The sequence below is a fragment of the Nocardioides sp. GXQ0305 genome (assembly GCF_050880345.1).
Lineage (GTDB): Bacteria > Actinomycetota > Actinomycetes > Propionibacteriales > Nocardioidaceae > Nocardioides.
Window position 1 is genome coordinate 387766 of the sequence record NZ_JBNYXG010000002.1, and the last position, 49495, is coordinate 437260.

At 71.7% G+C, this 49495-nt stretch carries 46 protein-coding genes (1 of these 46 cut by a window edge); 18 read left to right on the plus strand and 28 right to left on the minus strand.

Annotated elements, in window-relative coordinates:
• A protein-coding gene (locus tag ACQ1X7_RS06690) for a DUF4307 domain-containing protein (RefSeq protein WP_432477390.1) crosses the window boundary here: on the plus strand, positions 1–361 show its 3' portion. It extends 44 nt beyond the left edge of the window; only the last 361 of its 405 coding nucleotides appear in the window; its start codon lies off the left edge, out of view; its stop codon occupies positions 359–361.
• Between the two features lie 151 nt (positions 362–512).
• Positions 513–1019, plus strand: coding sequence for a transcription elongation factor GreA (gene greA / locus ACQ1X7_RS06695; RefSeq protein ID WP_432477391.1), 507 nt, complete (start codon positions 513–515; stop codon positions 1017–1019).
• A 66-nt stretch (positions 1020–1085) separates the two neighbouring features.
• Here the strand turns inward: greA and ilvA are convergent, their stop codons facing one another.
• The 6 genes from ilvA to ACQ1X7_RS06725 all read right to left on the minus strand — a co-directional run bounded on the left by ilvA (position 1086) and on the right by ACQ1X7_RS06725 (position 9429).
• A complete protein-coding gene (ilvA, locus tag ACQ1X7_RS06700; protein ID WP_432477392.1) occupies positions 1086–2294 on the minus strand; it encodes a threonine ammonia-lyase in 1209 nt (402 codons plus the stop codon).
• On the minus strand, positions 2287–3603 hold the full coding sequence (locus ACQ1X7_RS06705) for an AI-2E family transporter (protein ID WP_432477393.1): 1317 nt from the start codon (positions 3601–3603) through the stop codon (positions 2287–2289). Before ACQ1X7_RS06705 ends, ilvA begins: the two co-directional genes overlap by 8 nt.
• A gap of 9 nt (positions 3604–3612) precedes the next feature.
• On the minus strand, positions 3613–4986 hold the full coding sequence (locus ACQ1X7_RS06710; protein ID WP_432477394.1) for a glutamate mutase L: 1374 nt from the start codon (positions 4984–4986) through the stop codon (positions 3613–3615).
• A complete protein-coding gene (locus ACQ1X7_RS06715; protein WP_432477395.1) occupies positions 4979–6142 on the minus strand; it encodes a cystathionine gamma-synthase in 1164 nt (387 codons plus the stop codon). The genes ACQ1X7_RS06710 and ACQ1X7_RS06715 overlap by 8 nt, the downstream gene beginning before the upstream one ends.
• 108 nt (positions 6143–6250) lie before the next feature.
• Complete coding sequence (locus ACQ1X7_RS06720; protein WP_432477396.1) at positions 6251–7078, minus strand: SUMF1/EgtB/PvdO family nonheme iron enzyme; 828 nt, start codon at positions 7076–7078, stop codon at positions 6251–6253.
• A 47-nt stretch (positions 7079–7125) separates the two neighbouring features.
• Complete coding sequence (locus tag ACQ1X7_RS06725) at positions 7126–9429, minus strand: arylsulfatase (RefSeq protein ID WP_432477397.1); 2304 nt, start codon at positions 9427–9429, stop codon at positions 7126–7128.
• A gap of 346 nt (positions 9430–9775) precedes the next feature.
• Here ACQ1X7_RS06725 and msrA point away from each other — a divergent pair, with 346 nt between their 5' ends.
• The 6 genes from msrA (at position 9776) to ACQ1X7_RS06755 (ending at position 16866) form a co-directional block, all read left to right on the plus strand.
• Positions 9776–10426 (plus strand): peptide-methionine (S)-S-oxide reductase MsrA, encoded by a 651-nt coding sequence (gene msrA, locus ACQ1X7_RS06730; protein WP_432477398.1) that lies wholly within the window; start codon positions 9776–9778, stop codon positions 10424–10426.
• A 481-nt stretch (positions 10427–10907) separates the two neighbouring features.
• Positions 10908–11759, plus strand: a complete 852-nt coding sequence (locus ACQ1X7_RS06735) for a UPF0158 family protein (protein ID WP_432477399.1) — start codon at positions 10908–10910, stop codon at positions 11757–11759.
• A 477-nt stretch (positions 11760–12236) separates the two neighbouring features.
• Positions 12237–13019: a hypothetical protein gene (locus tag ACQ1X7_RS06740; protein ID WP_432477400.1), complete on the plus strand. Its 783-nt coding sequence runs from the start codon at positions 12237–12239 to the stop codon at positions 13017–13019.
• Between the two features lie 168 nt (positions 13020–13187).
• Positions 13188–15062 carry an AAA family ATPase gene (locus ACQ1X7_RS06745; RefSeq protein WP_432477401.1) on the plus strand — a complete coding sequence of 625 codons (1875 nt, stop codon included), beginning with the start codon at positions 13188–13190 and terminating at the stop codon, positions 15060–15062.
• Positions 15063–15187: 125 nt separating this feature from the next.
• The gene (locus tag ACQ1X7_RS06750) at positions 15188–16261 is read left to right on the plus strand and encodes an McrC family protein (RefSeq protein WP_432477751.1); all 1074 of its coding nucleotides are present in this window, start codon (positions 15188–15190) and stop codon (positions 16259–16261) included.
• A 248-nt stretch (positions 16262–16509) separates the two neighbouring features.
• Complete coding sequence (locus tag ACQ1X7_RS06755) at positions 16510–16866, plus strand: YciI family protein (protein WP_432477402.1); 357 nt, start codon at positions 16510–16512, stop codon at positions 16864–16866.
• A gap of 15 nt (positions 16867–16881) precedes the next feature.
• Here the strand turns inward: ACQ1X7_RS06755 and ACQ1X7_RS06760 are convergent, their stop codons facing one another.
• On the minus strand, positions 16882–19017 hold the full coding sequence (locus ACQ1X7_RS06760; protein WP_432477403.1) for an AGE family epimerase/isomerase: 2136 nt from the start codon (positions 19015–19017) through the stop codon (positions 16882–16884).
• Positions 19018–19212: 195 nt separating this feature from the next.
• Here ACQ1X7_RS06760 and ACQ1X7_RS06765 point away from each other — a divergent pair, with 195 nt between their 5' ends.
• Positions 19213–21258, plus strand: a complete 2046-nt coding sequence (locus ACQ1X7_RS06765) for a phosphoadenylyl-sulfate reductase (protein WP_432477404.1) — start codon at positions 19213–19215, stop codon at positions 21256–21258.
• Positions 21258–21977, plus strand: coding sequence for a sulfotransferase family protein (locus ACQ1X7_RS06770; RefSeq protein WP_432477405.1), 720 nt, complete (start codon positions 21258–21260; stop codon positions 21975–21977). Before ACQ1X7_RS06765 ends, ACQ1X7_RS06770 begins: the two co-directional genes overlap by 1 nt.
• Here ACQ1X7_RS06770 and ACQ1X7_RS06775 read toward each other — a convergent pair.
• From ACQ1X7_RS06775 to ACQ1X7_RS06805, 7 genes are all read right to left on the minus strand, one after another.
• Complete coding sequence (locus ACQ1X7_RS06775) at positions 21962–22363, minus strand: hypothetical protein (RefSeq protein WP_432477406.1); 402 nt, start codon at positions 22361–22363, stop codon at positions 21962–21964. The two genes, ACQ1X7_RS06770 and ACQ1X7_RS06775, sit on opposite strands and share 16 nt — an antisense overlap.
• The gene (locus ACQ1X7_RS06780; RefSeq protein WP_432477407.1) at positions 22360–22596 is read right to left on the minus strand and encodes a hypothetical protein; all 237 of its coding nucleotides are present in this window, start codon (positions 22594–22596) and stop codon (positions 22360–22362) included. The genes ACQ1X7_RS06775 and ACQ1X7_RS06780 overlap by 4 nt, the downstream gene beginning before the upstream one ends.
• Before the next feature lie 57 nt (positions 22597–22653).
• Positions 22654–23775 (minus strand): glycosyltransferase family 2 protein, encoded by a 1122-nt coding sequence (locus ACQ1X7_RS06785; protein WP_432477408.1) that lies wholly within the window; start codon positions 23773–23775, stop codon positions 22654–22656.
• Entirely contained in the window at positions 23772–24908 is a 1137-nt protein-coding gene (locus ACQ1X7_RS06790; RefSeq protein WP_432477409.1) for a hypothetical protein, read from the minus strand. The genes ACQ1X7_RS06785 and ACQ1X7_RS06790 overlap by 4 nt, the downstream gene beginning before the upstream one ends.
• On the minus strand, positions 24905–25834 hold the full coding sequence (locus ACQ1X7_RS06795) for an NAD-dependent epimerase/dehydratase family protein (RefSeq protein WP_432477410.1): 930 nt from the start codon (positions 25832–25834) through the stop codon (positions 24905–24907). The genes ACQ1X7_RS06790 and ACQ1X7_RS06795 overlap by 4 nt, the downstream gene beginning before the upstream one ends.
• A 77-nt stretch (positions 25835–25911) precedes the next feature.
• The gene (locus tag ACQ1X7_RS06800) at positions 25912–26673 is read right to left on the minus strand and encodes a glycosyltransferase family A protein (protein ID WP_432477411.1); all 762 of its coding nucleotides are present in this window, start codon (positions 26671–26673) and stop codon (positions 25912–25914) included.
• Complete coding sequence (locus ACQ1X7_RS06805; protein WP_432477412.1) at positions 26666–28375, minus strand: hypothetical protein; 1710 nt, start codon at positions 28373–28375, stop codon at positions 26666–26668. The genes ACQ1X7_RS06800 and ACQ1X7_RS06805 overlap by 8 nt, the downstream gene beginning before the upstream one ends.
• A 312-nt stretch (positions 28376–28687) precedes the next feature.
• Here ACQ1X7_RS06805 and ACQ1X7_RS06810 point away from each other — a divergent pair, with 312 nt between their 5' ends.
• The gene (locus tag ACQ1X7_RS06810) at positions 28688–29806 is read left to right on the plus strand and encodes a glycosyltransferase family 2 protein (protein ID WP_432477413.1); all 1119 of its coding nucleotides are present in this window, start codon (positions 28688–28690) and stop codon (positions 29804–29806) included.
• Between the two features lie 280 nt (positions 29807–30086).
• On the opposite strand, the gene ACQ1X7_RS06815 is transcribed toward ACQ1X7_RS06810, so the two are convergent.
• A complete protein-coding gene (locus ACQ1X7_RS06815; protein WP_432477414.1) occupies positions 30087–30557 on the minus strand; it encodes a GNAT family N-acetyltransferase in 471 nt (156 codons plus the stop codon).
• 33 nt (positions 30558–30590) lie between these two features.
• Between ACQ1X7_RS06815 and ACQ1X7_RS06820 the strand changes: the two genes are divergently transcribed.
• The 3 genes from ACQ1X7_RS06820 to ACQ1X7_RS06830 all read left to right on the plus strand — a co-directional run bounded on the left by ACQ1X7_RS06820 (position 30591) and on the right by ACQ1X7_RS06830 (position 33622).
• Entirely contained in the window at positions 30591–31127 is a 537-nt protein-coding gene (locus ACQ1X7_RS06820) for a hypothetical protein (protein WP_432477415.1), read from the plus strand.
• A gap of 69 nt (positions 31128–31196) precedes the next feature.
• The gene (locus ACQ1X7_RS06825) at positions 31197–31937 is read left to right on the plus strand and encodes a YcnI family copper-binding membrane protein (RefSeq protein ID WP_432477416.1); all 741 of its coding nucleotides are present in this window, start codon (positions 31197–31199) and stop codon (positions 31935–31937) included.
• Positions 31934–33622, plus strand: a complete 1689-nt coding sequence (locus ACQ1X7_RS06830; RefSeq protein ID WP_432477417.1) for a copper resistance protein CopC — start codon at positions 31934–31936, stop codon at positions 33620–33622. Before ACQ1X7_RS06825 ends, ACQ1X7_RS06830 begins: the two co-directional genes overlap by 4 nt.
• On the opposite strand, the gene ACQ1X7_RS06835 is transcribed toward ACQ1X7_RS06830, so the two are convergent.
• On the minus strand, positions 33623–34456 hold the full coding sequence (locus ACQ1X7_RS06835) for a hypothetical protein (protein WP_432477418.1): 834 nt from the start codon (positions 34454–34456) through the stop codon (positions 33623–33625). It abuts the gene before it with no gap.
• Positions 34457–34539: 83 nt separating this feature from the next.
• On the opposite strand from ACQ1X7_RS06835, the gene ACQ1X7_RS06840 reads away from it, so the two are divergent.
• Positions 34540–35889: an ABC1 kinase family protein gene (locus ACQ1X7_RS06840; RefSeq protein WP_432477419.1), complete on the plus strand. Its 1350-nt coding sequence runs from the start codon at positions 34540–34542 to the stop codon at positions 35887–35889.
• Positions 35890–35981: 92 nt separating this feature from the next.
• Here the strand turns inward: ACQ1X7_RS06840 and ACQ1X7_RS06845 are convergent, their stop codons facing one another.
• The 4 genes from ACQ1X7_RS06845 to ACQ1X7_RS06860 all read right to left on the minus strand — a co-directional run bounded on the left by ACQ1X7_RS06845 (position 35982) and on the right by ACQ1X7_RS06860 (position 38880).
• Complete coding sequence (locus tag ACQ1X7_RS06845; protein WP_432477420.1) at positions 35982–36944, minus strand: hypothetical protein; 963 nt, start codon at positions 36942–36944, stop codon at positions 35982–35984.
• A 204-nt stretch (positions 36945–37148) separates the two neighbouring features.
• Positions 37149–37634: a GNAT family N-acetyltransferase gene (locus ACQ1X7_RS06850; protein ID WP_432477421.1), complete on the minus strand. Its 486-nt coding sequence runs from the start codon at positions 37632–37634 to the stop codon at positions 37149–37151.
• Positions 37631–38128 (minus strand): DinB family protein, encoded by a 498-nt coding sequence (locus tag ACQ1X7_RS06855; protein WP_432477422.1) that lies wholly within the window; start codon positions 38126–38128, stop codon positions 37631–37633. The genes ACQ1X7_RS06850 and ACQ1X7_RS06855 overlap by 4 nt, the downstream gene beginning before the upstream one ends.
• A 23-nt stretch (positions 38129–38151) precedes the next feature.
• Positions 38152–38880 carry a VOC family protein gene (locus tag ACQ1X7_RS06860; RefSeq protein ID WP_432477423.1) on the minus strand — a complete coding sequence of 243 codons (729 nt, stop codon included), beginning with the start codon at positions 38878–38880 and terminating at the stop codon, positions 38152–38154.
• Between the two features lie 189 nt (positions 38881–39069).
• Between ACQ1X7_RS06860 and ACQ1X7_RS06865 the strand changes: the two genes are divergently transcribed.
• Positions 39070–39636, plus strand: a complete 567-nt coding sequence (locus ACQ1X7_RS06865; protein ID WP_432477424.1) for a SigE family RNA polymerase sigma factor — start codon at positions 39070–39072, stop codon at positions 39634–39636.
• Entirely contained in the window at positions 39633–40790 is a 1158-nt protein-coding gene (locus tag ACQ1X7_RS06870) for a hypothetical protein (RefSeq protein ID WP_432477425.1), read from the plus strand. The genes ACQ1X7_RS06865 and ACQ1X7_RS06870 overlap by 4 nt, the downstream gene beginning before the upstream one ends.
• A gap of 13 nt (positions 40791–40803) precedes the next feature.
• On the opposite strand, the gene tsaD is transcribed toward ACQ1X7_RS06870, so the two are convergent.
• The 7 genes from tsaD to ACQ1X7_RS06905 form a co-directional block, all read right to left on the minus strand.
• Positions 40804–41847, minus strand: coding sequence for a tRNA (adenosine(37)-N6)-threonylcarbamoyltransferase complex transferase subunit TsaD (gene tsaD, locus ACQ1X7_RS06875; RefSeq protein WP_432477426.1), 1044 nt, complete (start codon positions 41845–41847; stop codon positions 40804–40806).
• 99 nt (positions 41848–41946) lie between these two features.
• Positions 41947–42426 carry a GNAT family N-acetyltransferase gene (locus ACQ1X7_RS06880; RefSeq protein ID WP_432477427.1) on the minus strand — a complete coding sequence of 160 codons (480 nt, stop codon included), beginning with the start codon at positions 42424–42426 and terminating at the stop codon, positions 41947–41949.
• The gene (gene tsaB, locus ACQ1X7_RS06885) at positions 42423–43061 is read right to left on the minus strand and encodes a tRNA (adenosine(37)-N6)-threonylcarbamoyltransferase complex dimerization subunit type 1 TsaB (protein WP_432477428.1); all 639 of its coding nucleotides are present in this window, start codon (positions 43059–43061) and stop codon (positions 42423–42425) included. Before tsaB ends, ACQ1X7_RS06880 begins: the two co-directional genes overlap by 4 nt.
• A 10-nt stretch (positions 43062–43071) precedes the next feature.
• A complete protein-coding gene (tsaE, locus tag ACQ1X7_RS06890; RefSeq protein ID WP_432477429.1) occupies positions 43072–44484 on the minus strand; it encodes a tRNA (adenosine(37)-N6)-threonylcarbamoyltransferase complex ATPase subunit type 1 TsaE in 1413 nt (470 codons plus the stop codon).
• Positions 44481–45527 carry an alpha/beta fold hydrolase gene (locus tag ACQ1X7_RS06895; RefSeq protein WP_432477430.1) on the minus strand — a complete coding sequence of 349 codons (1047 nt, stop codon included), beginning with the start codon at positions 45525–45527 and terminating at the stop codon, positions 44481–44483. Before ACQ1X7_RS06895 ends, tsaE begins: the two co-directional genes overlap by 4 nt.
• Complete coding sequence (gene alr / locus ACQ1X7_RS06900) at positions 45524–46657, minus strand: alanine racemase (RefSeq protein WP_432477431.1); 1134 nt, start codon at positions 46655–46657, stop codon at positions 45524–45526. The genes ACQ1X7_RS06895 and alr overlap by 4 nt, the downstream gene beginning before the upstream one ends.
• A complete protein-coding gene (locus tag ACQ1X7_RS06905) occupies positions 46654–48051 on the minus strand; it encodes an NAD(P)H-hydrate epimerase (protein WP_432477432.1) in 1398 nt (465 codons plus the stop codon). Before ACQ1X7_RS06905 ends, alr begins: the two co-directional genes overlap by 4 nt.
• A gap of 125 nt (positions 48052–48176) precedes the next feature.
• Here ACQ1X7_RS06905 and ACQ1X7_RS06910 point away from each other — a divergent pair, with 125 nt between their 5' ends.
• Positions 48177–49091 (plus strand): hypothetical protein, encoded by a 915-nt coding sequence (locus tag ACQ1X7_RS06910; RefSeq protein WP_432477433.1) that lies wholly within the window; start codon positions 48177–48179, stop codon positions 49089–49091.
• Positions 49092–49141: 50 nt separating this feature from the next.
• On the opposite strand, the gene ACQ1X7_RS06915 is transcribed toward ACQ1X7_RS06910, so the two are convergent.
• Positions 49142–49495: a holo-ACP synthase gene (locus ACQ1X7_RS06915; RefSeq protein WP_432477434.1), complete on the minus strand. Its 354-nt coding sequence runs from the start codon at positions 49493–49495 to the stop codon at positions 49142–49144.

Consider the following 49495-nt stretch of genomic DNA (forward strand, 5'->3'; position numbering starts at 1 on the left):
CGCTCCGTCGCCCGGACGCCGGCGCGTGCTCGTCGGCACGGTCGTGGCGGTCGTGGTGGCGTCCCTCGGCTGGCTGGCGTGGGCGGCGTGGTTCCACGCGACCCCGCCGGTGCGGTCTGAGCTGGTGACCTGGGCGGTGGTCGACGACCACGAGGCCACCGCCACCGTCTCGGTCGCCCTCGAGGACGCCGTGGCCGCGAGCTGTGTGGTGCGCGCCGTGGCCGAGGACCACACGACCGTCGGCGAGGTCGCGTTCGAGCCCGTCGACGGCAGCAACGACGTCTCCGTGCGCACCGAGCGACGCGCCACCGCGGTCACCCTGATCGGCTGCACCGCGGAGGGCCAACCCCGGCCCCGCTGAGGCGCGCGCACACCGTCCGCCGTGGCCGTGATGTGGGTTCTCTTGTTAGTGTGGTGGCAACGAACATCCCGCAGGGCCGACCACAACATGCGGTCCGGCGGGTTTTCCTTTTGTCAGGCACAGCGTGTCCCGCAGGAAGTGAGCACCACCCATGACGCAGTCCGCCCAGCCGACCTCGGTCTGGCTGACCAAGAAGACGTTCGACCGGCTCTCCGCCGAGCTCGAGGACCTTCGCGGGCCCCGCCGCCAGGAGGTCATCGAGCGGATCAGCTCTGCCCGCGACGAGGGCGACCTGAAGGAGAACGGCGGCTACCACGCCGCCAAGGACGAGCAGGGCAAGATCGAGGCCTCGATCCGCCAGCTCGAGGAGATGCTCGAGACCGCCGACACCGACGCGCCCGACGACGACGGTGTCGTGGCGCCGGGCAAGCTGGTCACCTACCGCTACGCCGGCGACGACGAGGACGAGAAGTTCCTCATGGGCGCCCGCGAGATCGAGGACGACTACGAGGGGGACGACTTCGAGGTCTTCTCCCCGCAGTCGCCGCTCGGCGCCGCTCTCAACGGCGCCCGGAAGGGCGAGACCGTCGAGTTCGAGGCCCCCAACGGCCGCACCCAGCGGATCGAGATCCTCGACGCCGTGCCGTTCACCGACTGACCCACCGTCACCCGTCGACCGGGTGCCCGTGCCGCCGCACGGTGCCCGGTCGACGTACGTCCGGAGTCACTCGTAGACGGAGTAGCCGCGCTCCCGCAGCCGGGCGAGGACCTGCTCGGCGTGGGGCTCGCCACGGGTCTCCATCTGCAGCCGCACCTCGACCTCGTCGATGCTGAGCGAGGGGGAGATCCGCTCGTGGGCGACTTCCAGGATGTTGGCGCCCATCTCGCCCAGCTCGGCCAGCAGCCGCGCGAGCCCGCCGGGGACGTCGGGGATGCACACCCGCAGGTAGAGGAAGCGGCCGCCGGCCGCCAGGCCGTGCCGGATCACCTTGCTGAGCAGCAGCGGGTCGATGTTGCCGCCGGAGATCACCGCGACGGTCCGGCCGCCGTGGGCGAGCGGCTCGTCGAGGATCCGGGCGACCGCTGCTGCACCGGCGGGCTCTACGACCAGCTTGGCGCGCTCCAGCAGGGCCAGCAGCGCCTGCGACAGCGACTCCTCGGAGACGGTGACGATCTCGTCGACGTGGTCGCGGACACAGGCGAACGTGACCTCGCCCGGGCACCCCACCGCGATGCCGTCGGCCATCGTCTGCATCGACTCCAGCGCCTGCGGTGAGCCCTGCGAGAGCGATCCGGGGAACGCCGCTGCGCCCTCGGCCTGCACCCCCACGACGCGGACGTCGGGCCGGTGGGCCTTGACCGCGAGGGCGATGCCGGAGAGCAGCCCGCCGCCGCCGGTCGGCACCAGCACCGTCTCGACGTCGGGCGCCTGCTCGACGATCTCCAGCCCGGCGGAGGCCTGGCCGGCGACGATGTCCACGTGGTCGAAGGGGTGGATGAGCACGGCGCCGGTCTCGTCGGCGAACGCGCGGGCCCGGACCAGTGCGTCCTCGAGGTAGCGGCCGTGCAGCACGACGTCGGCGCCGTACCCCCTGGTCGCCTTCTCCTTCGGGATGGGCGCACCCTCCGGCATGAACACGGTGGCCTTGATGCCGAGCATCTGGGCGGCGAGGGCCACCCCCTGGGCGTGGTTGCCGGCCGACGCCGCCACCACGCCGCGGGCCCGCTCCTCCTCGGAGAGCCGGGCGATCCGGACGTAGGCGCCGCGGGTCTTGAACGATCCGGTGCGCTGGAGGTTCTCGCACTTCAGCAGCACCTGCCCGCCGGTCAGGGCGGACAGCCAGCGCGACTCCTCCATCGGGGTCACCACCGACACCCCGTCGAGCAGCTGCCGGGCGGCGTCGAGCTCCTCGGGCGTGGGCAGGTCAGTCACCGGGATCCTCCTCCTCGTCCCCGTCGTCGGGTGGCTCCCCCGGTGAGTGATCATCCTCCGCGATGGGGTCCTCGCCGACGTCGGTGTCGGCGGCCAGGTGCTGGACGACGGCGTTGACCGCAGAGGCCAGCGGTACGGCGATGAGCGCGCCCGCGATGCCCGCGACGAGGACGCCGCAGCCGATGGCGACGATCACGCCGAGCGGGTGCACGGACACGAAGCGACCCATCAGGAACGGCTGCAGCACGTGGCCCTCGATCTGCTGGACCGCGATCACGCCGCCGAGCATCAGCAGGGCCGTGAGCGGGCCCTGGTCGACGAGCGCCACCAGCACCGCCACGGTTCCGGCGATGGTGGCGCCGATCATGGGGACGAAGGCGCCGAGGAAGACCAGCACGCCGATCGCGAGCACGAACGGGACGCCGAGCACAGCGGCGACAATCATGATGCCGATGGCGTCGACCGCGGCGACCAGGACGGTGGCGCGGACGAACTGGGTGAGGCTCCGCCACGCCACGCGACCACTGCTGTCGACCTTCTCGCGGGCTGCTCGGGGCGCGATCCGCACCGTCCACGCCCAGATCCGGTCACCGTCGGCGATGAAGAAGAACGTCGCGAACAGCACGATGAAGAAGCCGGCCACCACGTGACCGACGGCCGTGCCGACCTCGCCGATCCGGGTGAACACGCCTCCCTCGCGGGTGCTCTCCGAGATCGTGCGCTGTACCTCGGACAGGTAGCCGTCGAGCTGGGAGTCGCTCACCTGGAGCGGGCCGTTCTCCAGCCAGTCGCGGATCCGGCCGATGCCCTGGACGACCGAGTCGGCGAGGTCGGACGCGCCGGTCGCGACCTGCTGGCCGACGAACGTGAGCAGCAGCGCCACGGACAGCAGTCCGCCGATCACCACCAGGGCCGCGGCCAGCTTGGGGGGCAGACCCCGCGACAGCAGCCGGACCAGCGGCGCCACGAGGGCCGCGATCAGCAGCGAGACAGCGATCGGGAGGGCGATGACCGCGAGGAAGCCGATCACCCGGAAGACGAGGTAGCCCGCGGCGGCGATGACCAGGAACCGCCAGGCCCAAGCAGCGGCCAGGTCGACGCCGAACGGCACCTGGGCGCGCGAGAAGTTGCTGGGCCCCGACTGGATCGGCAGCGGGTCGGTGTGGCGGTCAGCTCGCGCGAGGGACCACTGCTGGGCCAGCCGCTCGGCGAGCCCCTCCTCGTGGCTCTGGATCCGGCTCCGCCGGAGCGGCAGCCGACGGCGCGACGACCCCTCGTCGGGTTGGTCCGGGCCTGCCTCGCTCTCCACCCCGACAGGCTACTCAGCCTCGGCGAGCCGCCGGGCCAACCGGTGGGCCGCGTCGGGGTGGCCGGCTGCGAGCAGGCCGATCGCGCACAGCGCGTACTCGGTGTCGACGACCACGCGCGGTGCCCGCGGGAGCTGCCAGCCCCCCTCGACGTCGTCGCCCAGGCTGCCGGCGAGCACCCGGTCGGCCACCCCCTCGCGGCCGTGGCGCAGCACACCGCCCGAGCCCACGAGGAGCTCCACCTCGCGCAGGTCCTTGCCGGTGCGCTCGACCACCCGCCCCTCCGGCGACACCACGACCTTGGCCCGCCCGGCATGACGGCGCAGCGCGAGCCCGACCGCTGCCGTGGCGATCCGCTCGTCGGCGTCGGCCTCGTGGTCGTCGGCCGGGAGGTGGCCCGGGCGGTCCGGCAGTGTGGCGGCGTAGGCGGCGAGCTCGTCGAGACCGGTCGCCTCGACGGTCGTCGGCGCCGACCAGCGCATGCCGAGGTCGCCCTCGACGGTGCGGGTGACCGGGGTGACGGCGACGACCTCGCGGGAGAGGCCAGCATCCTCGGGGTCGATCGCGACCACGGAGTGGACGTCGGTGGTGGCGCCGCCGACGTCGACGACGGCCACGTCGCCCGCCCCCGGCCGGGCCTCGTCCAGGCCGCGTGCCAGCAGCTCGACCCCGGCCAGGACCACGTCGGGGGTGGCGCCGCGGACCATCCGCCGGAAGTCGTCGCTCGCGCTGAGGTGCTTCCCGCCGATCACGTGCTCCAGGAACATCTCGCGGATCGCCGCGCGCGCCCCGTCGGGCGCCAGCACCCCGATCCGGGGCACCACGTTGTCGGTCAGGACGTACGGCGTCCCGGCGGGGTCGAACAGCGCCCGTACCTCGCCCTGCCCGTCCGAGCTGCCGGCGACGACGACCGGCCCGCCCCATCCGGCGTCGACCAGCGCCCGGGCACCCTCGACCAGCGACGCGCTGTTGCCGCCGTCGGTCCCGCCGGTCAGCAGCACGACGTCCGGCCGCGTGTGCCCCAACACGCGCTCCAGCGCACGCTCGGGCACGCGCGACGCGACGGCGTGGACCGCGACGACCTTGCCGCCGCTGGACAGTGCGACCCGGCGGCCGGCCTCGGCGGTGACCAGCTCCTCGTTGCCGACGACGGCGATGCGCAGCCCGCCGCCCGCGCTCGAGCAGGCCAGCACGTCGGCCGTCGCTGCCCGGCCGTCCTGCGCCGCGAGGGCGTCGAGGCAGGCGGCGTACCCGTCGAGGACGTCGGTGCCGATGGTGGTCGGGTGGTCCGCGGAGGCCACGATCCGGCCGGCGGCCAGGTCGACGAGGGAGGCCTTGGTGAAGGTCGAGCCGAAGTCCACGCAGACGACGGCCTGGTCAGTCACCGAGCGCCTGCTGCAGGTCGGCGACCAGGTCGGCGGCGGTCTCGATGCCGACGCTGAGCCGCACCAGGTCGGCGGGCACCTCGAGGTCGGTGCCGGCGACGCTGGCGTGGGTCATCCGGCCGGGGTGCTCGACCAGGCTCTCGACGCCGCCCAGCGACTCCCCGAGGATGAAGACCCGCGTCCGGTCGCACAGCCGCAGCGCCTGCTCCTCGCCGCCGGCCACCCGGAAGGACACCATCCCGCCGAACCGCCTCATCTGGCGGGCGGCCACGGCGTGGCCCGGGTGCTCGGGCAGGCCGGGGTAGATCACCTGGGTGACCGCCTCGTGGCCGGACAGGAACTCGACGACCGCCTCGGCGTTGTCGCAGTGGCGGTCCATGCGGACGCCCAGGGTCTTCAGGCCCCGGTGGGTCAGGAAGGCGTCGAAGGGGCCGGGCACGGCTCCCATCGCGTTCTGGTGGTAGCCCACCTGCTCGGCCAGCTCGAGGTCGCGCACCACCAGGGCGCCGCCGACCACGTCGGAGTGGCCACCGACGTACTTGGTCGTGGAGTGCAGCGCCACGTCGGCCCCGAGCGCCAGCGGCGTCTGCAGGTACGGCGAGGCGAAGGTGTTGTCGACGACGAGCAGCGCGCCGGCCTCGTGGGCGACGGCGGCGAGGGCCTCGATGTCGCCGACGTTGAGCAGCGGGTTGGTGGGCGTCTCGATCCACACCAGCCTGGTCTGCCCAGGCCGGATCGCCGACCGGACGGCGTCGACGTCGGAGACCGGCGCGGGGCTGTGGGCCAGGCCCCAGGCCTGCTCGACCTTGTCGAACAGCCGGTGCGTGCCGCCGTACGCGTCGTCGGGGATCACCACGTGGTCGCCCGGACGGCAGACGGCGCGGAGCAGGGTGTCCTCGGCGGCGAGGCCGGAGGCGAAGGCGAAGCCCCGCTCCCCCTCCTCGACGGCGGCGAGCGCGCCCTCGAGCGCGGTCCGGGTGGGGTTGGCGGAGCGGCTGTACTCGTAGCCGCCGCGCAGCCCGCCCACGCCGTCCTGCTTGTACGTCGACGTCGCGAAGATCGGCGGGATCACCGCACCGGTCGTGGGGTCCGGCTCGTAGCCCGCGTGGATCGCGCGGGTCTCGAAGCCGGCCTTGTCGGCATGCTCCTGGCTCACCCCTCAGACCCTACTCAGCGCGCTGCTGGACACGTCCGCCAGATCACCCTGACGGGTGTCGACACTCCGCCAGGCAGGGCCCGTGCTCGCCGGCCCCGCCAGCCCTGCTCACCTGCCGACGGCGACTCGGAAGCCGAGGTTGCCCGCGCTGGAGTCGGGAGAGAGCAGCTGGCGTCCGGTGACCCGGTAACGCCGGCAGTAGGAGGCGTGGCACAGGTAGGAGCCGCCCCTGCTGACGCCATCGGGATGGCCCTCGGCCCAGGGGCCCGAACACCACTCCCAGACGTTGCCGGTGGTGTTGTGCAGTCCGAACCCGTTGGGGGCGAACGCGTCGACGGGGCAGGTGCCGCGGTACCCGTCCGCGCCGGTGTCCTCCACCGGGAAGGACCCCTGCCACACGTTCATGCGGTGCTCGCCCCCGGGCTCGAGCTCATCACCCCACGGGAAAGGGCTGCCCTTCAGGCCACCCCGCGCGGCGACCTCCCACTCCACCTCGGTGGGCAGTCGGCCACCGCACCAACGGGCGTAGGCCGTGGCGTCGCGCCGCGACACGTGGACGACGGGGTGGTCGGGGCGACCACTGACGTCCGACTGCGGCCCCTCCGGGTGAGCCCAGTCGGCACCGGGCACCTCCCGCCACCACGGAGCGGCCGCCACGCCCCGGGTGGGTTCGAAGTCGTCGGGCAGGAACCCCGCGAACACGAACGACGACCCGAGGACCTCGGCGTCGGTGCGGTGCCCTGTCGCCTCCACGAAGGCAGCGAACTCGGCGGTGGTGGTCGCGGTGGTGGCGACGCGGAAGGGATCGAGCAGCACCTCGCGCTCCGGCCACTCCTCGGGGTAGACCCGGTCGTCGTCGCCCACGCGCGAGTAGCCGCCCCTCACCTGCACCAGCCCGGTGACCTCCGGCCCGCGGCTGTCGTCGTCTCCGGCCACGCCGCCGGGGCCGGTCGACCCGTCGCGGGAGGGCGAGCAGCAGCCACTCACTGGTGGACCATCGGACCCCGCACGCGGTCCCTCAGCTCCCCGGGGTCGGCCACGTGGTCCAGGTCGAAGCGCACCCGGTGGATCAGGCCCTGGAAGCGGTTGCGCACCGGCAGGTAGTCGTCGACCACCGGCGTTCCGGGGTCGACGCCGATGTTGAACGTCTCGTCGAAGGAGAAGTAGTACGCCGTGGTGACCGGCACCCGGCCGCGGCCCACCTCCTCACCGTCGACCTCCAGCCGTACGTCGGCACCCGAGCCCGGGGGTCCACCGTCGTAGTCGAACCGCACGGTGAGGTCGTGCCGTCCGGGGCCGATCACCCGGTCGCCCCGGACGACGGTGAGGTCGCGGCCGACGTGGTTGTAGGCGTAGTGCGCGACACCGTCCACGGCGTACAGGGACCACCCCCCGAAGCGACCGCCCTGCGCGACCACCACACCGGAGGTGCCGGTGATGACCTCCAGGTCTGCGGTGATCACGTGCGAGCGGTTCTTCAGGTTGGGGGCGGCATCCTCGGTCAGCCGGCCCACACGTGGACCGAAGGACAGCGTGCTGCGTCCCAGGTGCAGGTCGAGCCGGCCGGCGAGGTCGGCGTTCTCCCGCTCGGTGACCCGGTCGTCGAGAGGGAACACGTGGTGCTTCTCGGCCTCGCGCACGAACAGCTCGCGCAGCTCGGCCAGCTTCTCGGGGTGCCGCTCGGCGAGGTCACGGGCCTGGCTCCAGTCCTCGGAGTGGTCGTAGAGCTCCCAGCGGTCGTCCTCGAAGGGTCGGTCGCGGGTGTCGACCATCTCCCACGGGATGCCGTGCCTGGTCACCGCCGTCCAGCCGTCGTGGTAGATGCCGCGGTTGCCCACCATCTCGAAGTACTGCGTGACGTGCCGGTCGGGCGCGTCGGGGGCGTCGAAGGTGTAGTGCAGGCTGGTGCCCTCGATCGGCTGCTGGTCGACGCCGCCGACGCTCTCGGGGTGGGGCAGGCCCGCCGCCTCGAGGATCGTGGGGAGGACGTCGATCACGTGGTGCCACTGGTGACGGATCTCCCCCCGTGCCTGGATGCCGTTGCCCCAGCGCACGATCATGCCGTCGCGGGTGCCCCCGAGATGGGTGACCTGCTTGGTCCACGGGTACGGCGTGTTCATGGCCAGCGCCCACCCGGCCGGGTAGATCGCGTAGGTGGTGGGGTCGCCCAGCGTCTCCAGCCGGGCCGCCATGTCGGCCGTGTCGTCCTGGACGCCGTGTCCCACCAGGTGCTCGCGGAAGGTCCCCCGTGGGCCACCCTCGCCCGACGCGCCGTTGTCACCGAGCAGGTAGAAGAACAGGGTGTCGTCGAGCACCTCCATCTCCTCCAGCGCGTCGACGAGCCGACCGATCTGGGCGTCGGCGTGCTCGGCGAACCCGGCGTAGGTCTCCATGAACCGGCTGGCGACGAGCTTCTCGGTCTCGTCGAGCTCCTCCCACCGCGGGACGCCCTCGGCCCACGGCGCCAGCTCGGTCGAGTCCGGCACGATGCCCAGCTCCTTCTGTCGGGCCAGGGTCTGCTCCCGCTGCACGTCCCAGCCGGCGTCGAAGCGGCCGGCGTACTTCTCCCGCCACTCCGGCGCGACGTGGAACGGCGCGTGAGTGGCGCCGAGGGCCACGTAGGTGAAGAACGGCCGGGTCGGGGTGATCGCTTGCTGGTTCTCCACCCAGGAGATGGCCTGGTCGACCAGGTCCTCCGAGAGGTGGTAGCCGTCCTCGGGCAGCCGGTCGGGCTCGAAGGCGTAGCGCCCGCGGTAGAGCTGGGGGTACCAGTGGTTCATCTCCGCGCCCATGAACCCGTAGAAGAAGTCGAACCCCTCCCCCATCGGCCAGCGCGGGAACGGCCCGGACGGCGTCACCTCGACCGGCGGCGTCTGGTGCCACTTGCCGATCGCCGCCGTGCAGTAGCCGTTGCCGCTCAGGATCTGGGCGATCGTCGCGGCACTGGCCGGACGGTAGCCGTGGTAGCCGGGCAGTGGTGTCGCCATCTCGCTGGTGACCCCCATGCCCACCGAGTGGTGGTTGCGGCCGGTCATCAGCGCCTGCCGGGTCGGCGAGCACAGCGGGGTCACGTGGAAGCGGCTGTAGCGCAGGCCGTCGTCGGCCAGGCGCTGGGCGGTCGGCATCTCGCAGGGGCCGCCGTACGGCGACGACGCCCCGAAACCCATGTCGTCCAGGAGCACGACGACCACGTTCGGAGCGTTCGGGCCGGCCTCGACCGGCCGGGTCGGAGTGGCCGTGGTGTCGACGTCGAGCGGGAGCCGCAGGCGGTCGGTCTGTTCGCGCACGAGGCGATACTCCCGCTCCCACGCGCGTCGGTGCGAGGGGCGGTCCCAGAATTGCCGCCGGCGTGGGTGCGGACCGGGCGCCGACACCTCGCCCCAGAGGTCGTGGGGCTCTCGTCCCGCACGCGTCGGTGAGGGGATGGGGGGCGCGTCGGTTTCCCCGCCTGAGCGGGGAAACCGACGGTTGGCGGAGGTAGTTTCCTCCGCCAGGCGACGGACTCGCCCGCCAGGTTGGCGTGAGCGGGGAAACCTGCACACTCCCGGGGCAGGTGGGACCGGGAAGGTTGGGCGGGGCTCCGGTGTTGGACATGCTGGAGGCACACCGACCCCTCCGAGACGAGGAGCAGAGATGTTCGGCCTGGGCAGGAAGACCGAGATGGTGGACGCCGAGCAGGCGCTGGCGGGACGCGGGGAGCGGCCGTGGTCGCTGGGCGAGCACGTCGTGCTGCACACCCCGGTCGTCACCGACGAGGTGCCCGAGGGTCACGAGGTGGCGGTGTTCGGGCTCGGCTGCTTCTGGGGGGCCGAGGAGATCTACTGGCAGCTGCCCGGCGTCTGGTCGACGTCGGTCGGGTACGCCGGCGGCCACACCCCGAACCCGACGTACGAGGAGGTGTGCAGCGGGCGCACCGGCCACACCGAGGCGATCCGGGTCGTGTTCGACCCGTCCGTGGTCCCGTACGCCGACCTGGTGAAGCGGTTCTTCGAGGTCCACGACCCGACCCAGGGGATGCGCCAGGGCAACGACGTCGGCACCCAGTACCGGTCGGCCATCTACTGGACCACCCCGGAGCAGGAGCAGACGGCCCGGGAGCTGACCAAGATCTACGGCGACGAGCTCGCCCGGCGCGGTCTCGGGGCGATCACGACCGAGGTCCGGCCGGCCAGCGAGACGCCGTACTTCTACGCCGAGGACGTCCACCAGCAGTACTTGGCAAAGCACGTAAATGGGTATCGTTGCCACGCGAACACAGGCGTCAAGTTCCCAAAGACGACCTAGTCGCCCTCGGGCAGGCAGTCGTCATCCGCCCCCACGACGCCCGGTTCGACTTGACGAAGGGGCCGGATCCCGTAGTCTCTACCTAGAGGAACAGAGGTCCAATTCAGTTTCGACAACCAATCGAATCTGCGGAGGCCACCCGTTTCTGTCCGAAAAAGTACGTCGATCACTTCGTCAGCAGAGGTCGTTGACAGGCTTGAGGCCCGATGAGGCCCACATTGGCGGACAGGAGCACGCTGATCGTTTCTCGCGCGGGTCGTGACTACGGCCCGGAACCGGCGCGAGAGGCTGCGAGATGTCCAAACCCGAGTCACAGCACGTCCAAGGCACTGAGGAAGTAGCCGAGGACGAACCGATTCCTCAGGAAGCTGCCCACCCTCGGGGGGATGACTCCGCAGCCTCAGTTGCCGCACTAGCTACGCGGCCGGCTGGGGTACCTCCCCAGCCGGCCGTCGCATCTGCCCGGCATCTTGCCTTCGGCATGCTTCGCTCCACTGTTGAAGAGATGAGCGTTCGGGGTGCGAAGACGTACGCGGCCGGAGTCTCGGCTCGCGTCCGTCAAGCAGACCCAGCATTTGACCTTCACGACCTGGGCTTCGAATCGTTCAAGGCCTTCCTCCAGGCCGCCGCCGCAGACGGCTTCGTGGAAGCCTCCCGGCCCCCTGGCGCGAGCGACATTCTCGTCGCCCTCCCGTCCGGCGAGAGCGGGCAGCCTCAACCCGCGACCTTCGATGCCTCTAGGTATCTGCTGCCCGAGGTCTGGCGAACTCTCACCTCCAGCCGCACTGAGGCGCGGCATTGGGACCGAGCCAAGGGTCGCCTAGGTGAAGACATCGTCGACACCCCTTCCAGTTCGACCGTGCCACTGAACCCGATCCCCGCGAGCAAAGTGGTCGACTGGATGAGGACGTTCACGGCAGCCTTGTCCGACACTGAGACGACGAGGGCCTTGGCAGACTCGCTGACCTCACCAAGCCCGATCGAGTCGTTCAAGTCGGTGCTGCGAAGCCATCAGGGACTCGCTCGAAAGTGGGGGAAGTATTACCGGCAGCACGTCACCCGCTACGCCTTCGAGTGGGCGGACTCCCATGGCATCCCCAGAGTTGAGGTCGTGGACTCCTCACGCCTGAGCGCCCCTCAGGCGCAGTCATCCTTGGTCCAGCCAGACCCAAACCAGAGCGCGTCCGCACATCCGGCGCCGGCTGCGTCCCTGGGCGCGACATCTGAGTACGAGGCCCTCGTGCGATCCCGCATCGCAGAAGCCGTCAACGAAATGCCGCTGGTCGATCTGCTCCGACTTCCCATCCCCGCGCAATACCTCATCAGGGAATAGCCATTGACCAGTCTGAGCCTGCGCCGACTGGTCGAGACGCCGCACGAACTGATTGCCGCCGACTCGCCCCCCGCAGGGGCGGCGACAGCGCTCAACCTTCCCCCGTCTGCCAAGGGCGCTTGGCTCCGACATGGAGACTGTGAGATCCAGGCCCCTGAGGACGGATCGGCCGCCCTGCAAGACCTGTGGAGCGCTCGTGAAACGCACACTCCTTTGCTTCTTCCCGAAGAGTTGCATGAAGCTGCCTGGACCGGGCTGCTAGCCACCCCCCGCATGGCGGCCTCTCTCTCCCCCGATGTGGACTTCGACTTTGAGAAGCACTGGGGCTTCCCTCACGAGCCACTTCTCGTACGAAGGCTTGGGCTGGCGTCCGTGTTTACGCCCCCGGGTGAATTCCTCACCACGAGTGGAGTGTCGGCTTCGCGGGCGGCGGCTTCGGCAGTACTCACCCTTCGGCTCTCCACGGATCGTTCTCGTGTGGAACGTGCACACCTGGAGACGGAGTGGCATGACTCCGCGCTAGGGCTTCTCAGCGCGCTGGAGCGGCTGCAAGCCATGACGGTGTCGCCACCCCCCAAGTCGGAGCAACGGCACCGTGCAACTCTGCTGGTTCACCCAAGCGTTTCCCGCGAACTGACCGTCGATGATCGGGTCCGGTTGACCGTTGTAGCCGGCATCCTGGACACCGACCTGCAAGTTGTTGATCGGTTGGTGCTGGACTCGCGCACGGTTGCTCGGCGCGTCGCCGATTCGGCACGCCTGTTGTTGGCCGTCGGGCCCGTCGATATCTCCACCTCCGAACTCATCTCACGACATCGGTCGGCCGGCCACGATCGAGTCGCTCGAATCGTACGTCCGTCACGGATCCGAGCAGTGACGGACGAGATCGCCGAAGCGCTGCTCGCGATGGCGGGCATCAGCGCCGCACTGATGCCGGTGCTGCCGCCGAGCGATGCCCGGAAGACGCGCAGGGCCCGCCCGGAGATGCCATTCCCCCGCGCCTCACAGTGCCGGCACCTCGGTACGAGCCGCGTCTACGTCGAGGATCCTGAGACCGGACTGTGGTGGACCCGGGACGATGATCGGCATGCCGACTCAATCTTCAAGACATATGTCCGCGCCAACGAGACGCTGGTGCACGAGGCCGACCGCAGCGAGTCCGGCGAGACCATTGTGAACAAGCACAAGGGCCCGAGTGGTGAGGTGATCGCCCTCGCAAGTTGTCACCGCTGCAACAAGCCTGACAAGCATCGCAAGTAGCGGCCCACTCATAAGAGCTACCTGCCGGTCTGCCCTCGCGGCGGCAAACAGCGCGTCAATCTTGGATGGTCCTCGGCGATCATCTCGTGCAGGGTGTCGGGAACTGTCGGATCATTCTCAACAGATTCGCTTCAGGCGAGATGACCGACCGAAGCCGAAGGAGATCCCGTGTCCCAAGTGACGCGCCGCCGTATAGGTGAGATCCAACGTGCCATCTTCCAAGTTCTAGCCAACGAGCCTCAAGGGCTGCAGGTGCAGGAAGTCCTACAGCGGGCCGAGACGTTGTGCCCTCCGACACCATTCGAGAACGAGGACTACCCCAATCAACCGGGCGTGCGTCGCTACCCCAAGATGCAGCGCTTCTCGACGATCACGTCGGTCAAGGCCGGCTGGCTGGTGAAACAACAGGGCACTTGGTGGCTCACCGACGCGGGCCGGGAAGCGCTCTCGACGTATACCAATCCGGTCGAGTTCGAGCAGGAGGCAATCAAGGGCTATCAGGCGTGGAAGGCCGAACAACCGGTCGCCGAGTTCGACGCTATCGAAGAGGCGGAGGACGCCGACGCCGCACGCCTAGAAGCATTCAGCCAAGAACGTGCTCAGGGCGCCTGGTTGGTCCGCGGGGCGAACGTCAGCGGAACCAGTGTGCTGGGGCGCTGGTTCAAGGAAGGGTATTGCTCCATCCAGTGGGCGGAACTGCCAGAGATTGCCCCGAAAACAGCGCGGTCGGAGATCGCCAAGCTGGTCAAGCAATACCTGCCGGATGCAACAGCCGTGAGTCAGGGCTTGTCCGTGGGCATCCTCAACCGGTTTCTCAACGAGATGAACGTCGGCGACCTGGTCGTAACCGTCGATGGTCCGCGTGTCTACGTCGGCGAGGTCGCCGGAGAGCCGACCTACACGGGCGAGAAGCTAGTCACGCGGCAACGGGCAGTCTCGTGGAAGAACGTCGAGAACCCGTTCCTCAGGTCCGACCTACCCTCCGACGCCGCGGATGGCTTGCGTGGACAGCTCACGCTCAGCGATCTCTCCGCACACCTCGCCGACTTCGCTGCGCTGGCAGGAATCGAGATCGGTCTGCCGGGGATTCCGCTCCCCGACGCAGTGGTTCCCGAGCCCGACCAAGGGTTGGCGGACAAGCTCATGATGCCGCTGCCCTGGCTCCGGGAGACTGTGGATCTGTTGAATGACAAGCGCCAGATCGTGCTCTATGGGCCGCCGGGCACAGGAAAGACCTACCTCGCGCAGGAATTGTGCAAGGCACTGGTCGAGACGGCCGGAGGCGAGTATGAGGTCGTTCAATTCCACCCCTCATATGCATACGAGGACTTCTTCGAGGGACTTCGTCCGCGGCTTCAACAGGACGGCTCCGGTAGTGTCGCGTTCGACCTGGTCCATGGGCCGCTGCGCAGGATGGCGGCCCGCGCCGCGGAGAACCCCGCTTCGCCCTACGTGCTCATCATCGACGAGATCAATCGCGCGAACCTGGCCAAGGTGTTCGGGGAGCTCTACTTCCTGCTGGAGTACCGGGGTACGTCCGTAGCTCTTCAATACTCCGACGAGGCGTTCTCCCTTCCGCGCAATCTGTACATCATCGGCACCATGAACACCGCCGATCGATCGATCGCGCTGGTGGATGCCGCCATGCGTCGGAGGTTCTACTTCCAGGGGCTGTTCCCAACCGCGCCGCCAGTTGCAGGACTGTTGGGACGATGGCTGAGCCGCCATGCTCTTCCCGCAGAGGCGGCGGCGCTGCTGACAGAGTTGAACACATCGATCGGTGACCCCGACTTCGCAATTGGTCCGTCGTACTTGATGTCCAAGCGGATTGCGGAACCGGGCGGCCTGGACCGGATCTGGCAAACCGCGATTCTGCCGTTGTTGGCCGAGCACTACTTCGGGGAAGGACGTGACATCACCGCGGAGTTCGGGCTCACAACTCTGCGCAGCCGACTCACTCCAATAGCCGATGGCCCCGAGGTGGATTCGGTCGAAGCAGGCACTGTCCACAGCGGTGGCTCCGACATGTCAGATCAGCCGTGACCACAGTTGAGGTAGCGGCCTGGGAGACGGCCGAAGTACGCGACCTGTCTGTCGAGCAGGCTCGTGCGCTCTCAGCGACACGCGCAGTCACGGTGGCGCCTAGCCTCACAGCCGGAAGGTGGACCGTGAGTGCTGGTCCATGGGTCGGTGTCCTGCGAGCCGCAGACGTTGAGGTACGCGTGAGGCCGCGGATCACGATCGCCCGCCTGATGTATCTGCTCGGTTATGCACAAGACCCGCGAGCGTGGCGCGACGACCCCGTGGCGCTCGACGACCAACCGGACCTTTGGCCCGCGATGGCGCAAGTGTTCCTCCGGCGCGCAGAGGACGCCCTCAAGCGGGGGTTGCTTCAGGGCTACCGGACCGAGGAGTCTCACCAAATGGTCATGCGCGGACGACTCCGAGAATCGGACCAACTGCGCCGCCGGGCGGGGCTACCGGTTCCGTTGGAGGTGCGATTCGACGAGTACGACGTGGACATCGCCGAGAACCAAATCGTCCGTGCTGCGGTCGAACGCTTGCTGCGTGTACCGGGGCTGGGAAGCGGCCTGACCCGACGCCTTCGCCACCTGCTGGGGCGCATGGTGGACGTGCGACGTCTGGTACCGGGCCAAGCGGTGCCAGCTACTCCGTTCACCAGGCTCAACGCGCACTATCAACCAGCGCTCACACTCGCCCGAATGGTGCTGCGGAGCCGATCTGTCGACGTGCTCGACGCCGGTGTCCGTGCCACAGGCTTCCTAGTGAACATGAACACCGTTTTCGAGGAGTTCGTGACGACGGCACTCAGCCAAGCCCTCGTGCCATGTGGAGGACGCTGCGTCCCGCAGGACCAGCGATACCGGCTCGACCAAGCAGGTCTCATCCAAATGAGGCCTGATCTTGTCCGGTACGGGGCTGACGGGAGAGTGCAGGCGGTCGTCGACGCGAAGTACAAGGTCGAGAAGCCGGCCGGTTACCCCAACGCCGACGTGTACCAGTTGCTCGCCTACTGCACGGCAACCCGACTAAAGGTAGGTCACATCGTCTATGCCCAAGGAGAAGCCGAGACTGACGAGGTGGTGGTCCGAAACGCTGATGTACTGATCCGCCGGCATGCCCTGGACCTCGGGCTCTCGGTAGCCTCGCTACAGGCACAGGTTGCCGATCTCGCTCAGGAAATCGCGACTAATCAGGCACCGAATGGCGTCGCTGTTTGAACCGTAAGCTGCTCATGGCTCCGCCAGTGGCGGTCATCCACCCTCATCGCTAGACGACGGAATGACGTACTGATCCCAATTACTGCGTCGAGAACCATCAGCAGTACCTGGCCAAGAACCCGTTCGGCTACCGTTGCCACGCCAACACGGGCGTGAAGTTCCCCGCCTGACCCTGTCGTGTCGGCGGGTCGCGGTTCGTGGCATGGGTGAGGGTGGACATCGGGTCCGCCCGAGCCGAAGGAGCAGCCATGGCCGAGTACCTCCTCTACTTCAACCAGCAGTGGGTGGGTGACCACACCGAGGAGTGGTTCCGCTCGCGCGCCCCGCTCGCGATGGCGGCCGTCGAGGAGATGAAGGCGGCGGGCGTCTACGTCTTCGCCGGCGGGCTGGAGCAGGAGTGGCCGGTCCACAGCGTCGACCCCACCGGGGACGAGGTGCTGGTCACCGACGGGCCGTACTCCGAGACCAAGGAGTGGCTGGGCGGCTTCGCCGTCGTCGACGTTCCCGACGACGAGGCGGCGACGATGTGGGCGGGCAGGATCGCGGAGGCGTGCGGATGGCCGCACGAGGTACGCCGGTTCGCGCCCGTCCCCCAGGTCGACTGACGCCGCCGGCCCGGCTCAGGGCTTCGGGTCCCGCGGCACGGTGCAGGTGGCGGTCTCCGTGGTCGCGTTGCCGGCCGCGTCGGTCACGGTGGCCGTGATCGTGTACACCCGTCCGTCGCCCGCGCGGTCCCGCACCGCCCGGAGCTTCACCAACCCGTCGTCGACCACGATGTCCCAGGGTCGGGTCGCCTCGTCGGCCGTGACCACGACGTCCACGTCGGCGACCCCCGAGAGGTCGTCGGAGCTCGACCGCAGGTCGGCGACGGTCACCAGCTCCCTGGGCGGTCCGAGGCGGCACGGCTGGTTCGGCATGCCGTCGACGGTCGGTGCGGTGCGGTCCAGCCGCACCCCGATCGTCCGGGCCTCCTCGGTGTTGCCCAGGCGGTCCACGGCGGCGTACGTCACCTCGTAGTCGCCCTGCGCGGAGAACGGCAGCGAGAGCGTGTCACCCGGCGTGATCGAGGCCTCCGGGGCTGCGGCGCCGGTGAGGTCGCGCACCTGCACGCGCAGCTCGCGCACGCCGACCCCGGCGTCGGTCGCGGTCAGGTCCAGCGACACCGGGGCGCGGTGCCACCCGGCGTCGTTGGCGGCCGGTTCGACCGTCGCCTGCGTCACGGGTGCCAGGACGTCGTCCGGTGGCGGGTAGAGCGGGTCGGGCACCTCGTCGAGCCCCGACAGCTCGACGGTCACGTGGCGGTGACCGGGCAGCAGGTCCACCGGCGCACCGACGACGCGGTGCTCGGTGGTGGCGTCGAACCAGTAGGGCTCCGCCTCGGCGGTCAGCGCGGTCGCCCCGGGCAGCGCGTAGTGGAGCTCGGCCGGCCGGCCCTCCATCGCCCGCCCGTGGAGGTACATCACGAGGGTGTGCTCGAACGCGTGGTACATGTTCTTCCCGCGCCCGGACTTCTCCAGGTTGGCCAGGGCCGGGTCCCGCGTCGGCCGCTGCCAGACCTCGTAGGGGTACGCCGGGTCGACGAAGGCGTCGAACCAGCCCTGGGCGCTGGTCTCCAGCCAGTCGCTCCGCGCGAAGTCCTCCCGGAGGTCCAGCGCCGCCAGCGTCTGGTCGGCCTCGTTGTGCATCCACCACGGGCTGTCGAGCTCGTTGTCGCCGGGCGTGAAGCTGTTCAGGTCGGCGTGCCACCGGGCAGCGGGAGCGTCCCAGGCCCGCTCGAGCATCGCGTCCCGGTCGGCGGCCAGGTCGCTCCAGGGCCGGTCCGGGAACACCTGGTTGGCGTTGTGGATCATCTCGTGGGTCTTGATGGTGATGCCGAAGTCGGTCTGGTTCGCCTCGTGCACCTGCCGGTCAGGGGCGGACCGGCCCCAGAACCACCACGTCTCGGGGGTCGCGGTGTTGCGGTGCAGGTCGAGGAGGACGTCGGTCACGGTCCGCAGGTCGTCCCGGAACTGCACCCGCCGCGCCTGATCGGTGAGGAGGTCGGCGTTGGGCAGCAGCAGGGCGGTGGCCGGGACGAGCAGGTTGGTGATGTCGAAGCCGTTGTTCCCGATCATCTGGGTGCTCATGTCGAAGCTCATGGCGTCGACCAGCGCGTCGGAGTCGGGCGCGGCGTACGTGTCGAAGATCAGGTCGCGGACGCCCAGCAGGCCGCGCTCCGCCCAGGGGTCGCGGGTGACGTTGAAGTACATCCCGTAGGCCAGGCCGAGCGAGGCCAGGTCGAAGATCGGCTTGTCGGCGCGTGGCGCGCGGGGCGCCCCCGTGTCGGTCAGGTCGCGGTACCACCCCTCGTAGGTCTCGTCGTACGCGTTCTCCTCGATCCACTGCAGCCCGGCCCGGGCGTACTCGAGGTACTTCTCCTCGCCCGTCAGGTGGAAGGCCACGCTGTAGCCGTAGACACCCCGGGCGAGGGTCGAGACACCCCGCCAGGTGCCGCGCTCGGGGTCGAGCTCCCCCTGGGGGTCGCGCCAGGTCGGGAAGTTGCCGAGCGGATCCCCCAGCGCGACCGGCATCTCCCAGTACGGCAGCAGGTCCTCGCGCAGGTGCCGGAGCCAGGTGTCGCCCGCCAGCACCTCCGGCACCGGCCGGTCCGCCGCGGACGGGACGGACGCCGCCGCCGGCCCGCCGCCCGTGGTCCCCGAGCCCGCCGCCACCGCGGCCATGGTCGCCGCCGCCGCCAGGAACGTCCGTACCGTCATGACCCCTCCCAGGCCGGACCGTTCCGGGCGACGGCCGACCCCTCAGCGTGCGACAGCGGCCGTGGCCTCCGCCATCGGCACAAGTACGTACCCGCAGGCGACGCGCAGGGGACCGGCACCCCGTCTGAGCAGGGACGACGCAGTGTTAGCATCGCGGCCATCAGGGGGGAGCCGCCACCAGAGGGAGTCGTACGGATGCGCTACGACGACGCGCTGTCCTCGACGCTGGACCTCCTCCGGACCATCGCCGACGACCACTCCCCCGCGGTCCTCGCCAACGCGTTCGGGCCCGAGAGCATGGTGATGACCGACCTGATCGCCGAGCACGGGCTGGCGATCGACATCTTCAGCATCGACACCGGCCGGCTGCCCGAGGACACCCACGCCCTCGCCCACAGCGTCCACCGCCGCTACGGGTCGGTGATCAGGATGGTGAGCCCCGACCCGGACGAGATCGCCGCGTGGACCTCCCAGCACGGCCAGAACGGCTTCTACGACGCCATCGAACGGCGGCACGAGTGCTGCGGGATCCGCAAGATCAACCCGCTGCGCCGTACCCTCGCCGGCTACCGCGCCTGGCTGACGGGGCTGCGCCGCGAGCAGTCGGCCACCCGTCGTGACCTCGACGTCCAGAGCTGGGACGACGGGTACGGGCTGGAGAAGTTCAACCCCATGCTCGAGTGGACGACCGAGCAGGTCTGGGACTACATCCGCGACCACCGGGTGCCCTACAACAAGCTGCACGACCGGGGCTACACCAGCATCGGCTGCGCCCCCTGCACCCGGGCCACCTCGCCGGGCGAGGACCCCCGTGCCGGCCGGTGGTGGTGGGAGCTCGACACGGCCAAGGAGTGCGGGATCCACCTCGACCCGACGACCGGCCGGATGCAGCGCAGCAGCACGGCGCCGCCCCCCGGGGAACCGGCTCCGGCGCCCTCGATTCCCACGACCGACACCTCCACTGGCACGATCACCCGAGGCCAGCCGCTCGACGCGGCCGGCACGCACCACGAAGGGAAGACAATGCGGGTACTCATTCTGGGCGGCGACGGCTTCTGCGGCTGGCCCACGGCACTCCACCTGTCCGCGCAGGGGCACGAGGTCGCCATCGTCGACAACCTGTCGCGCCGCAAGATCGACATCGAGCTCGAGTGCGAGTCCCTCACGCCGATCCGCCCCATGGGCGAGCGGCTGCGCGCCTGGAAGGAGGTGTCCGGCCAGGACATCGCCTTCCACGACATCGACGTGGCCATCAACTACCAGCGGCTCCTCGACCTGCTCGAGGACTGGCGTCCCGACGCCCTGGTGCACTTCGCCGAGCAGCGCGCGGCGCCGTACTCCATGAAGAGCAGCCGGCACAAGCGCTACACCGTCAGCAACAACCTGAACGCGACCAACAACGTGCTGGCCGCGGTGGTCGAGAGCGGGCTCGACATCCACGTCGCCCACCTCGGGACGATGGGGGTCTACGGCTACGGCACGGCCGGCATGAAGATCCCGGAGGGGTACCTGCAGGTCAAGGTGCCGACCGACGAGGGCCTGGTCGACCAGGAGATCCTCTACCCCGCCAACCCGGGCAGCATCTACCACATGACGAAGACCCAGGACCAGCTGCTCTTCGCCTACTACAACAAGAACGACCACGTCCGGGTCACCGACCTCCACCAGGGGATCGTCTGGGGCACCCAGACGGCGGAGACCAAGCGCGACGAGCGGCTGATCAACCGCTTCGACTACGACGGCGACTACGGCACGGTGCTCAACCGGTTCCTGATGCAGGCGGCCGTCGACTACCCGCTGACCGTCCACGGCACGGGCGGCCAGACCCGCGCGTTCATCCACATCCAGGACACCGTCAAGTGCATCCAGCTGGCGCTGGAGAACCCGCCAGAGCAGGGTGACCGGGTCGCGATCTTCAACCAGATGACCGAGACCCACCGGGTCCGCGAGCTGGCGAAGATGATCTCCGACCGCACCGGCGTCGAGGTGGCCAACCTCCCCAACCCGCGCAACGAGGCGGACGAGAACGAGCTCCACGTCGCCAACGACCGGTTCCTCCACCTCGGCCTGAACCCCATCACGCTCAGCGACGGGCTGATGGAGGAGGTCACCGAGATCACCAAGAAGTACGCCGACCGGTGCGACCAGAGCAAGATCCCGTGCGTCTCGGTGTGGAGCGCCGACTCGGCGGCCGCCCAGGCCACCGCCCACGAGAGCGGCACCCCCACCGGGGTCGGTTGATGCCGAAGCCGGGCCGGGTGAACCGGAAGGCGTTGCGGCAGCTCTCCCCGAACCGCAACCTCGGCATCGCCATCCGGCCGCTGCCCGAGTTCAACATCGTCTACGTCAAGAACCCGAAGGCCGCCTGTTCGACGCTCCTGGTCTGGCTGGACCGGATGCACACCCGCGACTACGAGCACGAGTTCGCCAACGTCCACGTGGAGCACCGGCTGCCCTACGCCCGCGACGTGGGGTGGGGGAAGGTGTCGCGGATGCTCTCCGGCTCCGCCTACCGGTTCACCTTCGTGCGCAACCCGGTGCGCCGGTTCGAGTCGGCGTACTGGGACAAGGTCGTTCCCGAGGGACGGTGGCGGGACGAGATCCGGGCTGTCCTCGGGCTGTCGTCGGACGACGGCAAGCCGTTGACCTTCGAGCAGTTCCTCGACGCGGTCGAGCAGCAGGACCCGGTCACCGAGATGAACCCCCACTGGCGGCCGCAGCACCTCAACCTCTGGCACCCCCTGATCACCTACGACCGCGTCGGTCGACTCGAGAGCTTCGACCAGGACCTGGAGCAGATCCGCGAGGAGGCCGGTCTCCCGCACGTCCCGCTCCAGGTGCGGAACCGGTCGAAGAAGCGGCGTGGCGGACCTGTCTACGAGGACCGCCCAGACCTCGTCCGGAGGGTGGAGGAGCTCTACGCCGAGGACATGGAGATCTACGGCTACGAGAAGTCGTAGGAGAACGCCCGCAGGTCCCGCTCGGACACACGGGTGACCTTGTCGCGCATGGCCGGCGTGTAGACGCTGCGGTAGTCGAGGTGGTCCGGGGCGGCGTTGACGCGACCCACGTCGGCGGGGTCCTCGAGCCCGATCCGGGCGATCACGGCACGCATGTCCGCCTCGAAGGTCTCCTGACGGCCGATGAAGTCCGCGATCCGGCCCTTGCTCTGCAGGTACGAGACCTGGGGCCACCCGACGGTGGGGATCTCGTCGAGCCCCCGCAGGACGAAGGTCTCGAAGTGCGGGTGGTCGCGGATGACGGTCTGCCACAGGGTGTTCCGGTCGATCCGGCGGGCGGCCTCCTCGTCCCCCTCGAGGGCAGCGTCCCTGAGGCGGATGATCATCGAGTGCCACGACAGCAGACGGGCCAGGGGTTCCGGACGAAGCCGAAGATCCAGTAGTGGGCCAGGCCGGGGTTGTTCTTGAGGATCCGGCGGAGCCGGGCGTGGCGTCCGGCTCCGCCGGTCCTGACGCCACGCCCGTCGGGCAGCGCCGCGCGCAGGTAGGCGTCGATCGTGGAGCCACCGGTCTTCTGGACGTGCACGAAGACGACGCGTGCTTCGTCGGAGACCATCACGGCGGAGACCCTACTCGGAGCGCCTCCCCGGGAGAGCGGCCCTCCCCGCGCTGAGGCTCACGGGCGCGCCACCTGCTGAGCGTCGTCCCGGCGGCGGAACCGCTCGAGCGTACGTCGGACGTTCTGGACGGCCGGGTCGGCGCCGGACGTGGCCATCCGCCCCGCGGCCGCCTCGAGCTCCGCGGCCGCTTGCTCGGGGGTGCCTCCGTCGTTGAAGACGTGCTTGTCCGCCGGCATCAGCGCCTCGAGCAGCCGCTCGATCTGGTGGACGTCGGCCGTCGGGAGCGGGCGCGGCCGGTAGCCGCGGGAGGGCGGCGGACGCAGCAGCCCCAGCGTCTGGAGCATGTCCTCGTCGTCGCGCACACGACGGTCGAAGAGCTGCTCGATGAGCTCCTGACGCCGGCGGTCGCTCAGGGCCTGGTGGTGGTAGAGCGCGTGCAGCGCGATCCCGACGTTCTTTCGCTCGTCGCGGTGCGTCCGGAGGTGGGCGGTCTCGGGTGCGTAGTCCCTCCACCGGCGGACGAAGTCGTCGAGGCTGTGCGACTCGTAGTGGAGCACGTAGAGGTCGGGGGCGTAGTGGGCGAGGCCCTTGCCGGTCTCGTCCTGGGCTGAGTGCACCTTCATCCGGATCCGCAGGTCGGGGCGGATCGCGGGCTTCCCCTCCTGGTGGCCGCGGAAGTAGTAGGCGAGGTCGGGCTCGGAGATGACGCCCAGAGACGCGAGCGCCGCCAGCTCGCCCGGGGAGGCCCGGGTCTTGAACAGGGTCGGCTCGTCGTCGGGCCAGGTCCTCCGGCTCACGGCCTCCAGGACGGACAGCCGCACCGCCCGCGACTCGTGGGCGGCGAGGGCGTCCCGGTCGACGGAGACGGCCTCGTCGGAGTCGATGGTCACCAGCCACCGCACGGGAGGCACTGTGGCCAGGACGGTGTTGGCGAGGTTCATGTTGATCCGGAGCCGGTCGGACACGCGCGGCGGCCGGGCGCCGTTCCAGTACTTGGGTCCGGTCCGGACCACGGAGACGTGCGGGTGCTCCTCGAGCAGCTGCCGCACGGGTGGGTTCTGGCCGTCGAGGAACACCATCAGGTGGTCGACCCCGCCGGCGAGGTTGCGCGCCACGAAGCGCTCGACCTGGTCCGGGTCGGCCTTCAGCGTGGTGACGGCGACGATGGCGTCGTTCATGCTCCCCCCCTTGCTGGTGAGCGCTCGGGCTGCAGGGACCGCCGGGCGTCCTCGCACAGCGTGATCACCTGGTCCACGTAGCCGATCGTCTCCGGACCGGATGGCGGGCTGGTCGTCGACGGCCGTGGAGCCGAGCCGAACCGGAACCCGGGGACCGGCGCGTCGAACCACTCGGCCTCGATCCGTTCGTTGATCGGACGACACATGGCCTGGATCTCCTCCCTGGCCTCCGACGACATCAGCTCGATGTCGCCCCTCGGCGCGACGTCGTAGATCGATCGCGCGACCCGGGTGCGGGTGTCGCGGTCCTCCAGGCGGTAGGAGTTGAGGATCCGCAGCCCCAGGGTGTCGATGGACCGCACGCTGTCGTAGCGCGGCACCGAGACGGACCCGAGGCCGTCGAGGACGGGGCCGCGCACACCGGCGACCTCGAGGAGGCCGCGGCAGATGGCCGTCCCGTCGGGCAGGTCGTCGTAGGAGAGGGCGTGGAAGTTCTCGGGGCCGACCAGGTCGCGCCAGGGCGTGAACCGGGTGTGGAAGTCGAGCATCGGGAACGCGGTCTGCCGGAGGTAGTCGTCGAAGGTGCGGGTCTCGAACCCGACGTACTGGTCGACGACCTGCTTGTAGTAGCTCTCGATCCAGTCGTCCTGCCGCCGCAGCACGAGGGCCACCTTGACCGTGCCGAAGTCACGGAACCGGGCGAGGAACCGCTCCGGCTTCGGGGTGTCGTGCACGCGGGTGAACTCCTCGGAGGAGACCAGGACGGTCGAGGTGCCCTCGCCCAGCTCCTCGAGGAGCCGGGCCCGGAGGGCACGCTGGCCCCCGCGGCGGGAGAAGAGTGCCTGGCCCGACCCGGCACCCTCGCGGGTGCCGCTCGAGCCCTTGTCGACGATGCCGGTCACGGGATAGAGCAGGCCCTCGCGCGCCAGGTCGTCGCGCCGCGCGGCCAGCACCCCCTGCACGTACGACGAGGCGGTCTTGTGGAGGCCGATGTGGAGGACCAGGGTCGCGCCCTTCGCCCGCTCGGCGAGCTCCGGGTCCACCGGGTCGGGACGCGGCCTGCTGGTGGGCGCGGGTCCGGTCGGCCGGTCCGCGGCACGCGGGCCGAACCTGGACCGGACCCCGCGCCTCATGGAGTCCCCGCGGCGGGCTGGGCGCGGAACCAGTCCCAAGTGAGCCGCAGCCCCTCCTCGAGCGGGGTGCTCGGGTCGTAGCCGAAGCCGGCCCGCGCCTTGTCGACCTGGCACCACGTGTCACGCACCTCGCCGGCCCGGAAGTCGACGTAGTCGACCTCGATCGGGAGCCCGGTGACGGTGCGCATGCTCGCGAGCAGGTCGTTGAGCGTCGTGCCGTGGCCGCTGCCGAGCTGGTAGGGGCCGGTGACGTCGCTCAGCATGGCGACCCGGATCGCCTCGACCAGGTCCCCCACGTAGAGGTAGTCGCGGGTCTGCGAGCCGTCGCCGTAGACCGTGGGCCGCTCACCGGACAGCACCTGCTTGAAGAAGTGGGCGACGACCGAGCCCTTGTGGAAGGAACGCGGGCCGTAGATGTTGGAGAACCGCAGCGCGCAGCTGCTGAGGTCGTAGGAGCTGGCGTAGGCGCTCAGGTACCCCTCGAGCATCAGCTTGGAGGCGCCGTACGGGGAGGTCGGCATCGGTGCCATCTCCTCGTGCACGGGCGGCTCCACCTCGCCGAGGATCGCTCCGCCGGTCGAGGCGGCCACCACCCGACCGACGCCCAGCTCGCGACACGCGTTGAGCAGGTTGAAGGTGCCGACGACGTTGTTGTCGAAGTTGTGGGTCGGGTCGACGATGCTGTCCATCACCCGGGTGTCGGCGGCGAGGTGCACCACGGCGTCCTGGCCGTGGAGCGCCTCCCGGAGGTCGTCGGCGCTGCGCAGGTCGCCCGCCACGAAGCGCACCCGGTCGAGGTCGAGGTGACGGCGGTCCCCGAGCGACTCGTTGTCGAGCACGGTCACCGCCAGGTCGTGGTCGGTGAGATGCGTCGCCAGGTGCCGTCCGATGAACCCGGCGCCGCCGGTGATCAGGACCTTCTTCATGGGTGCGATCTTCCTCCTCCGGGGGTGGGTCAGGTGTGCGTCACCCTAGCCATGTGCGGGCCCCGCCCCGCGCGCGGTCAGGCACGCCCGCCACCGCCCCGCGCCAGGTCCCGGACGCGGTCGATCAGCATCTCCGGGACGGATCGGACCAGGGAGCGCCGCTGCTTGCTCTCGACCATCAGCGAGTAGTCGCGCCTCCGCTTGAAGATGATCGTGTCGGGCGCCACGACGTGCTTCCAGCCGCGCGACATGGTCTCGATGGCGAACTGCCAGTCCTGGAAGGAGAGCCCGTTCGGGATGTCGCGGTGCACGTAGGGCACCTCGAGGTGGGCCTCGCGCGGCGCCATGCACAGGGAGTCGTAGCAGTTGCGGAGGTAGAGGAAGTAGGGCGTGAAGAGCGGCGAGTCCTGGTCGACGTTGTGCAGCACCGCCCGGACCCCGTCGAAGATCATGTTCACCTCGGGGTGGGCGATCGCCCGCTCCCCCCTCTCCCCGGCCGCGTCGAGCAGGGCGATCCCCTCGACCAGCCAGTTCTCGCTGAACAGGTCGTCCGCGTCGAGGAACGCGATGTAGCGACCGTCCACCTCGGGCACCAGCGCGTTGCGGACCCGGCCGAGGTCGCCCTCGCCCATCACCCGCCGCTCCCAGTGGTCGAACGCCGGCTGGTGGAAGTACGCCGTGGTCTCGTCGGTGGCCTTGTCCAGCGCCACGACGGCCTGGACGGCGTACCCGGCATCCCGCGCGGCCGCCACCGCCAGGTCGGCGGACCGCATGGTCGGTCCGCACACCAGCGTCTCGTCGTGGACCGTCACGATCAGGGTCAGGTCGACCTCAGCCATCGGCGCGCTCCGTCCCGGACTCGTCGTGCCGCAGCAGGATCCCGGCCACCCGGTCGGCGAAGGCCCGGCCGTCCCGCTCGGCCAGCATCCGTTCCCGGAGTCTCCCGGCCCGTCGTCGTGCCGCCTCCGGGTCGGCGAGCACCTCCCGGATCGCGCGTTCGTACGCGTCGGCCGCCGCGTCCTCGTCGAGCGGGAACGAGTCGTCGCGACCCAGGACCTCGCTGGTACCCCCGACGCTGGTACCGACGATCGGGACGCCCGTCATCGCCACGTGCAGCAGGGAGGACGGCACCGCGTCCCACGCGGCGGTGTGCAGCCAGAGGTCCGCCTCCCCGAGCGGCAGCGTCGAGACGGCGGCGCCCCCTCCCCGGACGACGTTGGGCGGCACGTCGAGGTCCGCGGGGGGCGGTCCGGGTGCCCACAGGCGGAAGTCCACGTCGGGCATCCGGCGGGCGAGGTCGAGCACCAGCCCGGCCCGGCGCTGACGTCCCCAGCCACCCAGCCAGAAGACCTGCGGACGACGGTCCGGGGCACGACCGGGCTCACCCGCCACCGCGATGTCGGTATCGACCGGGGTGGGCAGCACGTGGATGCGCTCGCGGTCGTCCGGCGGGACCTGGTAGGTCTCGATGAGGTGGCCCGCGTAGAACTCGTTGTCGACGAGGAGACCGGCCAGTCGCTCGAACGTGCGGTACACGTAGTGGCCCGCCCATCCGTCCCACGTGCCCATCGCGGTCTGGGTGCTGCCGCTCAGGCAGAGGAACAGCCGCTCCGAGGCGGTCAGCGCGTTGGCGTACGTGCGCAGGGAACGGAACAGCAGCCGGGACCGGATGTTGACCAGGGCGTCGGCCCGGAAGGTCCGCAGCAGCGTGACCAGCACCTGCTGGGCGGCTTCGTCCTCCGGGTTGTCCTCGTCGTTCGGGATCTCCGCCACGAGCTTCGCGAGGTCGACCTCCCGCACTCCCTCGGGATGCCGAGGTGGCGGGTCGTCGACGCTCGCGTCGGTGTACACCACCACGATGTCGCTCGGGTCGATGTGCCGGGCGAGGGCGTGGGTGAGGTGTCCCTCCAACCCCAGGTCGGGGTCGCGTCGGGCCTGGTTGACCACGAGCACGACGCGTGCCCGACGGAACCCGGCCGCCTCGTGGGCACGGTGCAGGGCGGACATGCCGGTCACGACGGCGGGGCTGGTGAGTGGCATCAGCATCGGCCGCGTGATGGCCGGCCACGCCGCGCCGACCAGGGGCTCGAGCTCGGAGGCCTTCGCCACCATCTCCCCGAGCCGCCCGGTCTTGAGCCGTTGCTGCAGGTCCCGACGGCGGGCGACCACGCGTTCGGTGACCTCGCCGGGTGTCAGGCCGAGCACCGGTGCGATCAGGTCGATCCTCGGCACGGGGTCACCGAGCTCGCCGGCGTCCTTCCCGTGCTTCAGCCACCACAGGTACGGGCTCCGCTCGCCCGACTCCGCCCATTCCGGGTGCTGGCGCAGGTAGTTCAGCATCGAGAAGTCGGGGTGCGGGCTCAGCTGGTCGGCCTCGCCGTGCTCGAGGAAGTGCTCCACCAGGTCGACGTCCGGCCGCGTCAGCAGCTCGCGGTTGCGCAGCAGGTAGTGGAGCGCGTCGAAGTGGTCGTGCACCAGGTCGTAGTCCGGGTCCACGCCGACCCGCATCTGCCGTCGGGCGCGGTAGACCGCCTCCTCCATGACGGGTCCGATGTGCGTGACCTCGCGCGGGACCTCGGGTGCGCGGCCCGCGACCGGTCGTCGCCGTGACCGACGCGGTAGCCGCCGGTACGCGCGCCCTGCCAGGCGCCTGGCCCGGGAGGCCTGCTCCTTTGCCAGCCCCACTAGCCACCTCCGTCGACATCGATGCGCCGAGAGTGCCGACCTCGTCGATTGGCGCAGACTCACTGCTTGGCTCCGCCACTCTAACGACGGTTTCGGCCGCAGGAGCGCCCGGCACTCCTCGCGCATGCCGCCCGGGAACGACCCGGCCCCCGAAGATATGTTGGCGGCATGAGGTTGCTGCGACGCCGGGCACCACTGCTGGGCGTCGTGGTGCCGGTCTACAACGTCGAGAAGTTCCTTCCGGCGTGCCTGGACAGCCTGCTGGACCAGACCCATCGCGACCTCGACGTGGTGGTCGTCGACGACGGCTCCCCGGATCGCAGCGGCGAGATCGCCGAGCAGTACGCCGCCCGCGATCGCCGGGTCCGGGTCGTGCACACCGAGAACCGCGGCCTGGGAGCAGCCCGCAACGAGGGCCTGCGACACGTCCGCGGGGACCTGCTGGCCTTCTTCGACAGCGACGACGTGCTACCTCCGGGTGCCTACGCGTTGCTGCGCGACACCCTCGCCGAGAGTGGCTCGGACTTCGTGACGGCCAGCTTCGTGCGCTGGGAGAACGGCGGGTACCTCGAGCCGCGCTGGATGCGCCGACTGCACCGGGAGCGCCGCCTGGGGATCACCGCCGAGGACCACCCCGAGATCCTCGGCGACGTGTTCGCGTGGGACAAGATGTTCCGACGCGACTTCTGGGACCGCGCCGACCTCCGCTGGCCGGAGTCGACGCGCTACGAGGACCAGCCGACGACGACCGCGGCCTACCTGCGCGGACGCTTCGACGTCATCCCCGACCACGTCGTCCACTGGCGGATCCACCCCCAGGTCACCGCTGCCACCAAGCACCGCGCGTCCGAGGTGAACCTGCGCGACCGCTTCGAGACGAAGCGGATGGCACTGGCGGTGGTGCGCGCCGAGGGGTCCGCCACGATCGAGCAGACGTTCCTGGAGCGGGTCCTGCCAGGTGACATGTGGCGGCACTTCCTCGTCATCCCCGAGGCGAGCGAGGAGTGGTGGGACCTGCTGGTGTCGGGTGTCCGCGAGTTCTGGGGCTCCGACTCCCTGGTGAACTCGGGCTTGCCCCCGGTCCACCGGCTGTGCGGCTGGCTGGTCGAGCAGGGACGGCGCGACGAGGCTGCTGCCCTGATGTCCCACGTCGCCGCCCACCCGGCCCCGCTGCCCCGGGCGACCGACCCCGCGACAGGCGCCGTGCGGCTCGACGTGCCGGACGGGCTGGTCGACCTGGCCACCGTCGACCCCGCCGCGCTGGCGCTCCGGCCCCACGAGCTCTGAAGCGGATCACCGGTGGCGAGGTTGCGCTGCAACCCGCCTCGATATCACCTGTGTGCGCGAGGGGTGCGACGTGCGCCGACAGCAACTGTCCTGCCCATGGTGGTTTCGAGACGGGCCTGAAGGCCCTCCTCAACCACCGGTCTGCGTGAGTTCGCCGGGCACCCGGTCGAGCACCCGGAGATCGAACGGTGGTTGAGGAGGTTGCGCAGCAACCGTCTCGAAACCACCACGACCCGACGACCCGCCACGGGTGGTCTCGAGACGGGCCCGACGGCCCTCCTCAACCACCGCCGGGCCCACCGAGCGACTTGGCGAACCACACGTCGGCGTCGGTGTTGCCGTTGTAGTCGGGCACCCGCCGGTAGCCCCGGGACTCGTAGAGGCCCACAGCCGCCGTGAGCGTGCTGTTGGTGTCCAGCAGGGACTCGGTCCGGCCGGCGGCGCGGATCAGGTCCTCGAGGTGGGCGAGCAGGGCCGCGGCGACGCCCTGCCCGCGCGCCGCGGGAGCGACCCACATCCGCTTGATCTCGCCCCGGTCGGCGTCGAGGAACTGCACCGCCCCGCAGGCGAGCGGCTCCTCGTCGGTCCCGGAGACCACGAACGCCCCCTGGGGCGGGACGTACGCCGCCGCCGCGTCGGTCACGGCCGAGCCGGGCTCGAAGCCGAACGCCGCCCCGATCTCGTCGAAGTAGTGGCCGAGCGCCCGCTGGGCGGCCGGCGAGGCCGGGTCGACGACGCGGAACTCGTGCACGCGCCCATCGTGACACCTGACATGATGTCGCCCGTGAGGGTCGAGCTGCGACGGGCCCGGCACGCCGGGTGGCGTGCGCTGGTGGCGACCGTGCTGGTGATGTCGGGGGCGACCGCCGCCCACGGCTGGGCCGGCGGCCACGTCCCCGCCTGGCCGGGACTGCTCCTGCTCGGAGGCGTCGTGCTCGGTGCCAGCACACTCCTCTTCCGGGGCGTGATGTCGCCGCGGCTGCTGCTGCCGGCCGTCCTCGCCGCGCAGGCCGGTCTCCACACCTCGTTCGTCTCGATGTCCGACCACGCCGCCCACACCGCCGCCGCCGCCGCCCCGTCGCCGTGGTCCGGCCGGATGCTGCTGGCCCACACCGCGGTGGCCCTGCTGACGCTCCTGGTGTGGCGGCTGTGCGAGCGGGCGGCGGTGGCGATCGTCCGGGTGCTCGACCAGACCACGCCGTACGTCGTGGGCCGGGTACGCCGGCGCTCCGCGACCCTGTGGCACGACGCGGCCACCACGGCCGCCGTCCTGCTGACCGCACCACGCCGGGGACCTCCGGTGGTGGCCCGCCACGCCTGACCTCCGGTGACCCGGGGTCGCGTGGCACGCAGCCATCCGTCAGACACCCCTCACCCTGGAGGAACCCGTATGTCCAGCCACACCCTCGCGCGTCCGCTCGTCCGGGCCGGCGCGCCCCTGGCGGCCCTGGCGGCCGTCGCCCTGATGGCCGCCCCGGCCAGTGCCCACGTCACCGGGACGCCGTCGGAGACCGCCGCCGGCGCCTACACCGTGCTCACCATGAGCGTGCCGCACGGGTGCGACGGCTCGCCGACCACCGAGATCGAGATCCAGGTGCCGGAGCCGATCCTGTCGGTGACCCCGACCCGCAACCCGTTCTACGACGTCCAGGTCAACATGCAGAAGCTGGACGAGCCGGTCGCCGACGGCCACGGTGGCGAGTACACCGAGCGCGTCGGCACGGTCGTCTACACCGCGAACGAGCCGCTGCCCGAGGGGCAGCGCGACACCATGGAGCTCTCGTTCCAGATCCCCGAGGACATGGCCGGGGAGATGCTGGCGTTCCCGACGGTCCAGACCTGCGAGAAGGGCGAGACCGGCTGGGTCGAGGTGCCCGAGGAGGGCCAGAGCGCCGAGGAGCTCGAGTCTCCCGCGCCGAGCTTCGAGGTGACCGAGGCCTCCGAGGAGGGTCACCACGGTGACGAGGCCTCCGCCGAGGAGGCGTCCGACGAGTCCGCGGAGGCGACGACCGAGACGCAGGAGGCCTCGACCGAGGACTCCAGCATGCTCGGCTGGACCGGCGTCGTGCTCGGCGCGCTCGGCCTCCTGGTGGGCGGCGTGGCCCTGGCGAGGAGCCGGAAGTCCGCGTGACCCCTTCCGGTCCGGGACGGCGGCGGCGGGCCCTCCGGCTCGCCGCCACCGGCCTGGTCGCGCTGTGCGCGGTGCTCGCCGTGGCCGCACCGGCCGCTGCCCACGCGCAGCTGATCAGCACCGACCCGGTCGACGGCGCGGTGCTGGAGCAGGCCCCCTCGGAGGTCACGATGACCTTCAACGAGCCCGTCCGGCTCACCGAGCGTGAGATCACCGTCTACGACGCCGACGGCAACGAGATGGCCTCGGAGGCCAGCTCGACCGGCTCCGACGTCGTCGTGGGCCTCCCGGACACCGACTCGATGGAGCGCGGCACCTACGTGGTCGCGTGGTTCGTGCTGTCCACCGACGGCCACCCCATCTCGGGGTCGTTGACCTTCTCGGTGGGCGAACGCAGTGCCTCCGTGGCCGAGCCGCCGCCAGCTCCCACCTCGTCCGGCGTGGTGACGGCCGTCCTGGGCGTGCTCGGCGTGGTGATGTACGTCGGGCTGCTGGTCGCAGCGGGTCTGGCCGCGTTCGTCGCGCTGGTCCTGCCGTGGAAGTTCCGCGTCGAGGCGGCCCGCCGGCGGGTGCGCACGGTGGCACGGGTCGCCGCCGTGGCAGCGGTGGTGGGAGCGGTGCTGCTGGTGCCGGTGGCGGCGGCGTACGCCGAGGGCGCCGAGCTCGTCGACCTCCTCGGCGGGTTCGACCCGAGCCTCGTGGCCGACGAGATGGTCTCGGCGCTGCTGCTGACGGCAGGGCTCGCCGTGGTGTGGGTGACCCTCACCGACGCCCACCCGGAGCCTGCCCAGCAGCGGCTGCTGCTGTGCGGCGCCGGGGTGGCGGCGATCTCCCCTGCCCTGGTCGGCCACACCCGCTCCTACGAGCCGCGAGCCCTGCTGCTGGTCTCCGACATGGTCCACCTGCTGGCGGGGTCGGTCTGGCTCGGCGGGCTGGTCGGGCTGGCGCTGACCGCGCGTGCCCTCGCCCGCCGCGAGCGCCTGGCCGCCGAGACGCTCGCGCGGTTCTCGCTGCTGGCGGGCGGGCTGCTGGTGACGGTCGCCGCGGCCGGAGCGGTCCTGGGCTGGCGGATCCTGGGCTCGTGGTCGGCGTTCGTCGACACCCGCTACGGCGTGCTGCTGCTGGTCAAGATCGGGCTGGCGCTCGTGATCGCGGCGATCGGCGGCTGGAACCGGTTCGTCGTCCTGCCGCGGGTGGTCGGCGCCGCGGGCCACGACGACCGCACCCGCACGGCAGGCACGCTCACCCGGACCGTCGCACTCGAGGCGTCCGTGATCGTGGTCCTGCTCGGCGTCACCGGCTTCCTGGTCAACCAGTCGCCGCGACCCGCCCCGGTCGAGGTGGCCGCAGGTCAGACGGGGATCGCCGAGGGATCGGTCGGGGAGATCGAGGTCTTCGCGGGGCTGACGCCGCGGCGGCAGGGGCAGAACACGCTGCTGGTGCAGCTGCAGGACGGCGCAGGCGAACCGGTCACGCTCGCTCGCGCCCCCGTGGTCGCGGTGCGCTCCGGCGACGTCGACCTGGGCGAGGTGGAGCTCGTCGAGACCGGGGCGGGCACCTACGAAGCTCGGGTGGTGCTGCCGCGGGCAGGCGAGTGGGAGGTCCAGGTCGGGCTCAGGGTCAGCCGCTTCGAGAGCCCCGTGACGACCATGACCATCGACGTACCCGCCACCGGCGAGGACTGATCAGGCCCCGGCCGAGTCGGTGACGGTGACGGGGACGGGGACGGCGTGCAGGAACCCGTCCACCCGCACCTGGAGGAACATCAGGTAGTCCCCCGGTTCCTCGATCTCGGTGTGGAAGGTGAGCTCGGTGCCCTGGTCGGTCGGACGCGGCTGGCTGAGGGGGTGCAGGTGGACCATCGAGCCGTCGTCGCGGTCGAAGCCGGTCACGTGGCCGTAGGTGCCGAGGTAGGTCCCGACCCGGACCGGGCGCTCCCGGTCGTCGCGGACCCGCAGCACCAGCCGTCCGTCCGGCCCAGCGACGGGGTCGCGCACCACCTCGACCTGGAGCATCGGGTCGGTCGCCACCACCTCCGCGTCCGGACCGGACACCGGCACCGACTCCCCCAGGATGACGTGGTCCCCGTTGCCGCCGGGGTCCCGCGCGACGAACTCCGCGATCACGCGGTAGTCGCCCGCCGCGGGCAGCGACACCGGTGCGGTCCAGGTGCCGTCGTCGGCCATCGTCGGGTGCAGGTGGCGGAAGACGTCGAGGTCCTCGCGCACGACGTAGAGGTGGAGGTCCTTGGTGAGCTCCTCGACGTACTTCGTGACGGTCCGGCCGCGGAAGTCCTCGATGCGGAAGCGCACCTCGCCGGTCTCCCCGGCCGGCCCGTCGATCTCGACGTCGCGCAGGCGGTAGCCGACCTCGGTCGCCTGGGTGCCGTCGCCGACCGGCAGCGAGACCTGGATGCCGCCCGCGTGGGAGTGCCCGCCCGCGGGGGTGCTGGCGTCGCCCGAGCAGCCCGTCAGCAGGAGCAGCAGGGCGGCCGAGGCGGGACCGAGAAGGCGCCACATGCCCGCCATTGTGCCGGGCGGCCGGTCGCCGCCGCCGAGGGCGTCCTGCTGCGGTCCCCACCGGCGTCGGTGACAATGGCAGCATGACCGAGCTGCCCCGCAAGGCCGCCGCGCGCACGGCGCGGCTCGCGGCGCTGCCGCTCGGCTACGCCGGGCGGACGGCGATGGGCCTCGGCAAGCGCCTCGGCGGACGGCCCGCCGAGGTCGTGCTGAGCGAGGTGCAGCAGCGCACCGCGGAGCAGCTGTTCCGGACCCTCGGCGAGCTCAAGGGCGGGGCGATGAAGTTCGGCCAGGCCTTGAGCGTGCTCGAGGCCGCGCTGCCCGACGAGGTCGCGGCGCCGTACCGCGACCAGCTGACCCGGCTCCAGGACTCCGCTCCCCCGATGCCGACCGCCACGGTGCGAGAACAGATCGCCGGCTCGCTCGGCGACGACTGGCGCGAGCGGCTGGTCCACCTCGAGGGTGCGCCGTCGGCGGCCGCCTCGATCGGCCAGGTCCATCGCGGCCGCTGGCACGACGCCGTCACCGGCGGTGAGCGTGACGTCGCGGTCAAGGTGCAGTACCCGGGGGCCGGCGACGCACTGATGTCGGACCTGCGCCAGCTCGCCCGCGTGGCCCGCGGCGTCGCCCCGGCGTTCCCGGGCCTCGACATCAAGCCGCTGGTCGAGGAGCTGCAGGCGCGGGCGGCCGACGAGCTCGACTACCACCTCGAGGCCGAGGCGCAGGCGACGTACGCCGAGGCGTTCCGCGACGATCCCGACATCGTCGTGCCGGAGGTGGTCGCGGTCGGTGGCGAGGTGCTGATCACCGAGTGGCTGGAGAGCCCCTACTCGCTCGCCCGGGTCGTGAGCGAGGGCACGCAGGAGGAGCGCGACCACTACGGACAAGTCTTCGTGACCTTCCTGTTCGACGGACCGAGCAGGACCGGGATGCTGCACGCCGACCCCCACCCCGGGAACTTCCGGGTGCTGCCCGGCGCCGACGGCGGCCTCGGGCGGATCGGCGTGCTCGACTTCGGCGCCGTCGCCCGGCTCCCCGAGCAGCGGCTGCCCCGCGCCATGGGCCGGCTCATCCGCATCGCCTCCGAGCGCGGCGCCGACGACCTGGTCGCCGGGCTGCGCGAGGAGGGGTTCATCAAGGAGAACGTGAAGGTCGACCCCGAGGCCGTGCTCGACTACCTCGCGCCGTTCATCGAGCCCGCGCAGTACGACGTGTTCCGCTTCACCCGCTCGTGGATGCGCGAGCAGTTCGAACGGATCAACAACCCCCGCAACCCGTCGTTCACGACCGCCACCAAGCTGAACCTGCCCTCGTCGTACCTGCTGATCCACCGCACCTGGCTGGGCGGCCTCGGCCTGCTGTCCCAGCTCGAGGCCGAGGCGCCGTTCCGGTCGATCATGGAGCAGCACCTGCCGGGGTTCGCGGACGACTGAGGACGGGCGGGGGGGCGTGGGTTTCCCCGGCCGGCCGGGGAAACCGGACCTTTGTGACGGAAGCACCCGTCACGAACCTCAAGATCCGCGCACTAACCTCCGGCACCCACCCACCGCCGCCGGCTCTCCAGGATGCGCCTGATCCGCTGCGCCGTACGGCGCGGATTCGCCAGGTCCTCCCACGTGATGCGGATGCACACCCAGCCGGTGAGCTGACAGATCAACTCTTCGCGTCGCTTCTCCCGCAGCAGGTACTGCTCGAGCGTCTCGCCCTCGCGGCGGAACTTCTCGTACTTGATCCGGCCGTCGAACTCGAGGAACACGCCCTCCCGTCGCCACAGGAAGTCGGCGTACGCGAACACGTGACCCCACTCATCGAGGACGACCTGGGGCTCGGGCCTCGGGAGGCGCTGGGCCCAGCAGAGAAAGAGAGTCCGTGACTCCGCCACGGACTGGATCCTCGGATCGGCGAGCCGCTGGACCACCGTGGTGGTCAAGGTGTCCGGCCAGAACTTCAGCCGCTCCACCTCGTCCGAGAGCTCGGCTTCGGTCAGCTGGCCCGATGCCAGGAGTCCGTTGACCGACACAAGTCCCGCCTCGACACCCGCCATGGTCGTCATCTCCACGGCGCACCGCGGTGCCGCACTGACCGGAATCCCATTGACGATCTCGACGTCACCTGGGCCCAGCGCTCCTCGATGATGGGCCACGCCGGCCTCGCGCCGTCCGGTCTTCCCGTCGAGCCGCGTCAGGTGAACCTGGTCGAGCGGGATTCCCCAGACGGGCGCTCGGCGTTCGATCGCTGCCGAGACATGGGTGGCCACGCTGCCCGGGTGAGCCCGGCGCAGCACGGCACGCACCATGAGCCGATGTCGGTCCTCCGCCGACAGCCCGGCCCAGAACGACCCGTCGACGTAGGCCCCGTGACGTACTCGATGCAGCTCACCGGCACTCACCCTCGATGCGATCTGCCGGTCGGTGAAGCCGTCAGCGATGAGCTCGCTGCGCAGCAGTACGGCAGCGCCCAGCTCGTCGCTCAGCTCGGTCGTTGCCATGCCGCCGAACGATGCCGGACGCGCGCGCAACGCGAAACCGTGGAACGACAGCCTGTGGATGAGCCGACCCGCCGAGCGACGGCTGGCGGCTTCTGCGCCTGGGTTCGCGCGCGAGTCGGTGCGTTCGTGACGGTTGCTGCCGTCACGAACCCCGAGTTTCCCCGGCCGGCCGGGGAAACCGACCCCCCACCCCGCCGACCCACCTCACCCCAGGTCGAGGTACATCACGTGCAGGCCGACGAAGCCGTGGGTGGCGGAGCGGAAGGCGCCGGGGACGGTGCCGACGACCTCGAAGCCCAGCGAGCGCCAGAGCGCGACGGCGGCGATGTTGGTCGCGACGACGGCGTTGAACTGGATGCCGCGGTAGCCCTGCAGCCGGTGCCAGTCCACGGCGTACGCCGCCAGCTGACGGCCCACCCCTCGGCCCCGGGCCGCCTCGGCGACCATGAACGACGCGGTGCCGACGTGGTCGCCGCGGCCGGGGCGGTTGGGACCCATCTTGGCGGTGCCGAGCAGCTCGCCGGCGTCCTCGAGCACGACCGTCTGCCCGGGCGGTCGCTCCAACCACAGCTCGCGGGCCGCGTCGGAGGTCAGGTCGTCGGGGTAGGCGTAGGTCTCGCCGGCGGCGACCGTGTCGCGGAAGATCGGCCAGATCGCCGGCCAGTCCGCCTCGGTCGCGGGCCGGATCACAGGTCCACCGCCCCGTCGATGGACTCCCGGACCAGGTCGGCGTGGCCGCAGTGCCGCGCGTACTCCTCGACCATGTGGACCAGGATCCAGCGCAGGCTCGGTCGGGTGCCGTGCCTCTCGCGGACGGCGAGCGTGTCGAGGCCGCCGGCGTCCAGCACCCGCCGGACCACGGCGTCGGCCTCCGCCACCTCCGTGTCGTGGAGGGCCCGGAGCTCCTCGGGGGTGTCGTCGGCCGCCGACTCGAGGTCCCAGTCGGGCTCGGTCCGCCAGTCGACGGAGGCCCACGGCTCCCCCCGGTCGGCGCCGTCCATGACGTAGCGGAACCAGTAGCCCTCGACGAACGCGAGGTGCTTGAGCAGACCGCCCAGGGTCAGCGTGCTCGGCTCCAGCCGGGTGGCGAGCTGCCCGGCGTCGAGCCCCTCGGTCTGCCGGCGCAGGGTGGCCCGGTAGTAGTCCAGGAAGGACACCAAGGTCGTGGTCTCGTCCGCCGCCATCGGCGGGTCCGTACGCCGGGCCGTCACGACGGCACCCGGTCGGTGACGCAGTAGGCGAGGCCGGCCGGGTCGGCGAGCAGGGTCCAGATGTCGAAGTCGGCGACCCGGGTGGCACCCAGGGCCTCGTGGCGCGCCGCCTCCGCCGCCCGGTCGGTCGTGGACAGGTCGAGGTGGCCGCGCACCTCGCCGCGCGGGTCGTCGAGGCGCTGCAGCAGCAGCCGGGCGCCGTGCCCGTCGACGGGCGTCAGCCAGCGGAACTCGGGGTGGCGGGGCGACGGCTCGAGCCCGCTGCCCGTCAGCTCCTGCCAGAACTCCTGCTCGCGGTCGTACAGCTCGTCGGGGACGTCGATGCACACCTGGTCGACGAGCGAGGTGTGGCCCTCCGGCCAGACGGTCGCCGGAGCCCGCTCCGCCGCCCGGTGCGCGACCGTGCAGAACGGGAAGCCACCGGGCGAGGCCATCACCACGTGGCCCAGGTCAACGACCTCCCGGGCGCCCAGGGCCACCGCCCGGTCGGCCGCCGCCCGCGGGTCGTCGACGTGGAGGTCGACGTGGATCCGCGAGGGCCCGGACCCGAGCCGCTGGAGCCGCAGGTGCGGGTCACCCACCGGCGGCACCAGCGAGACGAACTCGTCGTCCTCCCCGCGCGTGCCGGAGACCGACCAGCCGGTCACGTCGCGCCAGAACGCCAGGCCCGCGTCGTACGCCGCGGGCTCGAGGTCGACGAACCCGCTGACCCAGAACGGGGTCATCCGGCGGGCGCGCAGTCGTGCCCACACCCGTCGCCCGACCCGGTCGGGTGGCCCGAGCCGAGGTCGGCCAGGGCCTCGGAGAGTCGGTCGATCTCCACGGGGATGCTCATGTCGCGAGCATAGGCGCGCCGAATGCAACCCATCACCCGCGGTTTGCGTCTTGGGGGCGATGGAATGGGGGAAGGACCGATGGGTGTGCTCGCAGGGACGGGGGTGGCGGTGGCGAACGACGACGCCGGGACGCTGAGCGCCCGCGACCACGACTTCGCCTCCTACATGCACGCCCGGCAGCCGGGGCTGCTGCGGACGGCGTACCTGCTCACGGGCGACCAGCACACGGCCGAGGACCTCGTGCAGGTCGCCTTCGCCAAGCTCTACCTCGCCTGGGACAAGGTGCACAGCCGCGAGTCGCTGGACGGCTACGTGCGACGGATCCTGGTCAACGAGCACAACTCGTCGTGGCGGCGGCCGTGGAAGCGGCGCGAGCACAGCACCGACGAGCTGCCCGAGGTGCATCACCACGACCGGCACGACGCCGGGACCGGTGCGGAGCTGTGGGCCCTCGTCCAGACGCTCCCGCGCAGGGCTCGCGCCGTGGTGGTGCTGCGCTACTACGAGGAGCTGTCCGAGGCCGAGGTCGCCGAGGTGCTCGGTATCTCCGTCGGCACCGTGAAGTCCCAGGCCAGCCGGGCGCTCAGTGCCCTGCGGGAGCGGGCTCCCGAGAGCCTCGGGCTGCGCGAGGAGGGCCACCGATGAACCACGACGACCTCACCGACCAGCTGCGCGAGCAGCTCCGGGCGCAGGTGGACGGCCTGGCGGGCGCTCCGCTGCCGTTCGAGTCCGTCCGCGGCCGGGCTCACGCCATCCGCCGTACCCGCCGGATCGCGGCCGCCTCCGTGGCGGCGGTGGCGGTGGTCGCGATCGCACTCCCTGTGTCGCTCCTGGGCGACCCCGCGAACCGCGGCGACTCCCCACCCGAGATCGCCGACACCCCCACCCAGGCCGAGGAGCAGGTGCCGCCACCGGCGATCCCGTACGTGGACGGGACGACGCTGACGATGCCCGACGGGACCGAGCGGGAGCTGCCCGCGAGCTACACCACCGTCGCCGTGCTGGGCGAGAAGGTGCTCGGCGTGAGCATCGACCCGCAGGAGAGCACCGCCACGCTGGAGCGCATCGAGGGTGGCGAGGTCACGAGCTCCGAGGAGCTCGCGGACAGTGGGCTGGCCCTCAACCCGGAGGGCACCTCGGTCGCGTACGTGCGCAGCGACGGCGAGCTGGTGGTGGAGTCCGAGGACGACCAGGCCGGGCTCGGCTACCACGGCACGGTCCAGCCCGTCCGCCTGTTCGGGGGCGGCATCTGCGGCGCCGAGGACGGCCAGTGCCTGGTCTTCGTCGACGACGGGCGTACGCCGAAGGTGATCTCCGGCCCTGACGACGTCACCGAGCTGCCCGACGACCCGCTCGCCGTCGAGGACGCCTCGTCGGCCGCCGGGCGGGTGGCGATGCTGATGTCGATCGCCGAGCGCGAGCCGGGGTCCTGCAGCCGCGTGGTGAGCAACGACGGCGCCGTCGGAGAGGTCTTCGAGACCTGCGAGGTCACCCTGTCGCGGTTCTCGCCGGGGGGCGACCACCTGAGCGCCGGACCGGCCTACCAGTCGGGCATCGGTGACAGCTTCGTCGCGATCGTCGACGGGGAGACTGGTGACGAGGTCGCCCGGCACGAGCCGGCCGACGGCTTCGTCGGGGTGTCCGTGTGGGAGGACGCCGAGCACCTGCTCGCGCTCAGCCACGAGTCCGGCGAGTGGAGCGTCGTACGGCTGGGCGTCGACGGGTCCGTCGAGACTGTCCTGGGCCCCGTCGCCGGCGACGAGCTCGAACCCCCGTGGCGGCTGGTCGGGGCGAGCTGACGCCGCAGGCGGCTCAGACGAGCACCTCGGTGACGGGGAGCGAGGAGTCGGCCGGCAGGTCGAGGGCGGACGGCGCGCGGTTCCGCGCCACCATCTCGGCGCCGAGCGCGGCGACCATCGCGCCGTTGTCGGTGCACAGGCCCGGGCGCGGCACCCGGACCCGGATGCCGAGACCGGCAGCGCGCTCCTCGGCCATCGCGCGGAGCCGCGAGTTGGCCGCGACGCCGCCGCCGATCAGCAGGTCGTCGACGCCGTCACTGGCGGCCGCGTCGAGCGCCTTGCGGACCAGCACGTCGCACACCGCCTCCTGGAAGGACGCCGCCACGTCGGCGACCGGGACCGGCTCACCGGACCGCTCCCGCGCCTCCACCCAGCGGGCGACGGCCGTCTTGAGCCCGGAGAAGGAGAAGTCGAAGCGGTGCCGCTCGAGGTCCCTGCGCGAGGTGAGCCCGCGCGGGAAGTCGATCGCGACGGTGTCGCCGTCGCGCGCCACCCGGTCGATGTGCGGGCCGCCGGGGAAGGGCAGTCCGAGCAGCCGGGCGACCTTGTCGAAGGCCTCGCCGGCCGCGTCGTCGATGGTCGCGCCCATCGGGTCGACGTCGCCGGTCACGTCGCCCACCCGGAGCAGGCTGGAGTGGCCGCCGGAGACCAGCAGCGCCAGGCAGGGCTCGGGCAGCGCGCCGTGCTCGAGCTGGTCGACGGCGACGTGGGCGGCGAGGTGGTTGACGCCGTACAGCGGCTTGCCGAGGCCGAGCGCGAGCGCCTTCGCGGAGGCGACGCCGACCAGCAGCGCACCGGCCAGGCCGGGCCCGCTGGTCACCGCGATCGCGTCGACGTCGTGGAGCCGGATCCCGGCCGTGTCGCAGGCCCGCTCGATGGTCGGCACCATCGCCTCGAGGTGGGCCCGGCTGGCGACCTCCGGGACCACGCCGCCGAACCGGGCGTGCTCGTCGACGCTGCTGGCGACCGCGTCGGCCAGCAGCGTGTGGCCGCGCACCACCCCCACGCCGGTCTCGTCGCAGGAGGTCTCGATGCCGAGGACCAGGGGCTCGTCCATGGCCCCCATCATGCCGCCCGCCGCCCGGGCTCGGTTGCGGCCGGTGTCGGTAGTTCAGTGACGAATGGCCCCTTTGTGGTCCGCAAGAGGGGCCACTTCTCACTGGAGTACCCCCGTCTCGGGCTCCCCCGCGAGCGGCAGCTGCATCACGACGGCGGTGGTGCCGTCGCGGTAGTAGCGCGGTCGGCGGGCGAGGGCGACGAAGCCTGAGGCCGCGTAAAAGGCGACCGCGCCGGCGTTGTCCTCCCGGACCTCCAGCAGCAGCCGTCCGGCCCCGTCGGCCGCCGCCCGGCGTACGACGTCGGCGAGCAGCAGGGTGGCCAGCCCGGACCGGCGGTGGCCGGCCTCGACGGCGATCCGCTGCAGCTCGGCCACCTCGCCGACCACGCTGACGACGGCGTACGCGACGACCCGGCCGGCCTCGCGCACCACCCGGTAGTGCACCGTGGGCAGATCGCCCTCGACCCCCTGGGCGACGAGCGTCCGCGACCAGGCATCCGGCCCGAGGGCGGCGACCTCCAGCGCCGTGATCGCCTCCACGTCCTGGGGACCGGCGGCGTCGGTCGCCGGCTGGGTCACGACGCGGGCTTGCGGGGGCCGGGGACGGCGACGTCGGGCCGGCGCAGGTAGAGCGGCTCGGGGTCGCGCAGCTCGGCCCGCTCCTCCACCACGGTCCGCGCCAGCCAGCCGGCGCCGGGCCGGGCGGGACGGCAGGCGTGGGGGAAGTGCTCGGGGTAGAGCACGGCGCCCTCGCCGACGACGAGTCCCTCGGTGGCGAGCACTGCCGGCTTGTCGACGACCGGGCCGTCGAGCCGGTGGCCCTCGGCGTCGTACGACGCCAGGTAGACCTCCTTGCGGCGGGCGTCGGTGGCGACCACGAACTCGCCGATGACCGAGCCGGTGTCGACCGCCTCGACGGCGAGCACGTCGAGGGTGCAGACGCCGTAGACCGGGATCTCCAGCACGAATCCGAGGGTGCGGGCCGTGACCAGCCCGACCCGGAGGCCCGTGAACGGCCCGGGGCCGACCCCGACCGCCACCGCGGTGAGGTCCTGGCGCACCAGCCCGTGGTCCCGCAGCAGCCGGTCGACCAGGGGCGCGAGCTGCTCGCCGTGGCGCATCGGCTGCTCGCTCGTCAGCTCGGCGACGACGTCGTCACCGTCGTGGAGCGCCGCGGTCACGGCCGGCGTGGCGGTGTCGAAGGCGAGCAGCACGGGGCTCAGGCTAGCCCTCGGACGCCGGCGTCCCGACCCCACGGAGCACCCTGACCAGGTGCTCGTCGATGGCCGAGAGGCCGGAGTGCTCCTGGACCGGGTCCCACCAGGCCAGGGCGTCGACGTCGCCACTGGCCTCGAAGCCCGACACCTCGTGCAGCGCGCTCCGGAACACCGCGACCCGCTTGATCCGACGTTCGTGGCCGTACTGGACGGTCGCCACCCCGGCGAGCACCACCTCGCCGGGGTCGCAGCCGGTCGCCGTCCGGAACTGGTCGACGATCGCCCGGCGCGGCGACTCCTGGGGCGCGAGCCGCGCCAGCGGCAGCTCCCACTCGGCGGTGCGCGCGTTGTGGACCAGCAGCACCCGGTCGTCGTGCTCGGGCACGAGCATCGACATGGTCAGGGGTACGTCGCGGTCGAGCCCGCGCAGCTCGTCCTCGGCGCACGCCCAGAAGTCGACGAGCAACGTCTCGTCGGGCTTCTCCGCGAGCGGCGGCCGCACCGGCCCCGGCAGCTCCAGGCCGTACCAGCGCGGACCCACCGGGGTCATCAGCAGCCGACGCGGGTCGAGGTCGACCCGCTCGTCGGCGTGGGCCAGCGCCCGGATGATCCGGACCTCCAGCCGGGACTCCGCAAGCCCCTCCGCGATCCCCTCGCCCCACTCCACGACCGTGACCGCGTCGTCGAGCGAGGTGTCGAGGTCGAGGTCGTCGAGCTCGTCGATGCCGCCGAGGCGGTAGGCGTCGACGTGGACCAGGGCCGGTCCGCCGCTCAGCGGGGGATGCACGCGGGCGATCACGAACGTCGGCGAGGTGATGTCGCCCCGCACGTCGAGCCCCTCGCCGATCCCCTGGGTGAACGTGGTCTTGCCGGCTCCGAGCTCACCGGTCAGCACCACCAGGTCGCCCGCGCGCAGCTGCCCCGCCAAGGACCGCCCGAGCTCGCGCATCGTGTCGGCGTCCGGGACGTCGAACAGGAAGGTGTCGAGGGGTCGGCGCAGCTCGACGTTCGGTTCGTCGCGCAGGACCTCCCGGAAGCCGCGCCGTTCCCAGAACGCCACGGTGCGCGGCAGCTCGGTGCGGGCGACCACGGTGAGGTCGTCGAAGCCCCGCGCCTCCTCGACCGCTGCCGCGATCAGCCGACCCGCGATGCCGTGGCCCTGCAGTCCGGGCAGCACCCCGAACCGGCGCAGGTACATCGTCGAGCCGACCGGGTCGAGCACCAGCCCGCCCACCGGTTCGCCGTGGAGGGTGGCGAGCAGTCCGCCGTGCTTGCCGAGCAAAGCCGACATCGACTCGACCGACTCGGTCAGGGTCGCGGCCGGAGGTTCGAGAGGCGGGCGCGCCTCGAACGCCGCCCGGACGACGGCCAGCAGCGTGGCGGCCTCGTCGGGGCCGATCCGCCGTACGTCGACACTCACCGCTGGTCGACCCGCTCCCCCGCCGCGGCCAGCAGCTGGTCGAGCTCGGCGTTGACCTGCTCGTGCCGCTCGAGGATCACCATGTGCCCGGCGCCCGCGCACTCCAGCAGCCGGGAGCCGGGGATCCGCGACTGGAGCTTCCGGCTGTGGCCGATCGAGGTCAGCCGGTCGTCGGTCCCGCAGATCACCGACACCGGGACGTCGCCGAGGGCCTGCACGGTCTCGAACTTGTCGAGCGTGCCGAAGCTCGGGAAGAACTCGGCGATCACCTCGAACGGGGTCGCCGAGAGCATCTCGTCGACGAACTCGATGTAGCCGGCCGGCACCGCGTCGCCGAAGGCGAACTGGTCGGTGACGACGGTCGCGAGCGGCCGGGTGAGGCGGCGTACGCCGTCGACGGCACGGTGGCCGCGGGCCAGGGTGGCGATGGTGCGCAGCCCGATCATGCTGCCGAGGCCCGACGGGACGAACGGCGCGACCATCCGGTGCGGGTCGAGGCCGCCGGCGGTCGTGGAGACCAGGGCGAGACCGACGACCCGGTCGCCGAACAGCTCCGGGGCCTCCTCGGCCAGCGCCACGATGCTCATGCCGCCCATCGAGTGCCCCACGAGCACCACCGGCCCCTCGCCGACCACCTCGTCGAGGACCTGGTGCAGGTCGCGCGCGAGCTGCTCGATGGTGGCGTGGCCGTCGGTGGAGCGGCCCGAGCGGCCGTGGGAGCGCTGGTCGTAGAAGACGGTCCGCACCAGCCCGCGGTAGGCGGCCCGCTGGAAGTGCCAGCAGTCGAGGTTGAGGGCGTAGCCGTGGACGAACACGACCGTGAGCTCGGAGTCCGGGCACTCGTCGACCTCGACGTGGAGCGGCACCCCGTCTTCGGCGATCACGGTGATCGGGCGCGACCGCAGCGACCCGAACGGCGTCGCGTCGCCGGCGCCGCGGCGGGCGATCACCTTGCGCCGGCGGGCGACGCCGACGGCGGTGCCCGCGATCGCGACGCCCGCGACGGACGCGGCAGCGCCGAACAGCTTGCGCTTCAGGCTCACCTGGAGGTCTCCTCGTCGTTGTAGCGGCGCGCGAACCGACCGCCGATGCGGGTGACGATCTCGTAGCTGATGGTGTCGCAGGCCTCGGCCCAGTCCTGGGCGGTGGGTTCGCCCCACAGCCCGGAGCCGAAGATCCGGACCCGGTCGCCCGCGGAGGGCCGGTCGCCGTCGAGGTCGACGACGAACTGGTCCATGCAGATCCGGCCCCGGACCGGCCGGCGGCGGTCGCCGACCATCACCTCGGCCCGGTTGCCGGCGTGCCGCGGGATGCCGTCGCCGTACCCCACCGGGACGAGGCCGACGGTGGTCGCCTCGTCGGCGTGCCAGGTGTGGCCGTAGGAGACGCCCGCCCCCGCCCCGATCCGCTTCACCATCGCGAGGTCCGCGAACGCGAACATCGCGGGCACCAGCCCGAGGTCGGGGGTGTGGCCCGGCGCGGGATCGAGGCCGTACGACGCGAGGCCGCAGCGCACCAGGTCGAAGCGCGAGCTGGGCCGCAGGATCGCGGCGGCCGAGTTGGCCAGGTGGCGCACCTCCGGCCGCAGCCCGGCCGCCTCGGCGGTCGAGAGCGCGGCGCGGAAGGCGGCCTCCTGGTCGTCGTTGGCGGGGTGGTCGGGCTCGTCGGAGCAGGCGAAGTGCGACCAGATGCCGGTGACGGTCCAGTCGCCGCGCTCCTCGCCCGCCCGGGCCTCCGCCACGACGTCGGGCCAGGTGTCGAGGGGGGCGCCGCCGCGGGAGAGCCCGGTGTCGACCTTGAGCTGCAGCCGCGCCCGGCGCCCGGACGCCCGGACGCCGGCGGTCACCTCGGCGAGCTCGGCGACGGAGTAGGCGGTGACGTCGACGTCGGCGGCGATCGCCGCGGCGTAGTCCTCGCCGGGGACGCCGAGCCAGCACAGCACCCGGCCGGTGTCGCCCGCGGCGCGCAGGTCCAGCGCCTCGTCGATGGTGGCCACCCCGAGCCAGTCCGCGCCGCCCTGGCGGGCCGCGACCGCCGCGGGCACCAGGCCGTGGCCGTAGCCGTCGGCCTTGACCACCGTCATCATCCCGACGCCGGTGTGGGCGCGCAGCACCTCGACGTTGTGGCGGATGAGGGGCAGCTCGACGACGATCTCGGCGCGGGCCCGGGTCATGCCGTGGATTCTTCCATTCCGCCTGCGAGCACCCGGCGGACCGTCTCGGGGAGTGTGGCGGCCACCGCACTCGCGACCAGGGGCCCGCCCCGGGACGCGAGGGTCGCGGCCGCGCCGTGCAGCCAGGAGCCGACGGAGGCGGCGTCGTACGGCGTCATGCCGACGGCGAGCAGCGCGCCGACCAGCCCGCTGAGCACGTCGCCGGCACCGGCCGTGGCCAGCCACGGCACGCCGGTGGTGGTGACGCGGACCCGCCCGTCGGGGTGGACGACCAGGCTGCGGCGGCCCTTGAGGAGGACGACGGCCTGGTGGCGCTCGGCGGCCGCCCGGGCGTGGTGGAGGCCGCGGGCCTCCACGTCCTCGCGGTCGACGCCGCTCATCGCGGCGAGCTCGCCGGCGTGGGGCGTGAGCACCGCCGGGACACCGAGCGGGCCGTGGACGTGGCGCAGCGCGTCGGCGTCCACGACCGTCGGGACAGCGTCGGCGACCGCGGCGGCGAGCTCGTCACCGGCGGCCTCGCCGCCGCCGGAACCGACGGTCCACGCCTGGACCCGGCCCTCGCCGACGACCTCGGGGTGGTGGCGGCGGACGACGTCGGCGACCTCCCCGACGTAGCGGACCATGCCGGCGAGGCCGCAGTCGGCGCCCGACACGCAGAGCAGCGCGGCGCCGGGGTAGGTGGCCGAGCCGGCGCGGACGCCGACCACGCCACGCGTGTACTTGTGGCCGTCGGGCGCGGGCCGCGGCAGCAGGCGTCGTACGTCGGCGGGCTGGAGCGCCTCGATCGGCGGCTCGGGCAGCTCGAGGCCGAGGTCGACGAGGTGCACCACCCCGCACGCGGCCGCCGCGGGGTCGACCAGGAGGCCGGGCTTGTGGGTGCCGAAGGTGACGGTGACGGCCGCCTCCACGTGGGGGCCGTCGAGCTCGCCGGTGTCGACGTCGATCCCGCTGGGGACGTCGACCGCGACGACCGGGACGGCTTCGACCCGGGCGAGGGCCGCGACGGCGTCGGGTCGCAGGCCGGGCCGGCCGCCGATGCCGACGATCCCGTCGACGACGACGTCGGGGCGGGCGACGGCCTCGGGGCCGGCGATCGTCCCGCCGGCGGCCAGGAGGGCGGCCAGGCCCTCCTGGTGGACCGGGTCGGCGAGCAGCCACGCCTCGACGGCCGCGCCGCGCCGCGCGAGTCGGGCGCCGGCGTACAGGGCGTCGCCGCCGTTGTTGCCGGCCCCCACGAGCAGCAGCACCCGGCGGCCGTACCCGCCCCCCAGCAGGTCGAGCACGGCCGCCGCCAGCCCGGCAGCCGCCTGCTGCATGAGCGCGCCCTCCGGCAGCTGCGCCATCCGGGCCGTCTCGGCCACCCGCACCTGCTCGACCGTGTGCGCCTGCCGCATGCCCCTCACCCTAGTTCGCCGCGTGTGCCTGAGGACGCTGCACTGACCGTCCTCAGGCACACGACGCCGAATAGGGCCTGTGGATGACGTCCGCCCGCACCACCGATCACGTACAGGCTGGCCCGATGAGCGACCTCACGCGCCTCCTCGACCGACAGGCCGGCCTGGTCGCGCGTCGCCAGTTGTCGGAGCACGGCGTCCACTGGGACGACGTCCGCACCCACCTCCGCGCACACCGCTGCGTCGTACGCAGCCCACGAGTGGTGAGCACCTTCACCGGTGAGCTCACCGTGGTCCAGCGGCGCTGGCTCGGGGTGCTGCACGCCGGGCCTCGGAGCATGGTGGGCGGACTGACCGCGGCCGAGCACCTCGGCCTACGTCGCTGGGGACGCGACGACGTGACCGTCCTGGTGGACGACGAACTGGCCTTCGAGCCGGTCGAGGGCATCGACTTCTTCCGCTCCCGCCGCTCCTTCGAGCTGCTGGCGCGGCCCGCGTCCGACGGGTTGCCGACCTGCCGGCTGGAGCCGGCCGTCCTCATGTGGGCGGGGTACGACGCCACGCCACGTGCCGCCCACGCGATCCTTGCTGCGGCGGTGCAGCAGCGCCTGACGACCCCGGCGCAGCTGCTCCGCTGGGTCGACCTGCTCCGACCGCTGCGGCGCGCACCGGCGTTCCGGGCGACGCTGCGCGACATCGCGGGTGGGGCTCAGAGCGGAGCCGAGCTCGACGTCGCCCGGATGTGTCGTCGGTTCGGCATCCGTCCGCCCGATCGACAGCGGCCCCGTCTCGACCGGGCCGGGAGGCGCCGCTTCACCGACTGCGAGTGGGAGCTCGCCGACGGCTCGACGCTGGTCCTCGAGGTCGACGGGTCCTTCCACATGGAGGTCGAGCACTGGGGCGCCGACAAGAAGCGGTCGCGTCGGCTGACCACCCGCCACCGGACGGTCGTCGGCTGCACGGCCTACGAGGTCAGACACGAGCCGGAGGAGGTGGCCCGGGACCTGCTGTCGCTCGGCGTACCCGCCGCGTGTGCCTGAGCACGGCGGATCCGCCGTTGTCAGGCACACGCGACGAACAGGCGGGGCCCTCAGGACTCCAGGACCACCACGGCGGAGGCGATGCCGGCGTCGTGGGAGAGCGAGAGGTGGGTGGACCGTACGCCGAGCTCGGCGGCCCGGTCGGCGACGCTGCCGCGGATCGTGAACAGCGGGCGGCCGGAGTCCTCCGAGACCACCTCGGCGTCGTGCCAGCCCAGCCCGACAGGGGCGCCCAGGGCCTTGGCGAGCGCCTCCTTCGCGGCGAAGCGGGCCGCCAGCGACGCCGGCGGCAGCCCGGCCTCGGCCGGGGTGAACAGCCGGTCGCGCAGACCCGTGGTGCGCGCGAGCGAGGCCATGAACCGCTCGATGTCGACCACGTCGATGCCGACCCCGATGACGCCCAC

What these genes read in the sequence shown, in the direction of transcription:
- ACQ1X7_RS06800 (WP_432477411.1), bottom strand. Translation starts at nt 26,673, where the DNA reads ATGGCTGAGGTCGACCTGACCCTGATCGTGACGGTCCACGACGAGACG.
- ACQ1X7_RS06865 (WP_432477424.1), top strand. Translation starts at nt 39,070, where the DNA reads ATGGGTGTGCTCGCAGGGACGGGGGTGGCGGTGGCGAACGACGACGCC.
- ACQ1X7_RS06910 (WP_432477433.1), top strand. Translation starts at nt 48,177, where the DNA reads ATGAGCGACCTCACGCGCCTCCTCGACCGACAGGCCGGCCTGGTCGCG.
- ACQ1X7_RS06835 (WP_432477418.1), bottom strand. Translation starts at nt 34,456, where the DNA reads ATGTGGCGCCTTCTCGGTCCCGCCTCGGCCGCCCTGCTGCTCCTGCTG.
- ACQ1X7_RS06775 (WP_432477406.1), bottom strand. Translation starts at nt 22,363, where the DNA reads ATGATCATCCGCCTCAGGGACGCTGCCCTCGAGGGGGACGAGGAGGCC.
- msrA (WP_432477398.1), top strand. Translation starts at nt 9,776, where the DNA reads ATGTTCGGCCTGGGCAGGAAGACCGAGATGGTGGACGCCGAGCAGGCG.
- ACQ1X7_RS06810 (WP_432477413.1), top strand. Translation starts at nt 28,688, where the DNA reads ATGAGGTTGCTGCGACGCCGGGCACCACTGCTGGGCGTCGTGGTGCCG.
- ACQ1X7_RS06845 (WP_432477420.1), bottom strand. Translation starts at nt 36,944, where the DNA reads ATGGCAACGACCGAGCTGAGCGACGAGCTGGGCGCTGCCGTACTGCTG.
- ACQ1X7_RS06840 (WP_432477419.1), top strand. Translation starts at nt 34,540, where the DNA reads ATGACCGAGCTGCCCCGCAAGGCCGCCGCGCGCACGGCGCGGCTCGCG.
- ACQ1X7_RS06870 (WP_432477425.1), top strand. Translation starts at nt 39,633, where the DNA reads ATGAACCACGACGACCTCACCGACCAGCTGCGCGAGCAGCTCCGGGCG.
- greA (WP_432477391.1), top strand. Translation starts at nt 513, where the DNA reads ATGACGCAGTCCGCCCAGCCGACCTCGGTCTGGCTGACCAAGAAGACG.
- ACQ1X7_RS06790 (WP_432477409.1), bottom strand. Translation starts at nt 24,908, where the DNA reads ATGAGGCGCGGGGTCCGGTCCAGGTTCGGCCCGCGTGCCGCGGACCGG.
- ACQ1X7_RS06765 (WP_432477404.1), top strand. Translation starts at nt 19,213, where the DNA reads ATGCGCTACGACGACGCGCTGTCCTCGACGCTGGACCTCCTCCGGACC.
- alr (WP_432477431.1), bottom strand. Translation starts at nt 46,657, where the DNA reads ATGACCCGGGCCCGCGCCGAGATCGTCGTCGAGCTGCCCCTCATCCGC.
- ACQ1X7_RS06770 (WP_432477405.1), top strand. Translation starts at nt 21,258, where the DNA reads ATGCCGAAGCCGGGCCGGGTGAACCGGAAGGCGTTGCGGCAGCTCTCC.
- ACQ1X7_RS06755 (WP_432477402.1), top strand. Translation starts at nt 16,510, where the DNA reads ATGGCCGAGTACCTCCTCTACTTCAACCAGCAGTGGGTGGGTGACCAC.
- ACQ1X7_RS06905 (WP_432477432.1), bottom strand. Translation starts at nt 48,051, where the DNA reads ATGCGGCAGGCGCACACGGTCGAGCAGGTGCGGGTGGCCGAGACGGCC.
- ACQ1X7_RS06760 (WP_432477403.1), bottom strand. Translation starts at nt 19,017, where the DNA reads ATGACGGTACGGACGTTCCTGGCGGCGGCGGCGACCATGGCCGCGGTG.
- ACQ1X7_RS06735 (WP_432477399.1), top strand. Translation starts at nt 10,908, where the DNA reads ATGCTTCGCTCCACTGTTGAAGAGATGAGCGTTCGGGGTGCGAAGACG.
- ACQ1X7_RS06855 (WP_432477422.1), bottom strand. Translation starts at nt 38,128, where the DNA reads ATGGCGGCGGACGAGACCACGACCTTGGTGTCCTTCCTGGACTACTAC.
- ACQ1X7_RS06860 (WP_432477423.1), bottom strand. Translation starts at nt 38,880, where the DNA reads ATGACCCCGTTCTGGGTCAGCGGGTTCGTCGACCTCGAGCCCGCGGCG.
- ACQ1X7_RS06785 (WP_432477408.1), bottom strand. Translation starts at nt 23,775, where the DNA reads ATGAACGACGCCATCGTCGCCGTCACCACGCTGAAGGCCGACCCGGAC.
- ACQ1X7_RS06805 (WP_432477412.1), bottom strand. Translation starts at nt 28,375, where the DNA reads ATGGAGGAGGCGGTCTACCGCGCCCGACGGCAGATGCGGGTCGGCGTG.
- ACQ1X7_RS06795 (WP_432477410.1), bottom strand. Translation starts at nt 25,834, where the DNA reads ATGAAGAAGGTCCTGATCACCGGCGGCGCCGGGTTCATCGGACGGCAC.
- tsaD (WP_432477426.1), bottom strand. Translation starts at nt 41,847, where the DNA reads ATGGACGAGCCCCTGGTCCTCGGCATCGAGACCTCCTGCGACGAGACC.
- ACQ1X7_RS06825 (WP_432477416.1), top strand. Translation starts at nt 31,197, where the DNA reads ATGTCCAGCCACACCCTCGCGCGTCCGCTCGTCCGGGCCGGCGCGCCC.